Source organism: Streptomyces fuscichromogenes (assembly GCF_014645815.1).
Classification (GTDB): Bacteria; Actinomycetota; Actinomycetes; order Streptomycetales; family Streptomycetaceae; genus Streptomyces; species Streptomyces fuscichromogenes.
Genome location: NZ_BMML01000017.1, coordinates 167,989 through 223,570 on the forward strand (window position 1 = coordinate 167,989; position 55,582 = coordinate 223,570).

General features: G+C 70.1%; 49 protein-coding genes, 1 pseudogene and 1 riboswitch (1 of these 51 cut by a window edge). Of the genes and pseudogenes, 31 read left to right on the forward strand and 19 right to left on the reverse strand.

Annotation, left to right across the window (positions count from 1 at the left end):
- Positions 1-630, forward strand: partial view of a cyclic dehypoxanthinyl futalosine synthase gene (gene mqnC, locus IEZ11_RS32255; RefSeq protein WP_189266476.1) — the 3' portion only. It extends 570 nt beyond the left edge of the window; 630 of the gene's 1,200 nt are visible here — the last part of the coding sequence; its start codon lies off the left edge, out of view; the stop codon is at positions 628-630.
- A 7-nt stretch (positions 631-637) separates the two neighbouring features.
- Positions 638-1,090 carry an imidazolonepropionase-like domain-containing protein gene (locus tag IEZ11_RS32260; RefSeq protein ID WP_189266477.1) on the forward strand — a complete coding sequence of 151 codons (453 nt, stop codon included), beginning with the start codon at positions 638-640 and terminating at the stop codon, positions 1,088-1,090.
- A gap of 83 nt (positions 1,091-1,173) precedes the next feature.
- Here the strand turns inward: IEZ11_RS32260 and IEZ11_RS32265 are convergent, their stop codons facing one another.
- Positions 1,174-2,232: a chitinase gene (locus IEZ11_RS32265; RefSeq protein ID WP_189266478.1), complete on the reverse strand. Its 1,059-nt coding sequence runs from the start codon at positions 2,230-2,232 to the stop codon at positions 1,174-1,176.
- 305 nt (positions 2,233-2,537) lie between these two features.
- On the opposite strand from IEZ11_RS32265, the gene IEZ11_RS32270 reads away from it, so the two are divergent.
- Genes IEZ11_RS32270 through IEZ11_RS32285 form a run of 4 tightly spaced genes read left to right on the forward strand, consistent with a single transcriptional unit; the run spans position 2,538 to position 7,537 of the window.
- Positions 2,538-2,915 (forward strand): hypothetical protein, encoded by a 378-nt coding sequence (locus tag IEZ11_RS32270; RefSeq protein ID WP_189266479.1) that lies wholly within the window; start codon positions 2,538-2,540, stop codon positions 2,913-2,915.
- Positions 2,916-2,937: 22 nt separating this feature from the next.
- A complete protein-coding gene (locus IEZ11_RS32275) occupies positions 2,938-5,415 on the forward strand; it encodes a bifunctional polysaccharide deacetylase/glycosyltransferase family 2 protein (RefSeq protein ID WP_189266480.1) in 2,478 nt (825 codons plus the stop codon).
- Positions 5,415-6,818, forward strand: coding sequence for an acyltransferase family protein (locus IEZ11_RS32280; protein ID WP_189266481.1), 1,404 nt, complete (start codon positions 5,415-5,417; stop codon positions 6,816-6,818). Before IEZ11_RS32275 ends, IEZ11_RS32280 begins: the two co-directional genes overlap by 1 nt.
- Before the next feature lie 23 nt (positions 6,819-6,841).
- The gene (locus tag IEZ11_RS32285) at positions 6,842-7,537 is read left to right on the forward strand and encodes a demethylmenaquinone methyltransferase (protein ID WP_189266482.1); all 696 of its coding nucleotides are present in this window, start codon (positions 6,842-6,844) and stop codon (positions 7,535-7,537) included.
- A gap of 51 nt (positions 7,538-7,588) precedes the next feature.
- Here the strand turns inward: IEZ11_RS32285 and IEZ11_RS32290 are convergent, their stop codons facing one another.
- Positions 7,589-7,897, reverse strand: coding sequence for a PASTA domain-containing protein (locus IEZ11_RS32290; RefSeq protein WP_189266483.1), 309 nt, complete (start codon positions 7,895-7,897; stop codon positions 7,589-7,591).
- Between the two features lie 110 nt (positions 7,898-8,007).
- Positions 8,008-8,544 (reverse strand): GNAT family N-acetyltransferase, encoded by a 537-nt coding sequence (locus IEZ11_RS32295; protein ID WP_189266484.1) that lies wholly within the window; start codon positions 8,542-8,544, stop codon positions 8,008-8,010.
- Between the two features lie 48 nt (positions 8,545-8,592).
- Here IEZ11_RS32295 and IEZ11_RS32300 point away from each other — a divergent pair, with 48 nt between their 5' ends.
- On the forward strand, positions 8,593-9,927 hold the full coding sequence (locus tag IEZ11_RS32300; protein WP_189266485.1) for a geranylgeranyl reductase family protein: 1,335 nt from the start codon (positions 8,593-8,595) through the stop codon (positions 9,925-9,927).
- Positions 9,928-9,936: 9 nt separating this feature from the next.
- On the opposite strand, the gene def is transcribed toward IEZ11_RS32300, so the two are convergent.
- Together def and IEZ11_RS32310 are read right to left on the reverse strand one after the other, a co-directional pair.
- On the reverse strand, positions 9,937-10,563 hold the full coding sequence (gene def, locus IEZ11_RS32305) for a peptide deformylase (RefSeq protein ID WP_189266486.1): 627 nt from the start codon (positions 10,561-10,563) through the stop codon (positions 9,937-9,939).
- A 364-nt stretch (positions 10,564-10,927) separates the two neighbouring features.
- Entirely contained in the window at positions 10,928-11,734 is an 807-nt protein-coding gene (locus tag IEZ11_RS32310) for a C40 family peptidase (protein WP_189266487.1), read from the reverse strand.
- A 745-nt stretch (positions 11,735-12,479) separates the two neighbouring features.
- Here IEZ11_RS32310 and IEZ11_RS32315 point away from each other — a divergent pair.
- The 14 genes from IEZ11_RS32315 to nuoN are packed head-to-tail and all read left to right on the forward strand — an operon-like array spanning position 12,480 to position 28,307.
- Positions 12,480-12,839, forward strand: coding sequence for an NADH-quinone oxidoreductase subunit A (locus IEZ11_RS32315; RefSeq protein ID WP_007383963.1), 360 nt, complete (start codon positions 12,480-12,482; stop codon positions 12,837-12,839).
- A gap of 13 nt (positions 12,840-12,852) precedes the next feature.
- Positions 12,853-13,407 (forward strand): NuoB/complex I 20 kDa subunit family protein, encoded by a 555-nt coding sequence (locus tag IEZ11_RS32320; RefSeq protein WP_053654534.1) that lies wholly within the window; start codon positions 12,853-12,855, stop codon positions 13,405-13,407.
- Positions 13,404-14,147 (forward strand): NADH-quinone oxidoreductase subunit C, encoded by a 744-nt coding sequence (locus tag IEZ11_RS32325; RefSeq protein ID WP_189266488.1) that lies wholly within the window; start codon positions 13,404-13,406, stop codon positions 14,145-14,147. The genes IEZ11_RS32320 and IEZ11_RS32325 overlap by 4 nt, the downstream gene beginning before the upstream one ends.
- The gene (locus IEZ11_RS32330; protein WP_189266489.1) at positions 14,144-15,466 is read left to right on the forward strand and encodes an NADH-quinone oxidoreductase subunit D; all 1,323 of its coding nucleotides are present in this window, start codon (positions 14,144-14,146) and stop codon (positions 15,464-15,466) included. Before IEZ11_RS32325 ends, IEZ11_RS32330 begins: the two co-directional genes overlap by 4 nt.
- Positions 15,463-16,233: an NADH-quinone oxidoreductase subunit NuoE gene (gene nuoE / locus IEZ11_RS32335; protein WP_189266490.1), complete on the forward strand. Its 771-nt coding sequence runs from the start codon at positions 15,463-15,465 to the stop codon at positions 16,231-16,233. The genes IEZ11_RS32330 and nuoE overlap by 4 nt, the downstream gene beginning before the upstream one ends.
- Positions 16,233-17,579 (forward strand): NADH-quinone oxidoreductase subunit NuoF, encoded by a 1,347-nt coding sequence (gene nuoF, locus IEZ11_RS32340; protein ID WP_373295003.1) that lies wholly within the window; start codon positions 16,233-16,235, stop codon positions 17,577-17,579. Before nuoE ends, nuoF begins: the two co-directional genes overlap by 1 nt.
- Entirely contained in the window at positions 17,576-20,077 is a 2,502-nt protein-coding gene (locus IEZ11_RS32345; protein WP_189266492.1) for an NADH-quinone oxidoreductase subunit G, read from the forward strand. Before nuoF ends, IEZ11_RS32345 begins: the two co-directional genes overlap by 4 nt.
- Positions 20,074-21,438 (forward strand): NADH-quinone oxidoreductase subunit NuoH, encoded by a 1,365-nt coding sequence (gene nuoH, locus IEZ11_RS32350; RefSeq protein ID WP_189266493.1) that lies wholly within the window; start codon positions 20,074-20,076, stop codon positions 21,436-21,438. Before IEZ11_RS32345 ends, nuoH begins: the two co-directional genes overlap by 4 nt.
- Positions 21,431-22,039: an NADH-quinone oxidoreductase subunit NuoI gene (nuoI, locus tag IEZ11_RS32355; protein WP_189266494.1), complete on the forward strand. Its 609-nt coding sequence runs from the start codon at positions 21,431-21,433 to the stop codon at positions 22,037-22,039. Before nuoH ends, nuoI begins: the two co-directional genes overlap by 8 nt.
- A complete protein-coding gene (locus tag IEZ11_RS32360) occupies positions 22,036-22,878 on the forward strand; it encodes an NADH-quinone oxidoreductase subunit J (RefSeq protein ID WP_189266495.1) in 843 nt (280 codons plus the stop codon). The genes nuoI and IEZ11_RS32360 overlap by 4 nt, the downstream gene beginning before the upstream one ends.
- Positions 22,875-23,174 carry an NADH-quinone oxidoreductase subunit NuoK gene (gene nuoK / locus IEZ11_RS32365; RefSeq protein ID WP_046726439.1) on the forward strand — a complete coding sequence of 100 codons (300 nt, stop codon included), beginning with the start codon at positions 22,875-22,877 and terminating at the stop codon, positions 23,172-23,174. Before IEZ11_RS32360 ends, nuoK begins: the two co-directional genes overlap by 4 nt.
- Positions 23,175-23,188: 14 nt before the next feature.
- On the forward strand, positions 23,189-25,084 hold the full coding sequence (nuoL, locus tag IEZ11_RS32370) for an NADH-quinone oxidoreductase subunit L (protein WP_189266496.1): 1,896 nt from the start codon (positions 23,189-23,191) through the stop codon (positions 25,082-25,084).
- Between the two features lie 5 nt (positions 25,085-25,089).
- Positions 25,090-26,661, forward strand: a complete 1,572-nt coding sequence (locus IEZ11_RS32375; protein WP_189266497.1) for an NADH-quinone oxidoreductase subunit M — start codon at positions 25,090-25,092, stop codon at positions 26,659-26,661.
- The gene (gene nuoN, locus IEZ11_RS32380) at positions 26,658-28,307 is read left to right on the forward strand and encodes an NADH-quinone oxidoreductase subunit NuoN (RefSeq protein ID WP_189266498.1); all 1,650 of its coding nucleotides are present in this window, start codon (positions 26,658-26,660) and stop codon (positions 28,305-28,307) included. Before IEZ11_RS32375 ends, nuoN begins: the two co-directional genes overlap by 4 nt.
- A gap of 168 nt (positions 28,308-28,475) precedes the next feature.
- Here nuoN and IEZ11_RS32385 read toward each other — a convergent pair whose 3' ends face one another.
- Complete coding sequence (locus IEZ11_RS32385; protein WP_189266499.1) at positions 28,476-29,000, reverse strand: hypothetical protein; 525 nt, start codon at positions 28,998-29,000, stop codon at positions 28,476-28,478.
- A gap of 305 nt (positions 29,001-29,305) precedes the next feature.
- Here IEZ11_RS32385 and recQ point away from each other — a divergent pair, with 305 nt between their 5' ends.
- On the forward strand, positions 29,306-31,324 hold the full coding sequence (recQ, locus tag IEZ11_RS32390; RefSeq protein ID WP_229713490.1) for a DNA helicase RecQ: 2,019 nt from the start codon (positions 29,306-29,308) through the stop codon (positions 31,322-31,324).
- 27 nt (positions 31,325-31,351) lie between these two features.
- Here recQ and IEZ11_RS32395 read toward each other — a convergent pair whose 3' ends face one another.
- The 8 genes from IEZ11_RS32395 to fahA all read right to left on the reverse strand — a co-directional run bounded on the left by IEZ11_RS32395 (position 31,352) and on the right by fahA (position 40,842).
- Positions 31,352-34,123, reverse strand: coding sequence for a fumarate reductase/succinate dehydrogenase flavoprotein subunit (locus tag IEZ11_RS32395; RefSeq protein WP_189266500.1), 2,772 nt, complete (start codon positions 34,121-34,123; stop codon positions 31,352-31,354).
- A gap of 11 nt (positions 34,124-34,134) precedes the next feature.
- On the reverse strand, positions 34,135-34,905 hold the full coding sequence (locus IEZ11_RS32400) for an ABC transporter ATP-binding protein (RefSeq protein ID WP_189266501.1): 771 nt from the start codon (positions 34,903-34,905) through the stop codon (positions 34,135-34,137).
- Entirely contained in the window at positions 34,889-35,806 is a 918-nt protein-coding gene (locus tag IEZ11_RS32405; RefSeq protein ID WP_229713491.1) for an ABC transporter permease, read from the reverse strand. Before IEZ11_RS32405 ends, IEZ11_RS32400 begins: the two co-directional genes overlap by 17 nt.
- Entirely contained in the window at positions 35,803-37,149 is a 1,347-nt protein-coding gene (locus IEZ11_RS32410; protein ID WP_189266502.1) for an ABC transporter substrate-binding protein, read from the reverse strand. The genes IEZ11_RS32405 and IEZ11_RS32410 overlap by 4 nt, the downstream gene beginning before the upstream one ends.
- A gap of 16 nt (positions 37,150-37,165) precedes the next feature.
- Positions 37,166-37,393, reverse strand: a complete 228-nt coding sequence (locus IEZ11_RS32415; RefSeq protein WP_010986276.1) for a 4Fe-4S dicluster domain-containing protein — start codon at positions 37,391-37,393, stop codon at positions 37,166-37,168.
- A 34-nt stretch (positions 37,394-37,427) separates the two neighbouring features.
- On the reverse strand, positions 37,428-38,219 hold the full coding sequence (locus tag IEZ11_RS32420) for a GntR family transcriptional regulator (RefSeq protein WP_189266503.1): 792 nt from the start codon (positions 38,217-38,219) through the stop codon (positions 37,428-37,430).
- A 187-nt stretch (positions 38,220-38,406) separates the two neighbouring features.
- Complete coding sequence (locus IEZ11_RS32425; protein ID WP_189266504.1) at positions 38,407-39,345, reverse strand: M56 family metallopeptidase; 939 nt, start codon at positions 39,343-39,345, stop codon at positions 38,407-38,409.
- Positions 39,346-39,630: 285 nt separating this feature from the next.
- Positions 39,631-40,842 (reverse strand): fumarylacetoacetase, encoded by a 1,212-nt coding sequence (gene fahA, locus IEZ11_RS32430; RefSeq protein WP_189266505.1) that lies wholly within the window; start codon positions 40,840-40,842, stop codon positions 39,631-39,633.
- Positions 40,843-41,119: 277 nt separating this feature from the next.
- Between fahA and IEZ11_RS32435 the strand changes: the two genes are divergently transcribed.
- From IEZ11_RS32435 to IEZ11_RS32445, 3 genes and pseudogenes are all read left to right on the forward strand, one after another.
- On the forward strand, positions 41,120-42,364 hold the full coding sequence (locus tag IEZ11_RS32435; RefSeq protein WP_189266532.1) for a carboxylate--amine ligase: 1,245 nt from the start codon (positions 41,120-41,122) through the stop codon (positions 42,362-42,364).
- Between the two features lie 37 nt (positions 42,365-42,401).
- Positions 42,402-42,604 (forward strand): annotated as a pseudogene (locus IEZ11_RS32440) (NAD(P)/FAD-dependent oxidoreductase); the annotation flags it as partial.
- A gap of 208 nt (positions 42,605-42,812) precedes the next feature.
- A complete protein-coding gene (locus tag IEZ11_RS32445) occupies positions 42,813-43,619 on the forward strand; it encodes an HAD family hydrolase (protein WP_189266506.1) in 807 nt (268 codons plus the stop codon).
- A 33-nt stretch (positions 43,620-43,652) separates the two neighbouring features.
- Here IEZ11_RS32445 and IEZ11_RS32450 read toward each other — a convergent pair whose 3' ends face one another.
- A complete protein-coding gene (locus tag IEZ11_RS32450; protein WP_189266507.1) occupies positions 43,653-44,153 on the reverse strand; it encodes a transglycosylase SLT domain-containing protein in 501 nt (166 codons plus the stop codon).
- A 5-nt stretch (positions 44,154-44,158) separates the two neighbouring features.
- Positions 44,159-44,355: riboswitch (cyclic di-AMP (ydaO/yuaA leader) on the reverse strand.
- Between the two features lie 983 nt (positions 44,356-45,338).
- On the opposite strand from IEZ11_RS32450, the gene IEZ11_RS32455 reads away from it, so the two are divergent.
- From IEZ11_RS32455 to IEZ11_RS32475, 5 genes are all read left to right on the forward strand, one after another.
- Positions 45,339-46,349 carry a polyprenyl synthetase family protein gene (locus IEZ11_RS32455; protein WP_189266508.1) on the forward strand — a complete coding sequence of 337 codons (1,011 nt, stop codon included), beginning with the start codon at positions 45,339-45,341 and terminating at the stop codon, positions 46,347-46,349.
- A 449-nt stretch (positions 46,350-46,798) separates the two neighbouring features.
- Complete coding sequence (locus IEZ11_RS32460; RefSeq protein WP_189266509.1) at positions 46,799-48,088, forward strand: LolA family protein; 1,290 nt, start codon at positions 46,799-46,801, stop codon at positions 48,086-48,088.
- Between the two features lie 68 nt (positions 48,089-48,156).
- Positions 48,157-49,233 (forward strand): ABC transporter ATP-binding protein, encoded by a 1,077-nt coding sequence (locus tag IEZ11_RS32465; protein ID WP_189266510.1) that lies wholly within the window; start codon positions 48,157-48,159, stop codon positions 49,231-49,233.
- Positions 49,220-50,110 carry an ABC transporter permease gene (locus IEZ11_RS32470; protein WP_189266511.1) on the forward strand — a complete coding sequence of 297 codons (891 nt, stop codon included), beginning with the start codon at positions 49,220-49,222 and terminating at the stop codon, positions 50,108-50,110. Before IEZ11_RS32465 ends, IEZ11_RS32470 begins: the two co-directional genes overlap by 14 nt.
- A gap of 163 nt (positions 50,111-50,273) precedes the next feature.
- Complete coding sequence (locus IEZ11_RS32475; protein ID WP_189266512.1) at positions 50,274-51,473, forward strand: tetratricopeptide repeat protein; 1,200 nt, start codon at positions 50,274-50,276, stop codon at positions 51,471-51,473.
- Positions 51,474-51,485: 12 nt separating this feature from the next.
- On the opposite strand, the gene IEZ11_RS32480 is transcribed toward IEZ11_RS32475, so the two are convergent.
- The 3 genes from IEZ11_RS32480 to IEZ11_RS32490 all read right to left on the reverse strand — a co-directional run bounded on the left by IEZ11_RS32480 (position 51,486) and on the right by IEZ11_RS32490 (position 54,008).
- Positions 51,486-51,950 carry a VOC family protein gene (locus IEZ11_RS32480; protein WP_189266513.1) on the reverse strand — a complete coding sequence of 155 codons (465 nt, stop codon included), beginning with the start codon at positions 51,948-51,950 and terminating at the stop codon, positions 51,486-51,488.
- Positions 51,951-51,981: 31 nt separating this feature from the next.
- The gene (rarD, locus tag IEZ11_RS32485; RefSeq protein ID WP_189266514.1) at positions 51,982-52,947 is read right to left on the reverse strand and encodes an EamA family transporter RarD; all 966 of its coding nucleotides are present in this window, start codon (positions 52,945-52,947) and stop codon (positions 51,982-51,984) included.
- 209 nt (positions 52,948-53,156) lie between these two features.
- Positions 53,157-54,008, reverse strand: a complete 852-nt coding sequence (locus tag IEZ11_RS32490) for an SDR family oxidoreductase (protein WP_189266515.1) — start codon at positions 54,006-54,008, stop codon at positions 53,157-53,159.
- Positions 54,009-54,199: 191 nt separating this feature from the next.
- On the opposite strand from IEZ11_RS32490, the gene IEZ11_RS32495 reads away from it, so the two are divergent.
- Positions 54,200-54,538 carry a winged helix-turn-helix transcriptional regulator gene (locus IEZ11_RS32495; RefSeq protein ID WP_189266533.1) on the forward strand — a complete coding sequence of 113 codons (339 nt, stop codon included), beginning with the start codon at positions 54,200-54,202 and terminating at the stop codon, positions 54,536-54,538.
- 162 nt (positions 54,539-54,700) lie between these two features.
- Here IEZ11_RS32495 and IEZ11_RS32500 read toward each other — a convergent pair.
- Positions 54,701-55,582, reverse strand: an 882-nt coding sequence (locus IEZ11_RS32500) for a 2-oxoacid:ferredoxin oxidoreductase subunit beta (RefSeq protein WP_189266516.1), incomplete at its 5' end; no start/stop codon positions are given.

The window sequence follows — 55,582 nt, forward strand, 5'->3', positions numbered from 1 at the left end:
AAGGCCATCGCGCCCCTCAAGGAGAGCGGCGAGCGCTGGCTGGAGATCATGGAGACCGCGCACAAGCTGGGCGTGGAGTCCACGTCCACGATGCTCATGGGCACCGGCGAGACCAACGCCGAGCGCATCGAGCACCTGCGCATGATCCGGGACGTCCAGGACCGTACGGGCGGCTTCCGCGCCTTCATCCCGTACACCTACCAGCCCGAGAACAACCACCTGAAGGGCCGTACCCAGGCCACGCTCTTCGAGTACCTGCGGATGATCGCCATCGCCCGCCTCTTCATGGACAACGTCGCCCACATCCAGGGCTCCTGGCTGACCACGGGCAAGGAGGTCGGCCAGCTCTCGCTGCACTACGGCGCGGACGACCTCGGCTCGATCATGCTGGAGGAGAACGTCGTCTCGTCGGCCGGCGCCAGGCACCGCTCCAACCGGCTGGAGATCATCGACCTGATCCGCAAGGCGGGCCGCGTCCCGGCGCAGCGCGCCACGACGTACGAGCACCTCGTCGTGCACGACGACCCGGCGAACGACCCGGTCGACGAGCGGGTGATGTCCCACATCTCCTCGACGGCGATCGAGGGCGGGACCGCCCACCCCGAGCTGAAGCTGCTCAGCGCCAACTGAGCCACGGGTGGAGACGATTCACACGGCGGACCGGGTCTTCGTCACCTGGGACGCCGAACCGGTCGAGAACGGCGCGGTGGCCGTCGTACAGGACCGGGTCGCGGCCGTGGGAGCGTACGAGGAGCTGCGCGAGCGCTTCCCGCGGGCGCGGGTCCGCACCTGGCCGGGTGGCGCCCTGGGCCCCGCCCGTGTCCACGAGGGCCCGCTGCCGGACGCGCCGAGCCCTCGGGAGCGGGTGCACGCGGTGCTGAAGCTGGGAGCGGCCGTGGTCATGGAGCGGTACGCCGACACGCCCGAACTGAGAGCGGCGGCGGACCGCAACGGCGTGGCGGTCGTTCCGGGCAAGCCCTCGAAGCCGGCGGTAGTGGAGTCCGCCTGGGCCGACCTGGCGGTGTTCGACGAGGCAGGGGAGTGCGTCGCCACGGTGTGCGCGGGCCGCCTGGTTCACCGGCGTAAGTAGTGAGCGCCCCTTCAGGGGCGCGAGGAACCGCGCGACCGGTCCCCACCGGTCCCCACCGGTCCCCACCGGCCGTCAGACGACGCTCAACCGGCGAACGCCTCCCCGAACGCTCCCGAACTCTGGCTCACCCCACTGCAGTTCGTGGCCGCGTCGTCATCCCCGGAACTTCCACTCTCGCACTGCACATCCCGGAACGTCGACCACATCGACACCCACGCGATCCCCTTCTCCTCCGCGAACGCCCGTACGTCCTTCGCGTCGGACAGCGAGAACGTCTCCCCGTCGACGTCGTTCACGCCGATCATCGAGGTCAGTGCCATCCCGCCCCACGCCCCCGCGTCGGACAGCCCGAACACCTTCTTCAGCTGGGTGTGCGTGGCCTTCGCCGAGGTGACCGCGTAGTCGCCCATGTCCCCGTCGTAGGACTCGCCGTAGTTCATGGTCATGATGTCGACCGTCGAGACCTGCACGTCGTACTTGTTCGCGGACTCCAGCAGCGCGAGGCTGTCGGAGTCGAGCCCCGAGGGCATCACGGGCAGCGTGAAGGAGACCTCCAGGTCCGGCCGTTCCTTCTGGAGCAGCGCGATCGCCTCCGACCGCAGGGCGACCGAGTCGGAGTCGGTCAGCGTGTCGCCCTCGATGTCGAAGTCGGCCTGCGCGGAGCCCGCGGCGTCCAGCGCGGCGCCGTACGCGGCGGCGAGCTTCGCCGCACTGGAGCACGTCGTCGCCAGCTCCTTCCCGGAGGCTCCGCCGAAGGACACCCGGACCGTCGCACCGTCCTCCTTCAGCTTGGAGATCCGCGACTTCACGGTCGAACTGCCGATCGCCTCCGTCCCGTTCCACGCCGGCGTGCAGCTGCTGCCACTGGCGATCACGAAGGCCAGGTTGTACGTCGACGGCGATCCGGCGTCGTCCGTGTCGGCGGCCTCCGTCGCGCTCACGTAGGGGGCGTAGGAGGTACTGGACGCGTCCGTGGCGTCCGAGCCGTCGGTCCCGTCGGTCCCGTCGGACTCGCTCGCCGACGCCTTCTTGGACGGTGCGGGCGCCGCGTCCGACGTGCCGTCGGAGCCCGTGGAGCACCCCGCGACTGCCATGGCAAACAGGCAGGTAAGCCCAGCAGCCGGCCTGAGGAAACTCCGCATTAAGATGCACCCGCTCTCGTGATTTGTGTCTCAGGCTCGAAACAAAGCCTGATTCCAAAGGAAAACGTCTCACACGTTCATTGTGTTCAACGGTTCGGTCAATACATAGAAACCTCATGGAACGAAGGGTGTGAAGCGCGCGAAAGGTGCGGCGCAAATAGGGTGTTGAGGTGGTTTACCCTCCCTGGCGGCTACCGCAGCTGTTCACAGAATCTCTCAGCGAAAAGACAGGTTAAGGGGTTTCTCATGGGCACTTCACAAGAACTGCGAAGACGATCACATAAAGACTCCCTAATATCCGTGGAATGCAATCCGAGCCTGCCATCGAAAGCCGCGCCGCCGGGCGCGGTAGCCGCCGCAAACAGGGCAACGGGTCTGCCGAGGGGCCCGTTTTCGTCGACTCCTCCGGACGCCGGTCCAAGGTGCTGCGGCGCATCGGCCTCCTCCTCGGCGTCGTCTGCCTCGCCTACACGGGAGTGCTCGGCGCCGCCTTCATGGGCTGGGGAACCTCGCTCACCCCGGACTCGCTGATCCCCGACTTCGCACGCGCCGGCAACGCCCCCGGCGGCGTGCGCCCGCAGGGCGGCATCGGCAGCCAGGTCGGCGTGCCCAGCGACCGCCCGTCGTCGCTGCCCTCGACCGCCGCCACCCCGTCCGCCTCCGCATCCGCCGCCGCCGACTGACCGGAAACGCAGGCCTCTCCCCATGACTACTCCGACGTCCTCACGCGGCCGCAGGCGCGCTCCCACCCGCATCGAGCGGGCGGCGGGCAGGGCCGCGGCGCTGCAGAAACCACGTGTCATCCTCGCCCTGCTGCTTCTGCTGGCGCTGACCTGCGTGATGCTGCTCGACGGCTATCTGCGCGCAGAGGTCGGCGGCGACCAGCGGGTCCGCACCGGCGCCAGCTCCAGCAAGGTGCCGGACAAGGTCCTCGACGGCGGCCCGATCCTGACCTTCCGGGGCGGCCGGGCGTCCACCGTCTCGGTCCCCTCCAAGACCATCGCCCTCACCTTCGACGACGGCCCGAACCCGACCTACACCCCGCAGGTCCTGAAGATCCTCGAGCAGTACGACGTGCCCGCCACGTTCTTCCTGGTCGGCTCGATGGTGTCGCGCTATCCGAGCATCGTGAAGACGATGGTCCAGCAGGGCAACGAGGTCGGCATCCACACGTTCACGCACGTGGACCTGTCGTACCAGAGCGACGCCCGGGTCAACCGCGAGATGCAGCAGACCCAGCTGGCGCTGGCGGGCGCGGCCGGCATCACCACGACCCTCTTCCGCGCGCCGTACTCCTCCGAGACCGACGCCATCGACAACTACAGCTGGCCGGTCTACAAGAAGCTCGGCGACGAGGGCTACACCAGCGTCTTCGTCGACACCGACAGCGACGACTGGAAGAAGCCGGGCGTCTCGAAGATCGTCAAGTGGGCCACCCCGAGCGGCACCAAGGGCGCCGCCGTCCTCTTCCACGACGCGGGCGGCGAGCGGTCGCAGACGATCAAGGCGCTGCCGCAGTACATCAAGAAGATGAAGGCGAAGGGCTACACCTTCACCACCGTCAGCGGCGTCATCGAGAAGCGGAACACCGCCACCCGACAGGCCGCCGCCGCGAGCACCACCTCGAACGGCCAGACCGGTAACAGCACCGGTACCAGCACCGGTACCAGCACTGGCACCGGCACGGGCACCGGCACCGGGCTCACTGAAGCCGGCGTGACCGGCACGGGGACCGGCACCGGCGGCACGGGCACCAACTCCGAGCCCGGCGGCACCGCCCCGAACGGCACCGTCCCCAACGGCGAAGGCGGCACCGCCGCCGGCGGCGGTACCGGCACCCGCACCCGCACCCGCACCACCGTCGTCTCCCGCCTCCAGGCCGCGCACCGCACGGCCACCGGTATGACCCTCTACGAGGGCAAGGCGCTCATCGTGGCGGTCGCGATAGCCGAGTGGGCCCTCCCGCTCCTCTCCGGCCTGCTGTTCGTCGTCGGCGTCGCGGTGATGGGCCGCTTCGGGATGATGCTGCTCATCGCCCGCCGCCACTACAGACAGCGCAACAAACGCCGCTTCAGCTGGGGGCCGACGGTCACCCGGCCGGTGAGCGTGATCGTCCCGGCGTACAACGAGAAGGAGTGCATCGCCAACACCCTGGAGTCGCTGGCGCGGAGCACCCACCCGATCGAGGTCATCGTCGTCGACGACGGCTCCACCGACGGCACCTCGGAGATCGCCCGCGCCGCCGCCGACAAGCTCGGCATGCCCAACGTCCGGGTCATCCGCCAGGAGAACGCGGGCAAGCCGGCCGCCCTCAACAACGGCGTGCGCAACGCCAGTTACGACATCGTGGTGATGATGGACGGTGACACGGTCTTCGAACCGGAGACGGTACGGCACCTCGTGCAGCCGTTCGCCGACCCCGGGGTCGGCGCGGTCGCCGGCAACGCCAAGGTCGGCAACCGCAACACGGTCATCGGTGCCTGGCAGCACATCGAGTACGTGATGGGCTTCAACCTGGACCGGCGCATGTACGACCTGCTGCGCTGCATGCCGACGATCCCCGGCGCGATCGGCGCCTTCCGCCGCGAGGCGGTCCTGGAGGTCGGCGGCATGAGCGAGGACACCCTCGCCGAGGACACCGACATCACCATCGCCATGCACCGGGCGGGCTGGCGGGTCGTCTACCAGGAGCACGCCAAGGCCTGGACGGAGGCGCCTGGTTCGCTGAAGCAGCTGTGGTCCCAGCGCTACCGCTGGTCCTACGGCACCATGCAGGCCCTGTGGAAGCACCGCAAGTCCCTGACGGACAAGGGCCCTTCGGGTCGCTTCGGCCGCGTCGGCATGCCGCTGGTGGTCCTCTTCCAGATCGTCACCCCGGTCTTCGCGCCCCTGATCGACGTCTTCACGGTCTACTCGATGATCTTCGTGGACTTCGAGGCGGCCCTGCTGGCCTGGCTCGCCGTCCTCGGCATCCAACTGACGTGCGCCGCCTACGCGTTCCGCCTGGACAAGGAGAAGTACCGCTACCTCGCGATGATGCCGCTGCAACAACTGGCCTACCGGCAGATGATGTACCTCGTCCTCATCCACTCCTGCATCACCGCCCTCACCGGCGGCCGCCTGCGCTGGCAGAAACTCAAGCGCACGGGCGAGGTCGGCACCCCGGCGGGGGTGAGCGGCTGATGAGCTGGGACCAGCAGAACCCGTACCAGCAGAACCCCTACCAGCAGGACTACAACGGCTACGACCACGGCCCCTACGCCGGCCAGCAGCAGTACGCCCAGCAGCCGTACCCGCAACAGCAGCAGTACACCGACTACGCCTACCCCCCGGCGCCGGACCAGACGGCTCCGATGCCGGTGGTGGAACCGGAACCGGCACCGCCACCGGCACCGGCGCTGGAACCGGCGCCGCAACCGGAGCCGCGACCGGCACCCGGCCCGACCGCTGTGGGCAGCCGTTCCGCGGGGCGGAACGGGCGGGCACAGCCCACGGCTCCGGGCACCGAAACAACGAACGCCCAGGAGTCCGACCCCGACCCGCAGCCCAGGAAACCCGCACGTGACCGTTACTTCGACACCCTTCGTGCGGTCGCCCTCATAAGGGTCGTCACCTACCACACCTTCGGCTGGGCCTGGTGCGGCATGGTGTTCCCCTCCATGGGCATCATGTTCGGCCTCGCCGGCACCCTCATGGCGAAGTCGCTGGAGCGTCCGGCGTTCAAGGTGGTCAAGAGCCGCCTGCGCCGTCTCCTGCCGCCCTTCTGGTTCTGGGGCTTCTTCGTCGTCCTGGCGATGCTGATCCACGACTGGATGCCCGGCTGGGAGATCGTCTACTGGATTGTGCCGCTCGGCGACCCGCCCGGCAACAGCTGGGGCATCCAGGCCTGGGAGATCCTCTGGTACCTGCGCACCTACCTCTGGTTCGTGCTCCTCTCCCCGGTCCTGCTGTGGATCTTCCGCAAGGCCCCGGTCCCGGTGCTCCTCCTCTCCCTCGTCCCGATCCTGGTCCTGAACTTCGTCTGGTCGGGCCCGGACAACCGCTTCGGCAGCGCCCTGTGGGACCTGTCGACGTACCTCTTCTGCTGGATCCTCGGCTTCGCGCACCGCGACGGCGTGCTCCAGCGGATGAAGCCGGCCCTGGTGGCCGTCGGCTCGCTCGCCGCGATCGGCTATGGCGGCTGGTACGCCTTCTCGCACCAGGCCGACTTCGGCACCTACGACCTGGACGAGAACCCCCTGGCACAGGCCTTCTGGTCGGCCGGCTTCGTGATGCTGCTGATGTGGGCGAAGGCCTACTTCAAGATCGACTTCGCCTGGCTGGCCCGGTACAAGAAGCTCGACCGGACGGTCACGATCTTCAACGCCCGCGCGGTGACGATCTACCTCTGGCACGAGATCGCCCTGGTCCTCGCGGTCCCGCTGATCGACCAGATGTGGAACGTGCCCGCGTTCGAGAAGTGGCTCCCCCTGGAGAGCCAGTGGTTCATGTTCGGCGTCGGCTGGATCCTGATCGCGGTGTTCATCGTGCTGTGCGGCTGGGTGGAGGACGTGGCCGCGAAGAAGAAGCCCAAGCTTCTCCCCTGAGGGCGTGCTGCAAGAATGGCGAGGTGACCCGCGCCTCCCTGAACAAGCAGCCGCACGAAGTCGCCTCGATGTTCGACGACGTGGCGGAACGGTACGACCTGACCAACGACGTGCTGTCGCTGGGCCAGGACCGGCAGTGGCGGAAGGAGGTCGCCAGGGCGGTCGACGCGCGCCCCGCCCAGAAGATCCTGGACCTGGCGGCCGGCACGGGCACCTCCTCCCAGCCGTTCGTCCGGGCCGGCGCCTACGTCGTGCCCTGCGACTTCTCCCTGGGCATGCTCCAGGTCGGCAAGCGGCGCAACGCCTGGATGCCCTTCACCGCGGGGGACGCCACCCGGCTGCCGTTCGGGGACGACACCTTCGACGCCGTGACGATCTCCTTCGGGCTGCGCAACGTCCAGGACACCGACGCGGCCCTGCGCGAGATGTACCGGGTGACGCGGCCCGGCGGCCGGGTCGTGATCTGCGAGTTCTCGCACCCGACCTGGGCGCCCTTCAGGACCGTCTACACCGAGTACCTGATGCGCGCGCTGCCGCCGGTGGCCCGCGCGGTCTCCTCCAATCCGGACGCCTACGTCTACCTCGCCGAGTCCATCCGCGCCTGGCCCGACCAGCCCGCCCTGGCCGGACGGCTGCGCGAGGCGGGCTGGTCGAAGGTGGCCTGGCGCAACCTCACCGGCGGGATCGTCGCCCTGCACCGGGGCTTCAAGGAGGCCTGAGTCCGGTCCCGGTCCCGGTCCTGGTCCCGGTCCCGCTCCTGGTCCCGGGACTCACAGGCTGCTCACCTCGAAGGCGTCCCCGGGCCGGTCCAGCTCCCGTTGCAGACCACCCTTCGGCGGCCGTGGCACACGGGGCTCGCGCACGCCTCCGCCGCCCTCGCCGTCACCGAAGTCGAACCACACGTACACCATCGAGTCCCGCGGCACCTCGGCACCGGGCTGCGGGAACTGGCGCACGACGTAGTCGACCACCGTGAGATGGAACTCCGGCCGGTCCGGCGCGTTGAGGAACAGGCCCCGCGCCCGGGCGGTCTCGCGCGCGTCCACGGCCATCAGTCCGACCAGCCGTGGTACGCGCACTTCGGGTGTTTTGGGTGTTATGTGCACAGATGTCACCCCCAGCGGTACTGGAAGGGTAACCCCCGGCACATGGCAGTCGGAAGCACCAAGTGTCTTTCTGTAACAGATCGTTACTCTCTGTAGCTGCCTGTGCCGTCGCGCCGCAGGTCGAGCCGGAAGCAGAGCGCCTCCTCGGGGAGCCGCGGATGCGGGAACGTCTCCGCCAGTTCCATCCCGAGCCGTTGGGTGACCGCGACGGACCGCTCGTTCCCCGGCCGCACCATCGCCAGCACCTCCGGCACGCCCGCCGTCCGCAGCCGCCCCAGCGTCATGCGCGCCGCCGCGGTCGCGTACCCCTTGCCCCAGTGGGCCCGCCCCAGCCGCCAGCCGATCTCGATCTCTCCCGTGGGCCCCCACTCCTGCGGCCACGGCTGGGCGCCGGTGAAGCCGATGACCTGCCCGGCCTCGTCGATCATCGTCCACAGGCAGAAACCGAGCTCCGCGTCATGCCGGCGCTGGCGGGCGGTGAGCTCCTCGTAGACGGACAACTCCGCGGACCTGCCGCCGTGGAACTCCATGACCTCCGGGTCGTCGAAGACCCGGTGCCAGGCGAAGGCGTCCTCATGCGTGGGTACACGCAGCCGTACCGCGGGGAGAACTCGGTTCACAGGGGCAGCCCTTCAGCAGGGTGATCAGTACTGCTGAATAGACTGCCCATGTCCAGTGCCCGTCGGCACGCAGATTTCGAGCCTTGGGGAGACCCTGCCGTGACCGAGCCCCTCTCCGAAAACACCGCCGATGTCATCGTCGTCGGCGCGGGGCCAGCCGGCTCCACGACGGCCTACCACCTCGCCAGGTCCGGCCTCGACGTCCTCCTGCTGGAGAAGACCGAGTTCCCGCGCGAGAAGGTGTGCGGCGACGGACTCACCCCGCGCGCGGTGAAGCAGCTGGTCGCCATGGGCATCGACATCTCCGAGGAGGCCGGCTGGCTGCGCAACAAGGGCCTGCGCATCATCGGCGGCGGCAGCCGCCTCCAGCTCGACTGGCCGGATCTCGCCTCCTTCCCCGACTACGGCCTGGTCCGCAAACGGGACGATTTCGACGAACAGCTCGCCCGTCAGGCCCAGAAGGCGGGCGCCCGCCTCTTCGAGCGCTGCAACGTCGGCGCCCCGATCGTCGACGAGCGCACCGGCCGGATCACCGGTGTGCACGCCAGGCTCGGCGAGGAGAAGCGCGAAGTCACCTTCCACGCCCCGCTGGTCGTGGCGGCCGACGGCAACTCCACCCGGCTCTCCCTCGCGATGGGCCTGCACCGCCGCGAGGACCGCCCGATGGGCGTGGCCGTCCGGACCTACTTCACCTCCCCCCGTCACGAGGACGACTATCTGGAGTCCTGGCTGGAACTCTGGGACCGCCGCGGCCCCCAGGACCGCCTGCTGCCCGGCTACGGCTGGATCTTCGGCATGGGCGACGGCACCTCCAACGTCGGTCTGGGCGTCCTGAACACCTCCGACTCCTTCAAGGAACTGGACTGGCGCGAGGTCCTCAAGGCCTGGTGCGCCTCCATGCCCGAGGACTGGGGCTACACCCCCGAGAACATGACCGGCCCGATCCGCGGCGCGGCCCTGCCCATGGCCTTCAACCGCCAGCCCCACTACACGCGCGGCCTGCTCCTCGTCGGCGACGCCGGCGGCCTGGTGAACCCCTTCAACGGCGAGGGCATCGCCTACGCCATGGAGTCCGGCCAGATCGCCGCCGACGTCATCGTCCAGGCCCATGCGCGGGCCACGCCCAGCGGGCGCGAACTCGCCCTCCAGCGCTACCCGCGCGTCCTCAAGGACACCTACGGCGGCTACTACACGCTGGGCCGCGCCTTCGTGAAGCTCATCGGCAACCCGAAGGTCATGCAGATCGCGGCCCAGCGCGGCCTGACCCACCCGCTGCTGATGAAGTTCACCCTGAAGCTCCTCGCGAACCTCACCGACCCGACCGGCGGCGACGCGATGGACCGCATCATCAACGGCCTGAGCAAGGTGGCCCCGAAGGCGTGACCGCCCGCGCTACGAGGTGAGCGCCTCGATCTTGGCGGCCCGGCGGGCGTAGACGTCCTCCCGCCGGTCCGCCACCTGCCGCAGCGCCTCCTTCCGCTCCCGCTTGGAGAGCCGGTCCAGATACACGCGTCCGTTCACATGGTCGGTCTCGTGCGCCAGGCAGCGGGCGAAATACCCTGTTCCCTGAATGGTGAGCGGATTGCCGTCCTTGTCCTGTCCGTGCACGACCGCCAGGTCCGGCCGGGGCACGTCCATCACGGCGCCCGGCACCGACAGGCACCCCTCGCCCTCGTCGAGCAGTCGGCGGTCGGACGGTTCCTGGGCCGCCAGTACGGGGTTGACGATGTGTCCGACATGTCGGACACCGTCGTCGTCGGGGCAGTCGTACACGAACAGTCGCAGGTCGATCCCGACCTGGTTGGCGGCGAGGCCGGCTCCGTCGGCGACGTACATGGTGAGGAACATGTCGTCGATCAGCGCGGCGAGGTCGGGGCCGAACTCGGTGACGTCCCGGCACGGCTTGTGCAGGACGTCCTCACCGGTCTCGGTGATCCGGCGCACCGAACCGCGCCCGGCCTCGGGGGCGTGCCGGGGGTAGTGGTCCATGGGGCTTCCCTGGACGAAGACGCGTGGCATCGCGGTGTCTCCTTCTCGGATCTCGGGCCGCCGCTCCGTGCGAGCGGCCTGCGTCGAGCATCCCAGGAGTCGCCGGATCACGGGCGGGCCTGTGGAAAACCCTCGGGAGGACCCACGGCCTGTGGACAACCGGGGGAAGGGTTGCCGGGGGAAGGGCGGCCGGGAGAAGGACGGCCGGGGGAAGGGCGGCCGGGAGAAGGGTGGCCGAGGGTAGGACGGCCGGGAGAAGGGTGGCCGAGGGTAGGACGGCCGGTGCGGGGGTGGTCCGTGCCGGGGAGGGTACGCCGGAAGGGCCGCTGCCCCCGAGCGGCTGCGGCCCTACCGTGCTTGTGCGATGCCTGAGTTGTCCTTGTTGCCCGGGTTGTCAGAGCACTCGCACCGCGCCGGTCGGCGGGTCGTACGACAGCGGGTGCTCACCGACACCGCTGGAGGGGTTCTGCGCGCCGACGAACATGCCGTCGCCGACGTACACCGCCACGTGGTAGGCACTGCCGGCGCTGCCCCAGTAGAGGATGTCGCCGGGCTGGAGGTTGCTCAGCGAGACCTGGGTGCCCTGCGTCGACTGGTCCTGGGAGACGCGCGGCAGGCTGACGCCGACGGACTTGAAGGCGGCCTGGACGAAACCCGAGCAGTCCCACGAGTGCGGGCCCGTGCCGCCGGAGACGTATGCGTCACCGATATGCGCCTTCACGAAGGCGACCACGGCGGCGGCCGAACCGGTCGCCGTGGACGTGCTCGTGGAGCTGCTGGAGCTCGTGGTGGCGCTGAGGGTGGTCCGCTCGGCGCTGCGCGAGGTGGCGCGCTCTGCGGCGGCCTTACGAGCCTCCTCGGCCTTCTTCTTCTTGGCCTCTGCCTTCTGCTTCGCGTCGGCGAGGTCCGCCTTGGCCTGCTTCGCGGCATTTGCCGCAGCCGCATCGCGCTCGGCCTGGAGGGTGTAGTTCGCCGCGGCCTGCTGCGTGGCGTCGGCGGACTGAGCCACCTGGGTGGCCAGATCGGCCGTCAGGGTGGGCAGTTCGAGCGTCTGCGTCACGGGTTCGGCGGCACTCGCCGAGGCCGCGCCCGCCGCTGCCATGCCGAGGACGCCACTGGCAACTCCGGCGCGCACGGCGATGTTTGTCGTCGCGCTGCGGCGGGGCTTCCGGTGGCTGCGTATGTGAGCGGTGTGGGACATGGGAACAACTGGTACCAGGGGCTCCTTCATATCTTCAAGAAACGTGTCCTGCGCCACAGTTGCTCAATCGAGACGGCGAATCCTTCGCACGTCTTTCTTTATTGACGCCGTAACGGACATTGCGGACGCTCGCGATCAAGCCCGTGATCACGCCCTTTCGCTGTTACGTCCGGATTGCCCGCGACGTACCACCGGTTCGGATGGTTGGCCAAGCCCGGTTCTCAGACGCCTCTCATCAATGTGGCGGAGGTCACGGAACGGTTACCGGGAGGGGTGCGTCTCGCGCGCCGGGGTTCGTGAACGCGTGCACGCGTCCACATCGCGACCCGCAGGTCCCCCCGATGTGTGAATGCGGCGCACTATCAAGGCGCCCCGTCCATCGCGAATTTGCATGCAGGGGAACCCTCTTGATATAGAGACGCCCGCCCGAAACCCCCTCCTGTCTGCGGTAACGGTCGAAAATGTCACTTCTGGTGATCAGCTGAACGCTTCGCGTGCGAAGATCACCACTCATCCGACTTCATGATCGATCGTCAGGTGGTGGAGATCACAAAGCTTGTGTAATACCCCGTGTCGCAGATCACAGAGCGGCGGGCATAAGATGCGAGGCAGTTGGGCTTGTGACCTGCTTCACATGTTCGCGATCTTCGCCCGGGACGCGCGGGGTTCGCGGGACGGATGAGGCAGGTGGGGAGCCCGATCCGAACCGCCACCAGTCAGTGCCGACTGAGAGGAGCGAGGAGCGGTGAACGCCTATGCGCCCATCCTCGTACTGGGAGCCCTCGGGGCAGGCTTTGCGATCTTCTCCGTGGTCATGGCCACGCTGATCGGTCCGAAGCGGTACAACCGCGCCAAGCTCGAAGCCTACGAGTGCGGTATCGAGCCGACCCCCACGCCGGCCGGCGGCGGGCGTTTCCCGATCAAGTACTACCTGACGGCGATGCTCTTCATCGTCTTCGACATCGAGATCGTCTTCCTCTACCCCTGGGCCGTCACCTTCGACGCCCTGGGTGTTTTCGGGCTCGTGGAGATGCTGCTCTTCGTGCTCACCGTCTTCGTCGCCTACGCGTACGTCTGGCGGCGCGGCGGCCTGGAATGGGACTGAGGGGCCTTTAGACATGGGACTCGAAGAAAAGCTGCCGAGCGGATTCCTGCTGACCACCGTCGAGCAGGCCGCGGGCTGGGTGCGCAAGGCGTCCGTCTTCCCCGCCACCTTCGGCCTCGCGTGCTGTGCCATCGAGATGATGACCACCGGCGCCGGCCGCTACGACCTGGCCCGATTCGGCATGGAGGTCTTCCGCGGCTCGCCCCGCCAGGCCGACCTCATGATCGTCGCCGGCCGGGTCAGCCAGAAGATGGCGCCGGTGCTCAGGCAGGTCTACGACCAGATGCCCAACCCCAAGTGGGTGATCTCCATGGGCGTCTGTGCGTCCTCGGGCGGCATGTTCAACAACTACGCGATCGTCCAGGGCGTCGACCACATCGTGCCCGTCGACATCTACCTGCCCGGCTGCCCGCCGCGCCCCGAGATGCTGATGGACGCGATCCTCAAGCTCCACCAGAAGATCCAGACCTCCAAGCTCGGCGTCAACGCGAAGGAAGCGGCCCGGGAGGCGGAGGAGGCGGCGCTCAAGGCCCTGCCCACGATCGAGATGAAGGGGCTGCTGCGGTGAGCGACGCGAACGGCCACAACGGGGTCAACCCCGAGAAGGACCTGGCCACCGACAACCTCCCGGGCCAGCGCGGCCAGGGTGGTGAGGAGATCCGCGTCCAGCGCGGCATGTTCGGCGCGAACAACGGCGGCGACACCTCTGGCTACGGCGGCCTGGTCCGCTCGGTGCGCCTCCCGGGACCCGCCGCCCGCCCCTACGGCGGCTGGTTCGACGAGGTCGCCGACGAGTTGGAGGGCGCCCTGGAGGAGCAGGGACTCCTCCCGGACAACGCCATCGAGAAGACGGTCGTCGACCGCGGCGAGCTCACCTTCCACATCGAACGCGAGCACCTGCCACGCGTCGCCCGCACCCTGCGCGACGACCCGGCCCTGCGCTTCGAACTGTGCACCGGCGTCAGCGGCGTCCACTACCTGCACGACAAGGGCCGCGAACTGCACGCCGTCTACCACCTGCGCTCGATCACCCACAACCGGCTGATCCGCCTGGAGGTCAGCGCCCCGGACGCCGACCCGCACATCCCGTCCCTGGTCCCGGTCTATCCGACCAACGACTGGCACGAGCGCGAGACCTACGACTTCTTCGGGATCGTCTTCGACGGTCACCCGGCCCTGACGCGGATCATGATGCCGGACGACTGGCAGGGCCATCCGCAGCGCAAGGACTACCCCCTCGGCGGCATCGCCGTCGAGTACAAGGGCGCCCAGATCCCGGCTCCGGACCAGCGGAGGTCGTACTCATGAGCACGCAGCACGCAACTCCGCGGGAGACCACCGAGGGCACCGTCTACACGGTCACCGGCGGCGACTGGGACGAGATCGTCCAGTCCGCGGCCCGCGCCGACGACGAGCGCATCGTCGTCAACATGGGTCCCCAGCATCCGTCCACCCATGGAGTGCTCCGCCTCATCCTGGAGATCGACGGCGAGACGGTCACCGAGGCCCGCTGCGGCATCGGCTATCTCCACACCGGCATCGAGAAGAACCTCGAGTTCCGCACGTGGACGCAGGGCACCACGTTCGTGACCCGCATGGACTACCTGACGTCCTTCTTCAACGAGACCGCCTACTGCCTCGCCGTCGAGAAACTCCTCGGCATCGAGGACCAGATCAGCGAACGCGCCAAGATCGTCCGGGTGCTCCTGATGGAGCTGAACCGGCTCTCCTCCCACCTGGTGTGCATCGCCACCGGCGGCATGGAACTCGGCGCCACCACGATCATGATCTACGGCTTCCGTGATCGTGAAATGATTCTCGATCTCTACGAACTGATCACCGGCCTGCGGATGAACCACGCGTACATCCGCCCTGGCGGCCTCGCCCAGGACCTGCCGCCCGGCGCGGTCGACCAGATCCGCGAGTTCGTGAAGAAGATGCGCAAGAACCTCCCGGAGTACGACAAGCTCGCCACCGGGAACCCCATCTTCAAGGCCCGCATGCAGGACATCGGCTACCTCGACCTGGCCGGCTGCATGGCCCTCGGCGCCACCGGCCCGATCCTGCGCTCCGCCGGCCTCCCGCACGACCTCCGCAAGGCCCAGCCGTACTGCGGCTACGAGACGTACGACTTCGAGATCCCGACCGCCGACACCTGCGACGCCTACGGCCGCTTCCTGGTCCGCCTGGAGGAGATGCGCCAGTCGCTCGGGATCGTCGAGCAGTGCCTGGACCGGCTGCAGCCCGGACCGGTCATGGTCGCCGACAAGAAGATCGCCTGGCCCGCCCAGCTCGCCCTCGGGCCGGACGGACTCGGCAACTCCCTCGACCACATCAAGAAGATCATGGGCACCTCCATGGAGGCCCTGATCCACCACTTCAAGCTGGTCACCGAGGGCTTCCGGGTCCCGCCAGGACAGGCCTACGCGGCCGTCGAGTCACCCAAGGGCGAACTCGGCGTGCACGCCGTGTCCGACGGCGGCACCCGCCCCTACCGGGTCCACTTCCGCGACCCGTCCTTCACCAACCTGCAAGCCATGGCGGCGATGTGCGAGGGCGGCCAGGTCGCCGACGTCATCGTCGCCGTCGCGTCCATCGACCCCGTGATGGGAGGCGTCGACCGGTGACCACCTCTTCCTCGGAGCGCGGTATCAGCCTGGGCATGCCCGAGCTGCCCGCGCCCGCGTACCCGGACGACGTCCGGGCCCGCCTGGAGTCGGACGCGCGCGAGATCATCGCCCGCTACCCCGACTCCCGGTCCGCCCTGCTGCCCCTGCTGCACCTCGTACAGGCGGAGGAGGGCCATGTCACGCGCACCGGGATGCAGTTCTGCGCGGACGTCCTGGAGCTGACCACCGCCGAGGTCACCGCCGTCGCCACCTTCTACACCATGTACCGGCGCCGGCCCTCCGGCGACTACCAGGTCGGCGTCTGCACCAACACGCTGTGCGCGGTGATGGGCGGCGACGCGATCTTCGAGACCCTCCAGGAGCACCTCGGCGTCGGCAACGGCGAGACCACCGGCGACGGCAAGGTCACCCTGGAGCACATCGAGTGCAACGCGGCCTGCGACTTCGCGCCCGTCGTGATGGTCAACTGGGAGTTCTTCGACAACCAGACCCCGGCCAGCGCCAAACGCCTGGTCGACGACCTGCGCGCCGGCCGGGACGTCGAGCCCACCCGCGGGGCCCGCATGTGCACCTTCAAGGACACCGCGCGCATCCTCGCCGGCTTCCCCGACGAGCGGCCCGGGGCCGTCGAGGAGAGCGGCAGCGCGGGACCCGCCTCGCTGGTCGGCCTCCGCCTGGCCAGGGGCGAGACCGCGCCCCCGCGCGTGGTCCATCCGCGCGCCCAGGAATCCCAGGAAGCGCCGTCCGCAGAGGAGGGGGAGTGATGACGGTGGCACCCGACCTGAAGGACACCAGCCCCGAGAAGCTGCTCGCACCCGTGCTGTCGGCCTTCTGGGACGAGGACCGGTCCTGGACGCTGGACGTCTACCGGAGGCACGACGGCTACGAGGGGCTCCGCAAGGCGCTCGCCATGTCGCCGGACGACCTGATCGCCTACGTCAAGGAATCCGGACTGCGCGGCCGTGGCGGCGCGGGCTTCCCCACCGGGATGAAGTGGCAGTTCATTCCGCAGGGAGACGGCAAACCGCACTATCTAGTTGTCAACGCCGACGAATCGGAGCCCGGGACCTGCAAGGACATCCCGCTCCTCTTCGCCAACCCGCACAGCCTCATCGAGGGCATCGTGATCGCGTGCTACGCCATCCGGTCGTCGCATGCCTTCATCTATCTGCGTGGTGAGGTCGTACCCGTCCTGCGGCGGTTGCACGAGGCCGTGCGCGAGGCCCACGCGGCCGGCTACCTCGGCGAGAACATCCTGGGCAGCGGACTCGATCTCCAGCTCACCGTGCACGCCGGCGCCGGCGCGTACATCTGCGGTGAGGAGACCGCACTGCTCGACTCGCTCGAAGGCCGCCGCGGCCAACCGCGGCTGCGTCCTCCCTTCCCGGCCGTCGAAGGGCTCTATGCCTGCCCGACTGTTGTGAACAACGTCGAGTCCATCGCCTCGGTTCCCGCCATCCTCCACAAGGGCAAGGAATGGTTCAGGTCGATGGGGAGCGAGAAGTCACCCGGCTTCACGCTCTACTCCCTCAGCGGCCATGTCGCGAGCCCCGGCCAGTACGAGGCACCGCTCGGCATCACCCTGCGCCAGCTCCTCGACATGAGCGGCGGGATGCGTCCCGGCCACCGGCTGAAGTTCTGGACCCCGGGCGGCTCCTCGACACCCATGTTCACCGACGAGCACCTCGACGTCCCCCTCGACTACGAAGGAGTGGGCGCCGCGGGTTCCATGCTCGGCACCAAGGCACTCCAGTGCTTCGACGAGACCACCTGCGTCGTCCGCGCCGTGACCCGCTGGACCGAGTTCTACGCCCACGAGTCCTGCGGCAAGTGCACCCCCTGCCGCGAAGGCACCTACTGGCTGGTGCAACTGCTGCGCGACATCGAGGCCGGCAAGGGCGTGATGTCCGACCTCGACAAGCTCAACGACATCGCCGACAACATCAACGGCAAGTCCTTCTGCGCCCTCGGCGACGGCGCGGCGTCCCCGATCTTCTCCTCGCTCAAGTACTTCCGCGAGGAGTACGAACAGCACATCACGGGCCGGGGCTGCCCCTTCGACCCGGCCAAGTCGACGGCCTGGGCGGACCGCCCGGAGGTGAACGCATGACCGTGACCACGAGTTCCCCCTCCTCGGGGGGAACGGCGGCGGTCCCGCCGCAGGACCTCGTCACGCTGACGATCGACGGCGTCGAGATCAGCGTGCCCAAGGGCACCCTGGTCATCCGCGCCGCCGAACAGCTCGGCATCGAGATCCCGCGCTTCTGCGACCACCCCCTGCTGGACCCGGCCGGCGCCTGCCGCCAGTGCATCGTGGAGGTCGAGGGCCAGCGCAAGCCCATGGCCTCGTGCACGATCACCTGTACGGACGGGATGGTGGTGAAGACTCACCTCACCTCACCCGTGGCCGAGAAGGCCCAGCACGGGGTGATGGAGCTGCTGCTCATCAACCACCCGCTGGACTGTCCGGTCTGCGACAAGGGCGGCGAGTGCCCGCTGCAGAACCAGGCGATGTCGCACGGCAACGCCGAGTCCCGCTTCGAGGGCCGCAAGCGCACCTACGCCAAGCCCGTCCCGATCTCCACCCAGGTGCTCCTGGACCGCGAGCGGTGCGTGCTGTGCGCCCGCTGCACCCGGTTCTCCAACCAGGTCGCCGGCGACCCGATGATCGAGCTCCTGGAACGCGGCGCGCTCCAGCAGGTCGGCACCGGCGAGGGCGACCCGTTCGAGTCGTACTTCTCCGGGAACACCATCCAGATCTGCCCGGTGGGCGCGCTGACCTCGGCGGCGTATCGCTTCCGCTCCCGGCCCTTCGACCTGATCTCCTCGCCGTCCGTGTGCGAGCACTGCTCCGGCGGCTGCGCCACCCGTACCGACCACCGGCGCGGCAAGGTCATGCGGCGGCTCGCCGCCGACGACCCCGAGGTCAACGAGGAGTGGATCTGCGACAAGGGACGCTTCGCGTTCCGGTACACCCAGCAGAAGGACCGCCTGGAGACCCCGCTGGTCCGCAACGCCCAGGGCGTGCTCGAACCCGCCTCCTGGCCGGAGGCCCTCGAAGCGGCCGCGCAGGGCCTGGCCGCCGCCCGCTCCCGGGCCGGCGTCCTCACCGGCGGCCGGCTCACCGTCGAGGACGCCTACGCGTACAGCAAGTTCGCGCGCGTGGCCCTCGACACCAACGACATCGACTTCCGCGCGCGCGTGCACAGCGGCGAGGAGGCCGACTTCCTCGCCTCCCGGGTCGCCGGGCGCGGCCGTGACCTCGACGGGACGGGCGTCACCTACACCTCCCTGGAGAAGGCCCCCGCCGTCCTGCTCGTCGGGTTCGAGTCGGAGGAGGAGGCGCCCGGCGTGTTCCTGCGGCTGCGCAAGGCCTGGCGCAAGCGGAAGCAGCAGGTGTTCTCCCTCGCCACGTACCCCACACGCGGGCTGGAGAAGGCCGGCGGCACACTGCTGCCGGCCGCGCCCGGCACCGAGACCGAGTGGCTGGACGCCCTCGCGAGCGGCGTCGGCCTGGAGGAGCCCGGCAGCCGGGCCGCCGAGGCGCTGCGCGCCGACGGCGCGGTGATCGTCGTCGGCGAGCGGCTGGCGTCGGTCGCCGGCGGACTCACCGCCGCCGTACGGGCCGCCACCGCCACCGGCGCCCACCTGGTGTGGATCCCGCGCCGGGCCGGTGAGCGCGGCGCGATCGAGGCCGGCGCACTGCCGTCGCTGCTGCCGGGCGGCCGCCCGGCCACCGATCCACGCGCGCGTGAGGAGGTCGCCGCCGTCTGGGGCGTCTCCCAGCTCCCGCTCCGCTACGGCCGCGACACCGGCCAGATCGTCGAGGCCGCCGCCCGCGGTGAACTCTCCGCCCTGCTCGTCGCCGGCGTCGAGGTCGCCGACCTGCCCGACCCGGCACGCGCGCGTGCGGCACTCGAAGCCGTCGGCTTCCTGGTCTCCCTGGAGCTGCGGCCCAGCGAGGTCACCGAGCACGCCGACGTCGTCCTGCCGGTCGCCGCGGTCGCCGAGAAACCCGGCACCTTCCTCAACTGGGAAGGCAGGGCACGCCTCTTCGAGGCCGCCCTCAAGCCCGAGCAGATGACCCGGCGGCTCCCGCCGACCGACGCGCGCGTGCTGCAGATGCTCGCCGACGCCATGGACGTCCACCTCGGCCTGCCCGACCTGCGCACCGCGCGCGCGGAGCTGGACCGGCTCGGAGCCTGGGACGGAGCCAAGGCCTCCGACCCGTCGGAGACGTCCGTGTCGCTGCCCAGGCCCGCGGCCGGGGAGGCCGTGCTCGCCGGGCACCGGCTCCTCCTCGACCAGGGCGTCCTCCAGGACGGCGACGAGGCACTGGCCGGCACCCGGCACGCCGCCCACGCGCGCGTGTCCGCGGCGACCGCCGCCGAGGCGGGCGTCGGGAACGGCGGCCTCATCGCCGTCACCGGAAGCTCCGGCACCGTCGAACTCCCGCTCCGGATCACCGAGATGCCTGACCGCGTGGTCTGGCTCCCGCTGAACTCGGTCGGCGGCGGCGTCGCCTCCGACACCGGATCACTGCCCGGTTCCCTCGTCCGCATCGGCCCGGCGGCCGGTGCCGAGGCCCCCAAGGAGGTGGAGGCATGAGCCCGTACTTCGCCGCTGAAGACCTCTCCATGTTCGGCCGCGACCCGTGGTGGCTGGTCGTCGTCAAGGCGGTCTTCTGCTTCGCCTTCCTGATGGTGACCGTGCTGATCTCCATCGTCATGGAGCGCAAGGTCGTCGCCTGGATGCAGCTGCGCGTCGGCCCCAACCGGCACGGCCCCTGGGGCATGCTCCAGTCGCTCGCCGACGGCATCAAACTGATGCTCAAGGAAGACGTCGTCGTCAAACGCGCCGACAAGGCCGTCTACATCCTCGCGCCCATCGTCGCGGCGATCCCGGCGTTCATGGCCATCGCGGTCATCCCGTTCGGCCCGGCCGACAACGAGATCTCCATCTTCGGCCACCGCACCACGATGCAGCTCACCGACCTGCCGATCGCGATGCTCTACATCCTCGCGGTCGCCTCCGTCGGCATCTACGGCATCGTCCTCGCCGGCTGGAGCTCCGGCTCCACCTACCCGCTCCTCGGCGGCCTGCGCTCCTGCGCCCAGATGATCTCCTACGAGATCGCCATGGGTGCCGCGTTCGCCTCCGTGTTCCTGTACTCCGGCTCGATGTCGACGTCCACGATCGTCGACCAGCAGCAGGGCCGCTGGTACATCCTGCTGCTGCCGGTCTCGTTCGTCCTCTACGTCGTCACCATGATCGGCGAGACCAACCGCGCCCCCTTCGACATGCCCGAGTCCGAGGGCGACCTGGTCGGCGGCTTCAACACCGAGTACTCGTCGATCAAGTTCGCGATGTTCATGCTCGCCGAGTACGTCAACATGGTGACGGTCTCGGCCGTGTCGACCACCCTGTTCCTCGGCGGCTGGCGGGCCCCCTGGCCGATCAGCGGCGTCTGGGCGGGCGCCAACCACGGCTGGTGGCCGATGCTCTGGTTCGTCGCCAAGGTCGTGCTGCTGCTGTTCGGCTTCGTCTGGGTGCGCGGCACGCTCCCGCGCGTGCGTTACGACCAGCTGATGAAGCTCGGCTGGAAGGTCCTCATCCCGGTCTCCGTCGTCTGGCTGATGCTCGTCGCGACCGTCCGGACCCTGCGCAACCAGAACTACGACTTCGCCGACATCGCCCTCTACGTCGGCGGCGGAGTCCTCGCCCTGCTGCTCCTGTCCTTCGTCGTCGACATCTTCCGCGACAAGGGCGGGGAGGCCGCGCAGCCCGCGGCCGAACCGGCCGCGTTCGACCCGATGGCGGGCGGCTTCCCCGTACCACCGCTGCCCGGACAGGAACTGCCGCCGGTGCCCCGGCGCAGCCCCCGCCGGGAGCGGGAGCTGATTGTCAGTGGCGGGACGGACACTGTCAGTGACGGATCTTCGGATGGAAAGGAGGCGTCGGATGGCTGAGGAGCCCAAGGAGACCAAGCCCGGTTTCCAGAACCCCGTGGCCGGCTTCGGCGTGACCTTCAAGGCCATGTTCAAGAAGCGGCTGACCGAGCAGTACCCGGAGCAGAAGAAGACCACGGCTCCGCGGTTCCACGGACGGCACCAGCTCAACCGCCATCCGGACGGCCTGGAGAAGTGCGTCGGCTGCGAGCTGTGCGCCTGGGCCTGCCCCGCCGACGCCATCTACGTGGAGGGCGCCGACAATACCGACGAGGAGCGCTACTCGCCGGGCGAGCGCTACGGCCGCGTCTACCAGATCAACTACGCCCGCTGCATCCTGTGCGGGCTGTGTATCGAGGCGTGCCCCACGCGCGCGCTGACGATGACCAACGAGTTCGAACTGGCCGACAGCAGCCGCGCCAACCTCATCTACACCAAGGAGCAGCTGCTCGCCGGCCTTGAGGAGGGCATGGTCGACTCCCCGCACTCGATCTTCCCGGGGACCGACGAGCAGGACTACTACCGGGGCCTGGTCACCGAGGCCGCGCCCGGGACCGTCCGCCAGGTGGCCGTCTCCAAGGGCGAGAAGCCCGAGGACCAGGACCAGGGGGTGGACGCATGAGCCCGCAGCTCGCCGCCTACACCACCTCCACCGGCGAGGCCTTCCAGTTCTGGGTCCTCGGCACCGTCGCGGTGATCGGCGCCCTGTCCACCGTCTTCATGAAGAAGGCCGTGCACAGTGCGCTGTCGCTCGCCGGAACCATGATCGTCCTGGCGGTGTTCTACCTCGCCAACGGCGCCTACTTCCTCGGGATCGTGCAGATCGTCGTCTACACCGGCGCGATCATGATGCTGTTCCTCTTCGTGGTGATGCTGGTGGGCGTGACCGCCGCCGACTCCCTGAAGGAGACCATCAAGGGCCAGCGCTGGCTGGCCCTTCTCTGCGGGGTCGGCTTCGGCGTCCTGCTCCTCGCGGGCATCGCCAACGCCTCCCTGAAGGACTTCGCCGGCACCGGCCAGGCCAACGCCAACGGCAACGTGCAGGGCCTCGCGGCCCTCATCTTCACCAAGTACGTCTTCGCCTTCGAAATCACCGGCGCCCTGCTGATCACGGCCGCCATCGGCGCGATGGTGCTCACCCACCGGGAGCGCACCGAGCGCCCCAGGACCCAGCGCGAGCTGTCCGAGCAGCGCGTCCGCGACGGCAAGCACCTGCCACCGCTGCCCGCCCCCGGTGTCTACGCCCGGCACAACGCCGTGGACATCGCCGGCCTGCTCCCCGACGGCACCCCGTCCGAGCTCACGGTCAGCAAGACGCTCCGCGACCGCGGTCAGATGCGTGACGTGTCCGCGGAGGCGCTGGGTGACCTGCGGGCCCTGGAGCAGCGCTCGGAAGAACGGCTGGAGCGCACCCCGGTCGAGCCCGCGCACTTCAAGCGCAGCGAGGAGGCGTCGAAGTGAACCCCGTCTACTACCTCTACCTCGCCGCCCTGTTGTTCACGATCGGCGCCACCGGTGTGCTGATCAGACGGAACGCGATCGTCGTCTTCATGTGCATCGAGCTGATGCTGAACGCCTGCAACCTCGCGTTCGTCGTCTTCTCCCGGATGCACGGCAATCTCGACGGCCAGATCATCGCCTTCTTCACGATGGTCGTCGCCGCCGCGGAGGTCGTGGTCGGGCTCGCGATCATCGTGTCGCTGTTCCGTACCCGCCACTCGGCCTCGGTCGACGACGCCAGCCTGATGAAGCTGTAAGGGGTCGCTGAATCGTGGAGAACCTCATTGCGCTGCTGATCGCGGCGCCCCTGCTCGGAGCGGCCGTCCTGCTGGTCGGCGGCCGCCGCCTGGACGCGGTCGGACAGTGGATCGGCACGCTCCTGTCGACGACGTCCTTCGTGTTCGGCGTGATCCTCTTCGTTGACCTGCTCGGCAGGAACACCGACGACCGCACCCTGATCCAGCACCTGTACACCTGGGTCCCGGTGGCCGGCTTCCAGGCGGACGTCACCTTCCGCCTGGACCAGCTGTCGATGACGTTCGTCCTGCTGATCACCGGCGTCGGCTCGCTCATCCACCTGTACTCGGTCGGGTACATGGAGCACGACGAGCGCCGCCGCCGCTTCTTCGGCTACCTCAACCTGTTCCTCGCGGCGATGCTGCTGCTCGTCCTCGCCGACAACTACCTGCTGCTGTACGTCGGCTGGGAGGGCGTCGGCCTCGCCTCGTACCTGCTGATCGGCTTCTGGCAGCACAAGCCCAGCGCGGCGACGGCGGCCAAGAAGGCCTTCCTGGTCAACCGGGTCGGCGACATGGGCCTGTCCATCGCGATCATGTTGATGTTCACGACGTTCGGCACGTTCGCCTTCGGCCCGGTGCTCAGCCACGCCACCGACGCCTCCGAGGGCAGGCTGACCGCGATCGGCCTGATGCTGCTGCTCGCCGCCTGCGGCAAGTCCGCCCAGGTGCCGCTGCAGTCCTGGCTCGGGGACGCCATGGAAGGCCCCACCCCGGTCTCCGCCCTGATCCACGCGGCGACCATGGTGACCGCGGGCGTCTACCTCATCGTCCGCTCGGGAGCGATCTTCAACGCGGCCCCGGACGCCCAGCTCGTCGTCACCGTCGTCGGCGCCGTCACCCTCCTCTTCGGTGCGATCGTCGGTTGCGCGAAGGACGACATCAAGAAGGCCCTCGCCGGCTCGACCATGTCCCAGATCGGCTACATGGTGCTCGCCGCCGGCCTCGGCCCGATCGGCTACGTCTTCGCGATCATGCACCTGGTGACGCACGGCTTCTTCAAGGCCGGTCTCTTCCTCGGCGCCGGCTCCGTCATGCACGGCATGAACGACGAGGTCGACATGCGCAGGTACGGCGGCCTCCGTAAGTACATGCCGGTCACCTTCATCACCTTCGGCCTCGGCTACCTCGCCATCATCGGCTTCCCGGGCCTGTCCGGCTTCTTCTCCAAGGACAAGATCATCGAGGCGGCGTTCGCCAAGGGCGGCACCGAGGGCTGGATCCTCGGCACCTGCGCGCTGGTCGGCGCGGCCATCACCGCGTTCTACATGACGCGCGTGATGCTGATGACGTTCTTCGGCGAGAAGCGCTGGCAGCCCGACGAGCACGGCCATGAGCCGCACCCGCACGAGTCCCCGAAGGTCATGACCATCCCGATGATCGTCCTGGCGGTCGGCTCGGTCTTCGCCGGCGGCTTCTTCAGCATCGGCGACCGCTTCCTGCACTGGCTGGAGCCGATCACCGGCCACAGCGAGGGCGACTCCCCGATCAGCGCGGGCGTCGTCACCGGCGCCACCATGGTCTGCCTGATCATCGGCGTCGGCATCGCCTACCTCCAGTACGGCCGCCGTCCCGTCCCCGCCGTCGCCCCGCGCGGTTCGCTGCTCACCCGCGCGGCCCGCCGCGACCTCCTCCAGGACGACTTCAACCACGTCGTCCTGGTCCGCGGCGGCGAACACCTCACCCGCTCCCTCGTATATGTCGACCACACCCTGGTCGACGGCGTCGTCAACGGCACGGCGGCGGGCTTCGGCGGACTCTCCGGACGGCTGCGCAAGCTCCAGAACGGCTACGCGCGCTCGTACGCGGTCTCGATGTTCGGCGGCGCTGCCCTCCTGGTCGCCGCGACCCTGCTGATGAGGGCGGTCTGATACCGATGTCCTTTCCTCTGCTGACAGCGACGGCGGTCCTCCCGGCCGTCGGCGCGGTCGCCACGGCCGCCGTACCGGCCGCCCGGCGCACCGCCGCGAAATGGCTCGCGCTGCTGGTCTCGCTCGCCACGCTCGTTCTGGCGATCGTCGTCATGGTCCGCTTCGACCCCGGCGGCGCCCGCTACCAGCTCACCGAGTCCCACGCCTGGATCGCGGACTTCGGGGTCCGGTACGAACTGGGCGTCGACGGCATCGCGGTCGTCCTGATCGCGCTGACCGCCCTGCTGATGCCGTTCATCATCCTGGCCGGCTGGAACGACGCCGACCCGCTGGAGACCGGCAGCAAGCGGTGGCGGCCCACCCAGGGCTTCTTCGCCCTGATCCTGGCCGTCGAGGCGATGGTGGTCATCTCCTTCGAGGCCACCGACGTCTTCCTGTTCTACATCTTCTTCGAAGCCATGCTCATCCCGATGTACTTCCTCATCGGCGGCTTCGGGGACCGCGCCCACGCCCAGGGCGAGGAGGCCGCGTCGACCCAGCGGTCGTACGCCGCAGTGAAGTTCCTCCTCTACAACCTGGTCGGCGGCCTGATCATGCTGGCCGCGGTGATCGGCCTCTACACGGTCGCCGGGAACTTCTCCCTCGCCGAGATCGCGCAGGCCCGCGCCAACGGCACGCTGCACATGGCGACCAGCACCGAACGCTGGCTGTTCCTCGGCTTCTTCTTCGCCTTCGCGGTGAAGGCGCCGCTGTGGCCGCTGCACACCTGGCTGCCCAACGCCATGCAGGAGTCCACCGCCCCCGTCGCCGTCCTCATCACCGCGGTCGTCGACAAGGTGGGCACGTTCGCGATGCTCCGCTTCTGCCTCCAGCTCTTCCCGGAGGCGTCGAAGTGGGCGACGCCCACCATCCTCGTCCTCGCCCTGATCAGCATCATCTACGGCGCCCTGCTCGCCGTCGGGCAGCGCGACATCAAGCGGCTGGTCGCCTACGCGTCCATCTCGCACTTCGGGTTCATCATCCTGGGCATCTTCGCGATGACCAGCCAGGGCCAGTCCGGCGCCACCCTCTACATGGTCAACCACGGCATCTCGACGGCCGCGCTGATGCTGGTCGCCGGCTTCCTGATCTCCCGGCGCGGCTCCCGGCTCATCGCCGACTACGGCGGTGTGCAGAAGGTCGCCCCGGTCCTCGCCGGCACCTTCCTGATCGGCGGCCTCGCCACCCTGTCCCTGCCCGGTCTCGCGCCCTTCGTGAGCGAGTTCCTGGTCCTGGTCGGCACGTTCACGCGCTACCCGGCGATCGGGATCATCGCCACCTTCGGCATCGTCCTCGCCGCGCTCTACACCCTCGTCCTCTACCAGCGGACGATGACGGGCCCGGTGAAACCGGCGGTCTCCGCGATGCCCGACCTGAAGGCGCGCGAACTCCTCGTGGTCACCCCGCTGATCGTCCTGCTGATCTTCCTGGGCGTCTATCCGAAGCCCCTCACGGACATCGTCAACCCGGCGGTCAAGCAGACCATGTCGGACGTGCACAAGACCGACCCGAAGCCCGCAGTGGAGGCGGCCAAGTGAGCACAGCAGCCGTCCACAGCCTGTGGACAACCGCAGCCGAGCCGATCTCGAAGATCCCGACACCGAAGATCGAATACGGGCAGCTGTCGCCCACCCTGATCGTCGTCGGCGCGGCGATCGTCGGGGTGCTGGTCGAGGCGTTCGTCCCGCGCAAGTCCCGCTACTACGCCCAGGTGTTCGTCTCCGCCGTGGCCCTGTGCGCCGCCTTCGCGGCGGTCGTCGCCCTGGCCGCCGACGGATACGGCACCACCAAGGCACACATCGCCGCCATGGGCGCCATCGCCGTCGACGGACCGTCCCTGTTCCTCCAGGGAACGATCCTGCTGGCCGGCCTCGTCGGCCTGTTCACCTTCGCCGAACGCCGCCTCGACCCCGAGGCCCACGGCAACCGCGTCGACTCCTTCGCCGCCCAGGCCGCCTCCGTGCCCGGCAGCGACAGCGAGCAGGCCGCGGTGAAGGCCGGCTTCACCACCACCGAGGTCTTCCCGCTCCTGCTCTTCGCCATCGCCGGCATGCTGGTGTTCCCCTCGGCCAACGACCTGCTGACGCTTTTCGTGGCCCTGGAGGTCTTCTCCCTCCCGCTCTACCTGCTGTGCGCCCTGGCCCGCCGCAAGCGCCTCATGTCACAGGAAGCCGCCGTCAAGTACTTCCTGCTCGGCGCCTTCGCCTCCGCCTTCACCCTGTTCGGCATCGCCCTGCTCTACGGCTACGCCGGCTCGGTGTCGTACGCCACCATCGCCCAGGTCGTCGACGGCTCCGTCACCAGCGTCGACCCGGCCCTCGCCAACACCATGGGCAACGACGCGCTGCTCCTGATCGGCGCCGCGATGGTCGTCATGGGTCTGCTCTTCAAGGTCGGCGCCGTCCCCTTCCACATGTGGACACCCGACGTCTACCAGGGCGCGCCCACCCCGGTGACCGGCTTCATGGCGGCCGCCACCAAGGTCGCCGCCTTCGGAGCGCTGCTGCGGCTGCTGTACGTGGTGCTGCCCGGCATGCGCTGGGACTGGCGGCCGGTCATGTGGGGCGTCGCGATCATCACCATGCTGGGCGGCGCGATCGTCGCGATCACCCAGACCGACATCAAACGGCTCCTCGCGTACTCGTCGATCGCCCACGCCGGATTCATCCTCGCCGGTGTCATCGCGACGTCGAAGGACGGCGTGTCGTCGGTCCTCTTCTACCTGGCCGCGTACTCCTTCGTGACCATCGGGGCGTTCGCCGTGGTCACCCTGGTGCGCGACGCGGGCGGCGAGGCGACCCACCTGTCCAAGTGGGCCGGGCTCGGCCGCCGCTCACCACTCGTGGCGGCCGTCTTCGCCGTGTTCCTGCTGGCCTTCGCGGGCATCCCGCTGACCTCGGGCTTCGCCGGGAAGTTCGCCGTGTTCAAGGCGGCCGCCGAGGGCGGAGCGGTCCCGCTGGTCGTGATCGGTGTGATCTCGTCCGCGATCGCCGCGTTCTTCTACATCCGCGTGATCGTGCTGATGTTCTTCAGCGAGCCGAAGCCCGAGGGGCCGACGGTCGCCGTGCCGTCACCGTTCACCATGGCGGCGATCGGCGTCGGCGTCGCGGTCACCCTGGTGCTCGGCGTCGCCCCGCAGTACTTCCTGAACCTGGCGAGCCAGGCGGGCGTGTTCGTGCGCTGACCCGTGGTCCCGTACGGCCAAGGACCCCGGTTCCTCGCAAAGGAGCCGGGGTCCTCTCGCGCGTGCGTGACCCGGAAGCACGGTCCGGGACCATGGGCCGCGACCATGGGCCGGGACTGCGGGCCGCGACCACGGTCCGGAACCACGGGCCGCGACCATGGGCCGGGACTACGGGCACGTCACCGTCGGGTTCCACGGTGCGAACAGACCGCTCGGACTGTCCTTCCAGATCCAGGCACGCAGCGTGTACACGGCCCCCGTGACACCGGGAACCGTCGTCGGCCCCTGGAACCGCTGCCCGAACAACGTCGGCGCGGTGCCGTCACCACCCGCCGGCACGATCCACTCCACCGCGACCAGGGCCCGGCCGCCGCCGGCGTCGGTCTCGTAGAGCAGACCCGCGGGCTCGGCCGGGTCAAGACTGCCGAGACCGGCGGCCTTGACGTAGTGGTACCCCGCGCCTCCCTTGCCGCCCAAGGCGTCCTCGTCGCAGGTGTCGGTCCGGGCGTACCCGTCCGTGACCGCGAACGGCTCGTACTGGTAGTCCGCCGTCGCCGTGTACGTCTGGGTCAGATCCGTCCACACGAACGGGTCGGGATCGAGGACCGGAGTCGCGTCGGCGGGAACCGCGGCCAGGGCGAACGGCACGGCCAGCGCCAGAGCGGCGCCGGCAGTGCGGGACCTGAGAGACATCGTGATGCTCCTCGGGGCGGAAGAGGCACGCGAGCGCGGCGCCTCCGTACAACGCGGGTCTCCCCGGTCCCGCCCGTGCAGCATGGCCCGCGCCGCTTCCGGGCCGCCACGCGGGGACCGCCAAAGGGCTGAGGGCCGGCCGAGGACACCGCCGGACGGGCGAACCCCGCACCGGCACCCCTTCCGGACGGGGCAGCCTGTGGATAACTCCGGCGCTGTCGGTCCGGACCCCTATCGTGGTGGCAGTGGTCGACGGACGACGTACGGGGGGCACGACGATGGGCGGGACAGGCGGAACCGACGAGATGCCAGGGACGACCGAGACGCCGGAGGCGCCGCAGGCGCACGGACCGGCGGACAGCGAGGCACTGGCCACGCTGCACCGGGTCTTCGGGTACGACGCCTTCCGAGGCGAGCAGAAGGCGATCATCGAACATGTGGTGGCGGGCGGCGACGCCGTCGTCCTCATGCCGACCGGCGGCGGAAAATCGCTGTGCTACCAGATCCCCGCCCTGGTCAGACCGGGTACGGGCGTAGTGGTCTCACCGCTGATCGCCCTCATGCAGGACCAGGTGGACGCCCTGCGCGCCCTCGGCGTCAACGCCGGGTTCATCAACTCCACCCAGGACTTCGACGAGCGGCGCGTCGTCGAAGCCCAGTTCCTCGCGGGCGAACTCGACCTGCTCTACCTCGCCCCCGAGCGGCTCCGTCTGGACTCCACCCTCGACCTGCTCGCCCGCGGCAAGATCGCCGTCTTCGCCATCGACGAGGCGCACTGCGTCTCCCAGTGGGGCCACGACTTCCGGCCCGACTACCTCGCCCTCTCCCTGCTCGGCGAGCGCTGGCCCGACGTCCCGCGCATCGCGCTCACGGCCACCGCCACCCACGCCACCCACCAGGAGATCACCGAGCGGCTGCACATGCCGACCGCCCGGCACTTCGTGGCCAGCTTCGACCGGCCCAACATCCAGTACCGGATCGTCCCCAAGGCCGACCCCAAGAAGCAGCTCCTCACCTTCCTCCGCCAGGAACACGAGGGCGACGCGGGCATCGTCTACTGCCTCTCCCGTAAATCCGTCGAATCCACGGCCGAATTCCTGACCCGCAACGGCATCGACGCCGTCCCCTACCACGCAGGCCTCGACGCCCGCACCCGCGCCGCCCACCAGTCCCGCTTCCTGCGCGAGGACGGCCTGGTCGTCGTCGCCACCATCGCCTTCGGCATGGGCATCGACAAACCCGACGTCCGCTTCGTCGCCCACCTCGACCTGCCCAAATCCGTCGAGGGCTACTACCAGGAGACCGGCCGCGCCGGCCGCGACCGCCAGCCCTCCACCGCCTGGATGGCCTACGGCCTCAACGACGTCATACAGCAGCGCAAGCTCATCCAGTCCGGCGAGGGGGACGAGGCCTTCCGCCGCCGTGCCCAGGCCCACCTGGACTCCATGCTCGCCCTGTGCGAGACCGCCCAGTGCCGCCGCGGCCAGCTCCTCAACTACTTCGGCCAGGACCCCGACCCGGCGGGCTGCAACAACTGCGACACCTGCCTCACCCCGCCCGAGACCTGGGACGGCACCGTCGCCGCCCAGAAGGTCCTCTCCACCGTGGTCCGGCTCCAGCGCGAACGCGGGCAGAAATTCGGCGCCGTCCAGATCGTCGACATCCTGCTCGGCAAGCGCACCGCCAAGGTCATCCAGTTCGACCACGACCAGCTGTCCGTCTTCGGTATCGGCAACGACCTCGACGAAGGCGAGTGGCGGGGCGTCGTGCGGCAGCTGCTCGCCCAGGGGCTGCTCGCGGTCGAGGGCGAGTACGGCACCCTCGTGCTCACCGAGGCCAGCGGGACCGTGCTGCGGCGCGAGCGGGACGTCCCGCTGCGCAAGGAGCCGAAGAAGCCGGCGGTCTCACGGACGTCCGGGAGCTCCGGGTCCTCCTCCGGCAAGGGCAAGGCGAAGGCCGCCGTCGCCGAGCTGCCCGAGGAACTGCTGCCCGCCTTCGAGGCCCTGCGCGCCTGGCGCGCCGAGCAGGCCCGGGAACAGGGCGTACCCGCCTACGTGATCTTCCACGACGCCACCCTGCGGGAGATCGTCAGCCGGTGGCCCGAGTCCGTCGCCGAACTCGCCACCATCGGCGGGGTCGGCGAGAAGAAGCTCATGACGTACGGAGAGGGCGTACTCGGGGCGCTGGCCGCCCTGAAGGCACCGGCCGCCCCGGCTCCGACTGCGCGGGCTGCGACCGTTCCGGCTCTGGCGGCGCCGGACAGCGGGTACGAGGACCACTGGCCCGAGATGGACGCGGAGCCGGAACCGGAGGACTGGATCTAGGGCTCGCGGAGGCGGCGGGGGAGCCGCTCACAGCCCCCTCGCCGCATACGCCCTGACGTCGGCGTCCGGGTCGGCCGTCGCCGTGGCCAGAGCCGCGCGGGCCTCCTCGGCACCGGCGTGCCGGATCAGGGCGAGCACGGCAGCCTTACGGACATCGGCGTTGCGGTCGGCGAGGGACTCGGCGAGGGCCGGCACCGCCACCGCGGCACCGGCGGCAGCCAGCGCCCTGGCGGCACCGACCCGCACCTGCCAGGCCGTGTCGGTCAGCGCGGCCACCGCGGCCTCGGCCAGGGGCGGCGGGCAGCCGACGCCCGCGAGGGCTTCGTAGGCCGCCCCGCGGACCAGCACATCGGCGTCGCCGACGAGCACGGTCAGCGCCTCCACAACGCCGTCCTCCTCGGCGGCGGCGCCGGCGGCTCCCACCGTGCCCAGCGCCCTCGCCACCGTGACCCGCACCTCACGGGACGGGTCGCCGACGGCACCCGCCAGGGCGTCGGCGGCGTCCACCGAGACCAGTGCCCGCACCGCCTCGATCCGTACCGCCGGATCCGAGTCGGCCAGACAACCGGCGAACAGAGCGGCGTCGCCCAGGCGCAGCGCCCGCAGGACGTCGAGCGCGGCCGCCCGAACCAGTGCGTCGGTCACACCGAGCACGTCGACGAGGGCACGGCCCAGCGCCGGATCCGACGGAAGCGTCTCGACCAGCTCACGCAGCGAGGCCGCGGCGACCGAACGGACCCCGGCATCGGGATCCGCCAGCGCACCGGCCAGCGCCGGCCCGGCCCCCGCCGGAGCCGTCTCCGTGAGCACCGACACGGCCGTCCGGCGCACCGAGGCATCGGCGTCGGTCAAGTAGGGCTCAAGGGCGACGAGTTCGGGCTCCTCCTCGGCGAGGGCGAGGAGCCCCAGCAGTCGGGGCGAGGCCGGCTCGGCCCGGTCGGGCTCCACCGGCCGTACGGCACCGGCCGCCACCGGCTCCGCGGCCACCGGCGGGACGTCCCGGGCGCCCGCCGTGGCCACGTCCAGCGGACGCACCTCGCCGATGTGCCGGGACGGACCGCCGACCGGGGCGAACTCCTCGACCGGCACCAGATACGGAGTCACGGGACGAGCCGTGAACTCCATAGCACCAGAGGGGGACTTGTGGAGATCGAGATGATGAAACCAGGAAGCGTCGTCACGCTCGGGGTGATCGAGCCGGTCGTGGTAGAGACCCCAGCGGGACTCGGTACGGGCCAGGGAGGCACGCGCGGCCATCTCCGCACAGTCCCGGATGAAACCCACCTCGGCACAGCGCATCAGTTCGTGCGGGGTACGGGCACCCATGGCGGCGATGTCGTCCCGCATCCGCTCGAAGGACTCCAGGGCGAGCGAGAGCCGGGCCCCGGACTTCGGCGGAGCCACGTAGTCGTTGACGAAGCGACGGAGCTTGTACTCGACCTGGGGCTGCGGCGGGCCGTCCGGATTGTGCAGCGGGCGGTACACCAACTCGTGCGCCTCACGCACCTGGTCGGCCGGCAACTCCCCCTCGTACGCCGCGTACTGGGCGGCGTCCGCACCCGCCAGGTCACCGAAGACGAACGCGCCGATCATGTAGTTGTGCGGGACACAGGCCAGGTCACCCGCGGCGTACAGGCGGGGGACGGTCGTCCGGGCATGGTCGTCGACCCGGACCCCGGAAGCGGAGTGCCCGCCGCACAGGCCGATCTCGGAGATGTGCATCTCGACGTCATGGGTCCGGTAGTCATGCCCACGCCCGGAATGGAACGTGCCGCGGGTGGGCCGCTCGGTGGAGTGCAGGATGGACTCCAGAGCGGAGACCGACTCCTCGGGAAGGTGGCTCAGCTTCAGGTAGACCGGACCGCGGTCCGAGGCCACCTCGGCGGCGAACTCCGCCATCATCTGCCCCGACCAGTAGTCCGAGTCGACGAACCGCTCACCGTGCCGGTTGACCTGGTACCCCCCGAACGGGTTGGCGACGTACGCGCAGGCAGGCCCGTTGTAGTCCTTGATCAGGGGATTGATCTGGAAGCACTCGATCCCGGTCAGCTCCGCGCCCGCGTGGTAGGCCATGGCGTAACCGTCACCGGCATTGGTCGGATTCTCGTACGTCCCGTACAGGTACCCGGAAGCCGGCAGCCCCAGCCGCCCGGCCGCACCGGTCGCCAGAATCACCGCACCCGCGCGGACGACGACAAAGGCCCCCGTACGCGTGTTGAACCCCGCCGCGCCCACCGCGCGCCCGGCCGCCGTCAGCACCCGCACCGGCATCACCCGGTTCTCGATCCGGATCCGCTCCCGCATCTCACGACGCCGCAACTGCCGGTACAGGACCTTCTTGACATCCTTGCCTTCCGGCATCGGCAGTACGTACGAACCGGAGCGATGCACCTGGCGGACCGCGTACGCGCCATGCTCGTCCTTCTCGAACTTGACCCCGTACGACTCCAGGCGCTGGACCATGGCGAAACCACGCGTCGCCGTCTGCCGGACCGTGGACTGGTCGACGATCCCGTCGTTGGCACGGGTGATCTCCGCGACGTAGTCGTCGGGCTCGGCCCGGCCCGGGACGACGGCGTTGTTGACACCGTCCATGCCCATGGCGAGCGCGCCGGAGTGACGGACGTGGGCCTTCTCCAGGAGCAGCACGTTCGCACCGCGCTCGGCGGCGGTCAGGGCGGCCATGGTGCCGGCGGTGCCACCGCCGACGACGAGGACGTCACAGGTCAGTTCCTCGGCGTCGGCGACGTCGGGAATCTCCAGGGGAGCGGGCGAGGGGGCGTTCGCGGGGGTGGTCACCGGGATGCCTTTCAGATGCCGGGCGAGGAGAGGACAGCGCGGCGCAGGGCCGCACGAGCCGGGTCGTCGAGGGCGCCGCGTTCACGCGGACGCGGAACGTCCCGCACGGACGCCACCCGGCCGGCGGCGAGCAGGGCGACCCGGTCGCCGAGGAAGAGCGCCTCGTCCACGTCATGGGTGACGAAGACGACGGTGGCACCCGTACCGCGCAACACCTCCACCAACAGGTCCTGCATGCCGGAACGGGTCTGGGTGTCCAGCGCCCCGAACGGCTCGTCCATCAGCACGACCCGAGGCGAACCCGCCAACGCCCGGGCCAACTGCGCCCGCTGGCTCTGCCCGCCGGACACCCGGTGCGGCAACTGCCCGGCCTGCGCGGCCAGCCCGACCCGGCCCAGCCAGGACTCCGCCTGCGCGCGACGCCCGGAACGGGCGACCCCCCTGATGGCGAGGGGCAGTTCGACATTGCCGCGCAGCGTCCGCCAGGGCAGCAGCGCGTCCTCCTGGAAGACCAGCGCCCGGTCCGCCGACGGCCCGGTCACCACCGTGCCGTCCTGGGACACCGTCCCGGCGAGCGGGGACAGCAGCCCCGCGAGCGTCCGTAGCAACGTCGACTTGCCACACCCCGACGGCCCGACCACGGTGAGGATCTCCCCTGCCCGGACGTCCAGCGCCACATCGTGCAGCACCGGGGCGCCCGGACGGCCGAGCACGGCCGCATCGAGCGTGAGCCGGGCCCCGCGTGCGCCCTCCGGTGCGGCGACCTCAGACGAAGTACTCATCGCGCGCCTCCTGACCGGTGTCGCCGCGGTCCTGCTGCTGGGCATCGGGCTGCTGCTGGGACTCGCCGTCGCCCCGTACTGCGACCGGAGCGCCGTCGGTGACGGTGTGCACCTCGGGACGGGGCCGGCCGCCGGGGACGTACGAGGTACGGGGCAGCCAGCGGGTCAGCCAACGGCCGAGCAACTCCACGGCCGTGGAAGTGATCCAGCCGAGCACACCGATCGTCACCATCCCGACGAACACCCCGGGGTAGTTGACGATCGTGTAGTCCTGCCAGGTGCGGTAGCCGACGCCGTACTGACCGGAGATCATCTCGGCGGAGATCACACAGATCCACGACACACCGATGCCGACCGACAGCCCGCCGAAGATGCCCGGCAGCGCACCCGGCAGCACGACCGAACCGAGGATCCGCCACCTGCCGCCGCCCATCGTGCGCACCGCCTCCTCCCACACCGGAGTGAGCGCGCGCACCGCGTGCCGGGTGGAGACCATCACCGGGAAGAAGGCGGCGGTGCAGGTGATGAAGACGATGCCCTGCTCGTCGGAGGGGAACAGCAGGATCGCGACGGGTACGAGAGCGATCGCAGGGATCGGTCGGAGCACCTCCAGGACGGGGCCGAGCAGATCCTCGGCGAGACGCGAGCGGGCGACGAGCACCCCCGTCGCCACACCCAGCACGGCCGCCAGCGCGAAACCGGTCAGGATGCGGCTGAGACTGTCGGTGAGATCCGTCCAGTAGTCGTCACCGGAGACCCGGTCGGCGAAGGCGCGGGCGATGTCGGCGACCGTCGGGAACTGCGAGAACCGTAGCCAGAGATCGACCTTCAGGCTGGTCAGCAACTGCCACAGCCCCAGGGCGGCGGCCAGCGACGCCACCCGCAGGACGTACCGGCTCACGACGCCCGCCGCAGCGCGTCGGCATAACTGACGACCTGCGCGCCGCCGTGCGCGTCGACGTACGCCTGCGCGGTCGCCCGTGTCACGAACGGCAGCAGCTGCCCACCGTCGGCCACCCACACCGCCTTGTCGGCGAACCAGAGGGTGCGGGTGGTGGCGTCGGGGACGTAAGCGGCGCGGATGTCGCCGTCGTGCCGGGCCATGTAGGCCAGCAGCTCCTTGGGGGAGCCGAAGCTCGTCGTTTTCCCGCCGCCCTTCGGCCACACCTCGCTCGCCGACGCCGGCGGTGCGGCATCGAGCCGCTTGGCGTAGTCGGCGGTGCCCAGAGCCGTCCTCACGTACCGGTCGTCGACGAACGAGTCCACGTCGACGTCACCGGTCAGCTTGGCGGCCTTGAGCACCGAGACGTCCTGCTTCAGCGCGGAGACCAGCGCGGGCTTGACGGCCGGATCGAAGGTGGCGATGCCATGGGCGCCGTTGTAGAGGTAGACGACCTCCGCCGGCAGACCGGTGGCCTCGGCGACCTTCTCGGCGGCGGTCACGGGACGGGCGTTGAGGTAGTCGGTGGCCTCCGCCTGGGCCTTGAGGAAGGCTTCGAGGACGGCGGGTCGCTGCTTGGCGAAGGCCTCGCGGGCTACGACGCCGTGGAACGTGGGAAGGTTCAGCTGCGCGCCGTCGTAGAGCGCCTTCGCCTTGCCCTGGTAGGCGAGCAGGCCCGGCCAGGCCACGAACTGCGACAGCGCGTCCACGCTGCCCGCAGACAGGGCCGAAGCCCCCATGGCGGGCTGCTGGTTGAGTTTGGAGATGCCCTTGTCCGGGTCGATTCCGGCGCGCTGCAAGGCACGGACAAGGGTGCCGTCGGCGGCGGACCCGATGCTCGTCGAGACCTTCTTGCCCTTGAGGTCCGCCAACGACGTCAGCTTGGAGTCGGCTGCGGTGACCACGGTGTTGAGGCCGCCACGGAGGTTGTAGCCGGTGACGGAGACCAGGCGGGTCGGCTGGCCGAGCTGTTTGCCGCGGGCCGCGTTGAGCAGCAGGGGGAAGTCGCCCATCGAACCGATGTCGATCTTCCCGGCGGTCATGTCGGCGGTGATCGGGGCGCCCGTGGCGTAGTCCTGCCAGTCGACCTTGTAGGTGTGGCCGTCATGGAGGGCGTCGAGCTGCTGCTCGAAGTAGCCGAGGGAGCGCAACAGGGTGCCCGCCGTGACGGTGTTGATGGTCTTGGACTGGTAGCCGACGGTGATGGTGACCGTGTTGTCGTCGCCTGCCCGGGCGCTGCCGCCACATGCGGAGAGCGGCAGCAGGAGAACGGCTGCGGACGCGGCGATCGCTTTTCGCTTCATGGGAGTTCTGGGCCTCTCACCGGAGCAGATAGGGCATGTTGACCGTGACGGCTCCGGTGGGACAGCGGGCCGCGCACGGGCCGCAGTACCAGCACTCGTCGACGTGCATGTAGGCCTTGCCGTTGCTCTCGTCGATGGCGAGGGAGTCCAGCGGGCACATGTCCACGCAGAGGGTGCAGCCGTCGATGCACTTCGACTCGTCGATGGTCACGGGCACGTCGGCCCGCTGGGGCGCCAGAGGCATGGCTGTCTCCAGGAAACGGGTCAGGCTGGGGTGGTCAGAGGGTGCGGTGAAGGAGGCCGCTCATGGTGATGCGGTCGCCGCGGAACCGGATGAACTCCAGGTCGACGGGCCGGCCGTCGGCGAGGTGGGTGAGCCGTTCCAGCATCAGGACGGCCGCTCCGCGCGGGGCCTGGAGCACGGCGGCGGAGTGGGCGTCCGCGTTCACCGCCTCCAGGGTGATCTCGGCGTGGCCCAGAGGCTGTCCGGTGATCGACTCCAGGAGCCTGAAGACGTCGTTGTTCTCCAGGTCGGCGCCGAGGAGGGCGGTGCCGATGTCGAGAGGGATGTAGGTGAGGTCGAGGGAGAGGGGAAGGCCGTTCAGACGGCGCAGACGTTCGATGTAGAGGACGTCGGCGCCGGGCGGGACGCTGAGGCGTTCGGCGACCGGGGTGGGCGCCGGGGCGGGTCCCATGGTGCGGACCTCGTTGGTGACCTGGCCGTGTTCGCGAAGGGTTTCCGCGAGGCCCATCAGACGGTCCAGCCCGTGCGGGTACTTGCGGGCGACGACCACGGTGCCCACGCCGGGCAACCGGTCCACCAGCCCTTCCGCCCGCAGCAGGTCCAGGGCCTGACGGACGGTGTTACGAGTGGCGCGGTAGTCGTCGGCGAGCGTGGATTCGTGCGGGAGCGCGCCGTCCGGGAAGGCGCCGGTGAGGATCTGGTGGCGCAGGAGGTCGGCGAGCTGCCGGGCCTGGTCCGCCCGCAGCCGGCGACGCGTCCGGTGGGCGGCGACCGTGGTCGCGGCGCCCTGACCGGAGTGCTCTCGGATGCGGTCGGCGGGTGGCATGGCTGGAACCATACCCATGCGGTAGGGAAGTGGGTGTTGCGGAAATGTTGCGCCACTTCAGGCCCCGTCCGGTACGCCGCTGAGCTGGGTTTATGCGGCGACGCGAGGAAGATGTGCCACCAGGGCGGCGAGCTGTGCGGAGATGTCGGCGCACGCCCGGACGTCCCCCCGATCCGGCCGGAACGTCCTAGCCGAGCGCGGTCAGTCCCGGTGCGAACGTGATCAGGATCGGCAGCAGGGGGACCAGGGCTGCCACCGTCGTCGTGAGGGCCCGCTGGTGGCGCAGCAGCCGTGGTGGTGGTTCCAGCAGGCGGTCGACCCGTTCGCCCAGCAGCCGGCGGCTCGACGCGCAGGACAGGACCCCGCGGTGCTGGTTCAGTTCGATCAGGGCCAGGGCGGTGGTGAGGTGGCCGCAACGGCGGGACGCCGTGTCGTCCGCGGCGAGTTCGACGAGCCGGTGGGTCTGGTCGCAGAAGTGCGAGAAGAGCGGCACGCGCGGGAAGCCCGTGGCCAGCGCGCTGGACAGGTGGAGCAGCCAGTCGTGGTGGGCGCGGGCATGGCCCTGCTCATGGGTGAGTACGGCGTCGAGCTGGTGGTCGGTGAGGCGGTGCAGCGCCCCCGTCGTCACGACCAGCTGGGGTGGATGGCCCGGCATCCACCAGGCGTCCGGGTACTCGTCCTCAAGTACCAGCATCGGTCCGCGTGCCGCGGGCAGTCCCGCCGGCAGTTCGGGTGCCCGCTCGCGCAGGTGTGCGCGGGTCCGGTCGCGGCGCCGCCGGGCCTCGACGAGTTCGCGGGCGAGCATCGCCGTCGTCCACGCTGCCCCGCATGCCAGCAGCATCGTCAGGGCGACCGCCCACACGGGCGCGACCGAGAGGTCGTACGCGGCGGTGACCGCCGGTGGCGCCGGTGCGAACACCCGGTCGCGCACGGTGTGGAAGACGGCCGCCGCGCCCAGGATCAGCGCGGTCAGGCAGCACATCAGCACGGTGGCGACCAGACACTGCCACACCCACAGCGCGACCACCGGTTCCCGCTCCGGCCACAGGGACCGCACCAGGGCGCGTGGCGCGGGTACGGCGGCCGTCAGGGCGACGGCGGTCAGCAGGAGCAGGCAGACGGTCATGCCAGGGCTCCGTTTCCTGATCGGAGATGGGCGCGGGTGGCGGGTGGTGCGGGGTGATACGCCGTCGCGTCGCATGACATGGCGCGTGCGCCGGCGCGTCACGATGTGCGCGCGCCGACGCCTCGCATGCTGCGCGTGCGGGCGCATCGCATGGTGCGTGTTCCGTCAGTATGACGGTCCCTGGTGCCCCGAGTCAGGTGTCGACGGCGATCCGGACGCCCCGCTTCATGGCTCGGCGAGCCGTGGTTCGACCCTGCTCCCGCACCGCCTGCCGCGCCGCCTTCCTCACCCCGCCGTGATGCGTCCCCTGACCTCCCCGAGCCCCACCCGGGTGCCGCCCGGTCCCGGGGCCCACCCCGTCAGCGTCACCACGTCGCCGTCCTCCAGGTACGTCCGCTTCCCGTCCGGGAGTTCGAGCGGATCGCGGCCGTTCCATGTCAGTTCCAGCAGCGAGCCGCGTTCCCCGGGCTCCGCGCCGCTCACAGTGCCGGAGCCGTAGAGGTCGCCGGTGCGCAAGGAAGCGCCGTTGACCGTCAGGTGGGCGAGTTGCTGGGCGGCGGTCCAGTACATGGTGGAGAACGGTGGCTCGGACACCGTGTGCCCGTTGATCGCGATCGAGATCCGCAGGTCGTAACCGGCGGGTTCCTCCGTGGCGTCGTCGAGGTACGGCAGCAGCGGGTGCGTCCGGCTCGGCGGGGCGACCCGTGCCTCCTCCAGCGCGTCCAGCGGGGTGATCCACGCCGAGACCGAGGTGGCGAACGACTTGCCGAGGAACGGGCCGAGCGGGACGTACTCCCAGGCCTGGATGTCCCGTGCCGACCAGTCGTTCAACAGGCACAGGCCGAACACGTGCTCCCTGAAGTCGCCCAGCGCCACCGGTCTGCCCTGCTGCGACGGTGTGCCGACGACGAAGCCGACCTCGGCCTCGATGTCCAGCCGCAGCGACGGGCCGAACTCCGGCGCCGGGTCCGACGGCGCCTTCCGCTGCCCCGAGGGTCGTACGACCTCCGTCCCGGACACCACGACCGTGCCCGCGCGGCCGTGGTAACCGATCGGCAGATGCTTCCAGTTGGGCGTCAGCGGTTCGGCGGCGTCGGGGCGGAAGATGCGGCCGGCGTTCCGGGCGTGGTTCTCGGAGGCGTAGAAGTCGACGTAGTCGGCGACCTCGAAGGGGAGGTGCAGGGTCACCTCGGGCAGCGGGTGCAGGAGCGGGGCGAGTGTCTCGCGGTGGGCGGGCACGGTCACCCAGGCGGTCAGGGCGCGCCGTACGTCCGACCAGGCGGTGCGGCCCGCGGCCAGCAGCGGGTTGAGCGTCGGGCGGGCGAGCAGGGAGGCGTACGGGGAGCCGAGTGCGAGGGCCGCGGCTCCGGCGTCGAGGACGTGGTCGCCGAGGCGGACGCCGACCCTCCGTTCCGTGCTCCCCGAGGTCGAGAACACGCCATACGGAAGGTTGTGCGGGCCGAAGGGGTCACCCTCGGGGACCTCGAAAGGGGGCAAGGGGGGCATGGGGTGACTGCCTCGCTCTCATCCGTGCCGCGCGGGGGACGGCCATGTGGCGACGTCACTATGGCGTTGCGCGGCGTTCCATGTGGTCGCGCCACACGTTACGGGTGAGTTGGCTGTCGTGGCAGTGTCTAAAGAGTTCGCAATGTCCCAATAGCCCTTGTCGGAGCGGGCAATTCCGGCTTAGCGTCCTTTGGGGGACACGGACGGGGTGGATCCGGTCCGTAGAGGGGGACACGTGGGGGGACCCGTGGCCAGGAATGCCGTCAGCGTGCCGTTCGAGGCGGACCGCGACGTGCCGGGCCTGATCGTCAAGTTCGGCGACTATCCGCTGCACCACGGCGGGGTCGGCGCGATTCGCAGTCTGGGCCGCGTGGGCGTTCCCATGTACGCGATCACGGAGGACGCTTATACACCGGCGGCCTCCTCCCGTTATCTCAGACGGGCGTTCGTGTGGCCGACGACGGGAGCCGAGGAACCGGACCGTCTCGTCGAGGGACTGCTGCGCATCGGCCGCCGCATCGGCCGTCCGGCCGTGCTGATCCCCACGGACGAGGAGGCGGCCGTCCTGATCGCGGAACACCAGGACGCGCTCGGCGACCGCTTCCTCTTCCCGCGTGTGGAACCCGAACTGCCCCGTCGGCTGGCGAGCAAGCAGGGCCTGCACGAACTGTGCGTGGAACACGGCATCCCTAGCCCGGCGGCCGCCTTCCCCGACTCGTACGACGAGCTCGTCGACTTCGCGGAGAAGGCCCGCTTCCCGATCGTTGCCAAGAACCGTGAGGCGTTCGTCCGGCGCAAGCAGCCCGCGGTCAACGGAACGACGCGGATCGCCACCCGGGAGGGGCTGCTCACCCTCGCCCGCGACTGGGGCGCCCATCCAGGTGTCATCCTCCAGGAGTACCTCCCGCGGGAGGAGGCCGAGGACTGGATCGTGCACGCCTACTTCGACGCCGACTCCACTCCGCGCGCCCTGTTCACCGGCGTCAAGGTCCGCTCCTGGCCGCCGCACGCGGGCATGACCGCGAACGCCTACGTCGTCGACAACCCGGAACTCGCCGACCTCGCCGCGCGTTTCATCAAACAGATCGGCTTCACCGGCATCATCGATCTCGACCTGCGCTTCGACCGCCGCGACGGACAGTACAAGCTGCTCGACTTCAACCCGCGCATGGGCGCCCAGTTCCGGCTCTTCGAGAGCGAGTCGGGGGTGGACGTCGTACGCGCCATGCACCTGGACCTGACCGGGCGCCGCGTTCCGGAGGGGGAACAGCGCGCCGGCCACCGGTACGTCGTGGAGAACATCGACCTGCCCGCCCTCCTCGCCTACCGCCGCAGCGGCTATACGACGCCGCACGCACCGAAGCGGCCGAGCGGGACCGAGCTGGCCTGGCTGGCGGGTGACGACCCGATGCCGTTCGTCACGATGCTCGCCCGCTTCGTGCGTCCGGGCGCGAAGCACCTCTACCAGCTGTGGCGCACCAACCGCCGCGGCTCAGGCACCGCCACGAAGTAGGCGCCACGGCCCTGGGGGGGGAGGGGGGAGGGACTTCGTGATCGAACCGGTAGCAGTCATCGGCGCCGGGCCCTTCGGCCTGTCCACCGCCGCCCATCTGCGGGCGCGCGGTGTCCCTGCCCAGATCTTCGGCGACCCCATGGTCGGCTGGCGCGACCACATGCCGGCCGGGATGATCCTGAAGTCCACCCCGGCCGCCTCCGACCTGGACTGCCACAGCGCGGGCACACCCTCGCCGACTAATGCGACACGGCCGGGATCCGCCGACTGGTCGTCGAACCGGATTCCGAGCCGCCGGACCTCCCCTGCCTGCAGCACACCGCGGACCGGGCCCACCGAAAACGTAACGCCCGCCACTGACAACGGCCCCATCAAGGAGGCGGCGGGCGCCACTTGAGGCCGGAACGCACTGTGAGTCCCAGGGGCGTCCGGTCCGTATTCTCTGATCATGGTCGCTCCCTCCCCGTACTCACTGATCGCCACCGACCTGGACGGCACGCTGCTGCGCGGCGACGACACCCTCTCGGAACGGTCGATCGCCGCGCTCGCGCGGGCCGGCCGGGCCGGTGCCAGGCACCTCGTGGTGACCGGCCGTCCCGCGCCGAGAGTGCGCCCGCTCCTCGACGACCTCGGCTGCACGGGACTCGCGGTCTGCGGCCAGGGCGCACAGGTGTACGACGCCGGTGCGGACCGGCTGCTGTGGTCGGTCACCCTGGACCGGGAACTGGCGGAGACCGCGCTCGGCAAGATCGAGGCCGAGGTCGGCCAGGTGTACGCGGCGGTCGACCAGGACGGCGTGGACGGGCTCACGCTCATTGAGCCGGGCTATCTGATGCCCCACCCCACACTGCCCGCGCTGCGCGTCGCCCGCCGTGACGACCTGTGGTGCGCGCCCATCAGCAAGGTGCTGCTGCGCCACCACACCCTGTCCGACGACGAACTGGCGGCGATCGCCCGCTCGGTGGTCGGGTCACTGGCGACGGTCACCATGTCGGGGCCGGGGACCGTCGAACTCCAGCCCTGCGGGGTGACCAAGGCGACCGGGCTCGCCCTCGCCGCCGGCCATCTCGGGCTGAGCTCCGCACAGGCCATCGCCTTCGGTGACATGCCCAACGACATCCCGATGTTCCAGTGGGCGGCCCACGGGGTGGCGATGGCCAACGCCCACCCCGAACTCAAGGCGCTGGCCGACGAGATCACCACGTCGAACGAGGACGACGGCATCGCCGTCGTCCTCGAAAGACTCTTCGACTGACGCCGTGCGTCGGCCGGGGTCGGCCGGCGTCGGTCAGTACGCGCCGTGCACGTTGTCCATCGAGCCGTACCGCGCGGCGGCGTAGTTGCAGGCGGCCGTGATGTTCGCGACCGGGTCGTAGATGTCGAACGACGTGCCGGCCACGTGGTAGGCGTTGAACGTCGGGTCGATCACCTGGAGCAGGCCCTTGGACGGGATGCCCTTGGCCGCGTTGGAGTCCCAGAGGTTGATGGCCCGCGGGTTGCCGGAGGACTCCCGGATGATGTTGCGGTAGATGCCGTTGTAGGAGCCCGGGATCTTCTTCTCGGCCATGATCGCGAGCGACTCGCGGATCCAGCCGTCGAGGTTGTTCGGGTACCCGGCCAGGGTCGTCGAGGCGGTCGAGGTGGCGGATCCGGCGGCGGGGGTGGCGGCGGACGCGGCGGTTGCCCCGATGAGAGGCAGGGCGAGGACGGCGGCGCCGGTGCCGGCGGCGACGAGCGTGCGGATGATGCGGTTGCGGCGCGGAGTGCGGTGCTGGGCGGCAGCAAGCATGGCGTTGTTCCTCTCCGTCGCCTGCGAGGTGAGCTGTCGGGTTCGGGCCCGGGGAGTGCCCGGCCGCACCGCCCGAAGACGATGCGACTTCACCCCTAGCCGTTCCGGAACGACGTCTGTCCGCTGACGTCGGTCGCCCGGTCCGGCGACTTACCTGGGTTCCCCGCTCCTGCCGTGCGAATGAACTCGTTGATGGGTTACGACGGGCGGCGGCAGGATTCGGCGTCCACCCGGCGAGCGGGAACGTATGCGAGAGCACATGTCCGGAACAAGTACCCGATGCACACAACACACCGATTGACCTTGGTCTGAGGCGTATGGGGTACTTGATCCTTTGCGCCTGCCAACCCTCAACTGGCCCGCAGGGAAAGGGAAGGGAGGCCTCTCCGTGACTTCGCGCCATTCGGGCCCGCGTGACCTACTTCACGAATCCGCAATATCCCGCAAATCGGACATGATGGGCGCGCGGAATCTCCCTTTTCCTGATTCGGCGGAATAACTCCGCGTCCTCGTTTTGCTGGGATTGTCCCCGCCTGCGTGTGATGAAGTGCGGGCTAATGCGTATGATTTGGATGTTGAGTCCGAATTATCACATTATGCGAAATCGGGGGTGGTGTGGGGCGGCGTAGTGACGCGAAGGCGTGCCGGTGGCGGTCCCGTTCGCTCGATCGGGTGCCTCGCCGGTGTGTCCGCCGTCAACTTCGAAATCGCCGGGTACGCGCGCGTGCCACCGGCCGGACCCGGCCGGGAAGTTGGACCGCCGGGTGTGCACGTGAAACGCGTCACGCCGAGGAAGGGGCACGGGGTTCGCCGAGAAGGCGGCACCTCTGTCGCGGGGCGCTGCGGAGTGCGGGGGCGTCTGCGTGCTTCGGTGGGCGTGCTTCGGTGGGCGGCGAGGGGGTACGCCCGGCCAGGTGACGCCGACCGGAGGGGCGGGGTCCTGGTGCGGGACACGACCAACGCCCCGGTTCGGGACAACGGTCCGCACTTCCTGTTAAGTCAGTGGATGTCAGGTCGTATCGGCTGATCAAAAACATAACGGTCGTGATCCGATAGCGCCCGGGGTGTAACCGTGGGCGCTATCGGTGATCGAAACCTGACCGGATACGCTGACTTGAGTGAGGGCAGCGACCTATCGACAAACCGCGTAATCGCCAGTAGACACCAGCAGACAGGAGACCCCTCGTGACCGTCGTCGGGCCGTTCGGGCTGAGCGTGCGGGACCAGGCTCTGGAAGCCGATGTCCAGGCCGGAATGACGGCTGTCGAGGAAGGCTTGCTAGAAGCCACCAAGAGCGAGGTCCCGTTCATCACGGAGGCCGCGCAGCACCTCGTGCGGGCCGGAGGCAAGCGGTTCCGCCCGCTGCTGGTGATGCTCGCCGCGCAGTTCGGCGACCCGTACGCGCCCGGTGTCGTGCCGTCGGCCGTCGTCGTCGAACTCACCCATCTGGCCACGCTGTACCACGACGACGTCATGGACGAGGCCGCCGTGCGACGCGGCGTCGACAGCGCCAACACCCGCTGGGGCAATTCGCTCGCCGTCCTCACCGGCGACTTCCTCTTCGCCCGCGCCTCCCAGATCCTCGCCGACCTCGGCCCCGAGGCGGTCCGGGTCCAGGCCCTCGCGTTCGAACGGCTGGTGACCGGCCAGATCCTGGAGACGGCGGGCCCGTCGGACGGCCGTGACCCGGTCGAGCACTACCTCGACGTGCTCAGCGGAAAGACCGGCTCGCTGGTCGCCGTCTCCTGCCGCTTCGGCGCGATGCTGTCCGGCGCCGACGAGACGGTCGTCGACGTCCTCACCCAGTACGGCGAGCGGCTCGGTGTCGCCTTCCAGCTCGCCGACGACGTCCTGGACATCGCCTCCGACTCCCACGAGTCAGGGAAGACCCCGGGGACCGACCTCCGCGAGGGCGTGCCCACGCTTCCGGTGCTGCGACTGCGGGAGATCGCCGCCCGGTCGGGGCTTGCCGAGGACATCGCCCTGTGCGAGCTGCTGGACTCCGACCTCACGGACGACGCGCGGCACGCGGAGGCCCTGACGGCGCTGCGGGCGCATCCGGCGCTGGAGCTGGCCCGCCGGGACGCGGTCCGGTACGCGGAGGAGGCACGCGCCGCGCTGGCTCCGCTGCCTGAGTGCGACCCGAAGGCCGCGCTGGTGGAGCTGTGCGACGCGGTGGTGCACCGGGCCGGATAGTCCCCGGTAGTCCCCGGTAGTCCCCGGCGGGCCCTTGTCGCATGACCCAGGTCGCAATGCCGGACCGAGTCCGACCAGGGGCGCGTCCCGTCGGCGGCCCTGTCCGTCCGCCACTCCTTCGTCGCCCCGGCGGCTCCTGCACCCCGGGTGCCGTCGCAGGCGTCCCCTGCCGGGCGGACCCCGTGCTCGTGCGGCGCTGGGCGGACACGGCGCGTGACAGGAGGCGCTTTCGCCGCGCGACCCCTACGGGTCGGTGAGGGCGCCTCCACCCTTGTGTCATACCGCAGGTGTACGCGGAGTTGGCTCCGTGGGCTGACGCCTGCCCGCCTCCGATTTGGTGAGATGGAAACCACGGAAATCACCACCGCTCACCGATTCGGGTGAGAATGGCGGCTCAGGGTGGGACACCTGCGAGGACGGCCGCCGCCGACGACGGAGGTAAGGCACACATGGCACCGTACGAATCCGACGACAGCACGGAGGCCGCGCAGGCAGGCGAAGAGCTGCGCGACGATTTGCGCGCCGAGCGGCGGCGCAAGGCCGCGCGGTACGTCGTCCCGGTCGCGGTGGTGGGCGTGGCCGCGGCCACGATCGGCCTGGTCCCGGCACTCGCCGACTCCGGTGACCCCGACCTGCCCAAGATCACCGCGCAGCAGCTCATCGACAAGATCGCAAAGTCGGACGTGCAGCAGCTGTCCGGCACCGTGAAGATCAGCACCGACCTCGGCCTGCCCGACCTCGGCGGTCTGGAGAGCAGCCTGCTGTCCGGTGCGACGCAGGGCCGCGGCGACGGCTCGTCCGCCGACCCGGCCGGCAAGCTCACCGAGCTGGCCTCCGGCACACACACCCTGCGGGTGGCCGTCGACGGCCCCGAGAAGCAGAAGGTGTCGGTGCTGGAGAGCGGCGCCGAGTACAGCCTCATACACAACGGCACCGACGTGTGGGGCTATGACAGCAAGTCCGACGAGGTCTACCACTCCACCGTCGCCGACTCCGGCAAGGCCGAGCAGCGCGAAACCCCGGCCACACCCAAGGACTTCGCCGACGAGGTCCTCAAGTCGGTCGACGACACCACGTCGGTGACGGTCGACGGCACCGCCCAGGTGGCCGGCCGGGACGCCTACCGGCTCGTCATCAAGCCCAAGCAGTCCGGTACGACGGTCGGCGCGATCAGCATCGCGGTGGACGCCAAGACCGGTACGCCGCTGAAGTTCACGCTCACCCCGTCGAGCGGCGGCGCGGCCGTGATCGACGCCGGCTACACCCAGGTCAGCTTCGCGAAGCCGACCGCCTCCACCTTCGACTTCACCCCGCCCAAGGGCGCCAAGGTCACCGAGGGCGACAAGGCCGACAAGGCCGATAAGGCCGATAAGGCCGATAAGACCGGCAAGAACGACAAGGTCGGCAGGGCGGACCGGGGCGGCAAGGCCTCCGGGGCACCCGGCCACGGCTCCGCCAAGGACCTCGACAAGTCCGGCTTCACCGTCCTCGGCAAGGGCTGGAACTCCATAGCCGTCCTCGACACCGGCAGCAAGGGCGGACTGCCCACCGGCTCGGCCTCCGGCGGCGGCGTCCTGAGCGGCTTCCTCGGCTCGCTCGGCGACTCCGTCTCCGGCAAGTTCGGCAAGGGCACCGTCTTCTCCACCCGGCTGATCAACGCCCTGATGACGGACGACGGCAAGGTGTACGTCGGCGCCGTGGACAAGGCGGCGCTGGTGAAGGCGGCGAACGCGGGCTAGTCCGGGCCGGCCCGGAGTCGCGCGGGTGCGGTGAGCAGCCTCTGCCGCACGAGGAATCGAGGGAGCCGATGGACCGACCGTCCGCCACGGAGCGAGAACCGGGTGACCCCGGTGACCCTGGTGACCCCGGGGACTCGACGGGACGTGGTGACCCGCCGGGGCCCGCTGCCCCGGGTTCACCTGGGGACCCGGCGAGCGGCGACGCGCCGGTGGGAGCGAGTGTCATCGACACCCGCGGCCTCACCAAGCGCTACCGCGGCGGACAGCTCGCCGTGGACGGTCTCGACCTGACCGTCCCCGCGGGCAGCGTCTTCGGCTTCCTCGGTCCGAACGGCTCCGGCAAGACCACCACCATCCGCATGCTGATGGGCCTGATCCAGCCCACCTCGGGCACCGCCCGCGTGCTCGGCCACCCGATGCCGCGCGCCTCGCGTGCCGTACTGCCCCACGTCGGTGCCCTCATCGAGGGCCCGGCGCTGTACGGCTTCCTCTCCGGCCGCGACAACCTGCTGCGGTACGACGCCGCCGACCCGGTCGCCGACCCCCGCACCCGGCGCGCACGCGTCGAGGCCGCGCTGGAGAGGGTGGGCCTCGCGGCCGCCGCGGCGAAGAAGGCGAAGGCCTACTCCCTCGGTATGAAGCAGCGCCTGGGCCTTGCCGCCGCGCTGCTCCAGCCCCGCGAGCTGCTGGTCCTGGACGAGCCGACCAACGGCCTCGACCCGCAGGGCATGCGGGAGATCCGTACCCTGGTGCGGGAACTGGCCGGGGACGGCACGACCGTGTTCCTCTCCTCCCACCTCCTCGACGAGATCGAGCAGGTCTGCACCCACGCGGCCGTGATGACCCAGGGCCGGCTGATCGCCCAGGGTGCGGTGGCCGACCTGGCGGCCGGGGCCCGCGGCCGGCTCGTGGTGACCACCCCGGACCCGGGGGAGGCGGCGCGGGTGCTCAAGGAACAGGGCGTCGCGGACGTCGTCGCCGCCGAGGACCGGGTGACCGGCGAGCCGCCCGAGCGCGACCTCGCCGAGGTGAACGCGGCGCTCGTCACGGCCGGCGTCCGGGTCCGCGGCTTCGTCGTGGAACGGGCCTCGCTGGAGGACGCGTTCGTGGCACTGACCGGGGAGGGCTTCGATGTCGCAGGCTGACCTGGCCGTCGTCGACACGGCGGCCGTACGGCGGCCGAGCCCGCTGTGGACCTTCGGCCTGCTGCGCAGCGAGCTCGTCACCACGTTCCGGCGCTGGCGCACCCTCGCCCTGCTGGGCGTGCTGGCGGCGGTGCCGATCCTCGTCGGGATCTCCGTCAGGATCGAGACCCGGGGCGGCGGACAGACCGGCCGCGGCGGCGGGGAGGGCCCGGCGTTCATCGCCCAGGTCACCAACAACGGACTGTTCCTGGTGTTCACGGCACTGGCCGCGACCCTCCCGTTCTTCCTGCCGATGGCCGTCGGGGTGGTCGCCGGGGACGCGGTCGCGGGCGAGGCCGACGCGGGGACCCTGCGCTATCTGCTGGTCGCCCCGGCGGGCCGTACCCGTCTGCTGCTCGCCAAGTACACGACCACGATGGCCTTCTGCCTGGTCGCGACCCTGGTGGTGGCCGCCTCCGCGCTCGCCGTCGGCGCGCTTCTCTTCCCGCTCGGCGACCTGACGACGATCTCCGGCACCCGGATATCCTTCGCCGACGGTCTCGGCCGCGCCCTGCTGATCGCCCTGGTGGTGGCCGTGTCCCTGGCCGGTGTCGCCGCCCTCGGTCTGTTCGTGTCGACCCTGACCAGCAGCGGTATCGCGGCGATGGCGACCACCGTGGGCCTGCTCATCACCGTCCAGATCCTCGACCAGATCCCTCAGCTGCATGCGCTCCAGCCGTATTTCTTCTCCCACTACTGGCTGTCCTTCGCCGACCTGGTGCGCGACCCCGTCTACTGGGACGACCTGGTCAAGAACCTGGAGCTGCAGGCCCTGTACACGGCGGTGTTCGGATCGGCGGCCTGGGCGCGGTTCACGACGAGGGACATCACCGCCTAGCCGGAGCCTGCTTCCCGGTGCTTCCCCGTGCTTCCCGGTACTTCCTGGTGCGAGGCTGTGACGTCGCGGTGACGTGGGAGCCGTGCCGAGCGGCGAGACTGGATCGTACGCACGAGTACGACCGGAGTACGACCGGATGGTGACGCCGGGGGAATGAGGGCCGATGTCCCGACTCAGCCGCGAGGAGAAGCGGGAAGTGCAGCAGGAGGGGCTCCTGGCACCGGTCGATGTCCGGGTGGCGGGCGCGACCGCGTCCGTGGACGGCGTACCGCTGTTCCCGGGCCCCGGTGAGGAACCCCAGCAGGCGGTCCTCAACCACCTCCAGCACCTCGCCCGCGGCGCCGGCCGCCCGGTCCTCGCCACCATCCACGACACCCGCATTGGCTACGTCGTCCCCCTCCAGGTGAACCTGGACGGCTCCAGCAGCTTCACCGGCGACCCGGTACGGCTGGCGGCCCCGCCCGTCGAGCCGAGGGAACAGCCCGCCCCGCCGACTCCGCCCGCCCCGCCCGTCCGGTCGGCATCGCCCGTACTGCCCGCCCCGCCGCTGCCCCCCGCCCCGGGCACCGTCCAGCCGCCCACCGGTGCCTTCGGCCCGCCGCCGGTGATGACCACCCCGGCACCACCTGAGACGGCCCTGGCTCAGGTTCCGGCTCGGGCTCCGGCGCCCACTCGGATCCCGGCTCCGGGGCCCGCCAAGGTCCCGGCTCCGGCACCGGCTGAGCCCCCGGCTCCCGTGACCGCCCGGGTCCCCGTTGCCGTACTCGCCCTCGTCCCCGAAGAGACGTCGGCCGACCGGGATCCCGACCCCCGGTCCACCCCCACTCCCGCCCGCGGTTTCGACGCGGTCGCCGAGGAGGTGCTCGGGGACGAGCCCGTGGCCTTGACGGCCGAAGGGGCCGCGCTGCTGACAGAGCCGGTGGCACGGATCAACGAGGCCGTCCGGACGGGCCGTATCGAAGCGGCGGCCGAGCTCGCGGAACGCACCGTCGCAGAGGCCGCCGCGGTCCTCGGCGACGGCCACACCGAGGTGCTGCACCTGGGCGAGCTGACCGCGTACATCTCCTACCTGGCGGGCGACCCGGAGCGGGCCTTCCACCTCTCCCTCGACCTGGCCCGGCAGCGCCGGCACGCGCGGGACGGCGAGGCGGCGTACGGGAACGTACGGAGCGCGGCGACCGCCTGGCGGGCGGTGCGCGACCCCGAGCACGGGCTGCGCCTCGGCCGCGAACTGATCGACCTGTGGACGCAGCTCACCGCCGAGGACGGCCCGGCAGGGGACGACATCGAGGAACTGGAGTCGGCCCACGCCCGGATGGACCGTCTCACGGAACGCGCCCGCCGAGCCGCACAGAACGCCTGAACGGCGTCGCCGTCACTGCACGCAGAACTCGTTGCCCTCCGGGTCGGCCAGCACGGTCCACGCCCCGGAGGGCTCGGAGACGTGCCGCACCACCGTCGCGCCCAGCGCTTCGAGGCGGGCCACCTCGTCCGCCCGCTTCCCCTCCCCGGCGTGCAGGTCGATGTGGAGCCGGTTCTTGCCGGACTTCGCCTCCGGCACCCGCTGGAACAGCAGCCGCCGCCCCAGCCCCGTCCCGCGCTCCTCGTCGTACGGGTCGTCCGGGTGCCGCACGGCGATCAGGTCACGGAAGGCGGCTCGCCCGTGGTACTCCAGGGCTGCCGCGCCGGGCAGCGCGCCCAGCTCCAGGAGCCGTTCGACGAGCGCGCTGTTGTCCTCGGCCACGTAGTGCAGCGCGGCGGCCCAGAAGTCGGCCTGGGCGTGCGGGTCCCGGGCGTCGACGACGAGCTTCCAGTGCAGGGGTGCGGGCGTCTGCGTCATGCCGCCCACTTATAGCCGACGGCTCTGACGGTCACACCTGGCTTGCGGGAGTCTCCGCGACCGGGGCCGCCGACCGTGGTAGAGAGACCGCCGCGAGCACCCGCGCGGACCGCCGGGCGGTGCGCAGCGCGTCCCAGGTGAGCAGGGCGAGGGCGAGCCAGACCAGGGCGAAGCCGGCCCAGCGTTCGGCGGGCATGGCCTCGTGGAAGTAGAGGATGCCGAGCAGGAACTGGAAGACCGGAGCCAGGTACTGCAGCAGGCCCAGCGTGGAGAGCGGGACGCGGATCGCGGCGGCGCCGAAGCAGACCAGAGGAACGGCGGTGACGATGCCGGTGGAGGCCAGCAGGGCCGCGTGCCCGGCGCCGTGGCCGGCGAAACTGGACTCGCCGTGGCCGGACAGCCAGAGCAGGTAGCCGAGCGCGGGCAGGAACTGGATCGCCGTCTCCGCCGCGAGTGACTCGATACCGCCGAGGTTGACCTTCTTCTTGACGAGTCCGTACGTGGCGAAGGAGAACGCGAGGACGAGGGAGATCCACGGCGGCTGCCCGTAGCCGATGGCCAGCACGACGACGGCGGCGAAACCGACGCCCACCGCCGCCCACTGCACGGGCCGCAGCCGTTCCTTCAGCAGCAGCACGCCCATGGCGATGGTGACGAGCGGGTTGATGAAGTAGCCGAGGGAAGCCTCGACCACGCGGCCGGCGTTCACGGCCCAGATGTAGACGCCCCAGTTGACGGTGATCACGGCGGCGGCGACCGCCACGAGGGCCAGTCGGCGCGGCTGCCGCAGCAGCTCACCTGCCCAGGCCCAGCGCCGTACGAAGACGAGTGCGGCGGCGACGAAGACCAGGGACCACACCATGCGGTGGGCCAGGATCTCCATCGACCCGGCGGGCTTCAGCAGCGGCCAGAACAGGGGGACCAGCCCCCACATCCCGTAGGCCGCGAAGCCGTTCACCAGTCCTGTCCGTCGCTCACCCTTCGATATGTCGGCCACCGGCCCTCCTCACACCCAGTTTCTTCAGCACACCGGGATGAAGGTAGCGCCGAGCGCCCCGGTCTGTCATGGCCGTATCGGCATACGGTCATGACAGACCGGGGTCGCCGCCATCCGGGGGGCTCGCGGGGCCTGCCGGCGCTTGCGGGGCTTGCTGGGCCTGCGGGGCCTGCCCGGGGTTACCTGGGCTGACCTGCGATTACCTGGGCTTACTTGAGCGCGGCGGTGATCGCCTCCGCGATCGGGGAGGTCGGGCGGCCGGTCAGGCGGGAGAGGTCGCCGGAGTCGACGACCAGCTCGCCCTTGGCGATCGACGCGTCGACGTCGACCAGGATCGCGGCGAACATCTCCGGGACGCCGGCGCCGGTGAGGATGCCCTGGAGCACCTCGCCGGGCACGGAGTTGTAGGCGATCTCCTTGCCGGTCTGCAGCGACAGTTCCGCCGCGTACTCGGCGAAGCCCCAGGCGACGTCGCCGCCGAGCTCGTAGGTCTGGTTCTCGTGGCCCTCGCCGGTCAGTACGGCGACCGCGGCGGCCGCGTAGTCGGCACGGGAGGCCGAGGAGACCCGGCCCTCGCCGGCGGCCGTGACGACGGCGTTGTGCTCCAGGGTCGGGGCGAGGTTCTCGGTGTAGTTCTCGTGGTACCAGCCGTTGCGCAGCAGGGTGTACGGCAGGCCGGAGGCGAGCAGTACCTCCTCGGTGGCGCGGTGGTCGTCCACCAGCGAGGCGTGCAGGCTGCCCGGGGCGCTGGTGTACGCCAGCAGGGCCACGCCGGCCGCCTTGGCGGCGTCGATGACGATCTTGTGCTGGGCGGGGCGGCCCTTGTCGAACTCGTTGCCGGAGATCAGCAGCACCTTGTCGCCGGCGGCGAAGAGACCGTCGAAGGTCTCGGGGGAGTTGTAGTCCGCGACAGCGATCTTCACGCCCGCGGCGGCGAAGTCGGCGGCCTTGGTCTCGTCGCGCACGACGGCGGTGATCTGCTCGGCCGGGACCTTCTCCAGCAGCTGCGTCACGACGTGACGGCCGAGGTGTCCGGTGGCTCCGGTGACAACGATGCTCATGGTGTGCGATCTCCTTGTGGGGTTCCGATGTCACTAACCCTAGGAGGTGCGCTAACTGAAAGAAAGTACCCACTTTGAAGTAAGGTACTTGCATGTCAGTAAGTACCCATGAGGTCGAGGGGCGCCCCGGCGCGGGTGCCGGGACTGCCGGCACGCGCGAGAAGTGGGACAAGTACGTCGTCGGTGAGGCGATGTGCCCGTACCGCCTGGTCCTGGAGCACGTCACCAGCCGCTGGGGCGTACTGGTCCTGATCCAGCTGCTCGACCGCCCCTACCGGTTCAGCGAACTGCGCCGCGCGATCGGCCGCGTCAGCGAGAAGATGCTCACCCAGACCCTCCAGACCCTGGAACGCGACGGTCTTGTCCACCGTGACGCCAAGCCGGTCATCCCGCCGCGCGTCGACTACTCCCTCACCGACCTCGGCCGTGAGGCGGCCCGTCAGGTACGGGACCTGGCGCTGTGGACCGAACGGCGGATGGCGGACGTGGAACGCGCCAGAGAGGCCTACGACGAGGCGAAGCGCGTCTGAGGCGAGACGTGAGGGCCGCGCTCTGAGACGTGAGGGCCGCGCTCTGAGGCGTGGGGGCCGCACCTGAGACGTGGCGGGTGTGCCCTGAGGCGCGGGGGTGCGCCCGGAACGCGAAGCGGGGCCCGGACGTGGTCTCCGGGCCCCGCCGCGTCGTTGCCGAGGTCAGCCGACGACGGTCCAGGTGTCCCCGCCGGCCAGCAGCGCCGCGAGATCGCCCTCGCCGTGCTGTTCCACCGCGGTGTCCAGCTGTTCGGACATCTGTACGTCGTAGACGGGTCGTTCCACCGAGCGGAAGACGCCGACGGGCGTGTGGCGCAGGGTGTCGGGGTCCGCCAGCCGGGACAGCGCGAACGCCGTGGTGGGGGAAGGGGAGTGGGCGTCATGGACGAGGATCTCGGACTCGTTGTCCGAGGTCACGTCGACCACCGACAGGTCGCCGGTGAGCCGGTCGCGTACGACACCGCGGGCGAGGTCGGCGCCGAAGCGGATGGGCTGTCCGTGTTCCAGGCGGATCACCGCCTCCTCCGCGGTCTGTTTGTCCTTGAGGGTGTCGAAGGCGCCGTCGTTGAAGATGTTGCAGTTCTGGTAGATCTCGACCAGCGCGGTGCCCGGGTGCGCGGCAGCCTGCCGCAGGACGTCGGTGAGGTGCCTGCGGTCGGAGTCGATGGTGCGGGCGACGAAGGACGCCTCCGCGCCCAGGGCGAGACTGACGGGGTTGAACGGGGCGTCCAGCGACCCCATCGGCGTCGACTTGGTGACCTTCCCGACCTCGGACGTCGGCGAGTACTGGCCCTTGGTCAGGCCGTAGATCCGGTTGTTGAACAGCAGGATCTTCAGGTTGACGTTGCGGCGCAGCGCGTGGATCAGGTGGTTGCCGCCGATCGACAGCGCGTCGCCGTCACCGGTGACCACCCACACGGACAGGTCGCGGCGGGAGGCGGCCAGGCCGGTGGCGATGGCGGGGGCACGGCCGTGGATGGAGTGCATGCCGTAGGTGTTCATGTAGTACGGGAAGCGGGAGGAACAGCCGATCCCGGAGACGAA

What these genes read in the sequence shown, in the direction of transcription:
- IEZ11_RS32265 (WP_189266478.1), bottom strand. Translation starts at nt 2,232, where the DNA reads ATGCGGAGTTTCCTCAGGCCGGCTGCTGGGCTTACCTGCCTGTTTGCC.
- IEZ11_RS32270 (WP_189266479.1), top strand. Translation starts at nt 2,538, where the DNA reads ATGCAATCCGAGCCTGCCATCGAAAGCCGCGCCGCCGGGCGCGGTAGC.
- IEZ11_RS32275 (WP_189266480.1), top strand. Translation starts at nt 2,938, where the DNA reads ATGACTACTCCGACGTCCTCACGCGGCCGCAGGCGCGCTCCCACCCGC.
- IEZ11_RS32280 (WP_189266481.1), top strand. Translation starts at nt 5,415, where the DNA reads ATGAGCTGGGACCAGCAGAACCCGTACCAGCAGAACCCCTACCAGCAG.
- IEZ11_RS32300 (WP_189266485.1), top strand. Translation starts at nt 8,593, where the DNA reads ATGTCCAGTGCCCGTCGGCACGCAGATTTCGAGCCTTGGGGAGACCCT.
- def (WP_189266486.1), bottom strand. Translation starts at nt 10,563, where the DNA reads ATGCCACGCGTCTTCGTCCAGGGAAGCCCCATGGACCACTACCCCCGG.
- IEZ11_RS32310 (WP_189266487.1), bottom strand. Translation starts at nt 11,734, where the DNA reads ATGTCCCACACCGCTCACATACGCAGCCACCGGAAGCCCCGCCGCAGC.
- IEZ11_RS32320 (WP_053654534.1), top strand. Translation starts at nt 12,853, where the DNA reads ATGGGACTCGAAGAAAAGCTGCCGAGCGGATTCCTGCTGACCACCGTC.
- IEZ11_RS32330 (WP_189266489.1), top strand. Translation starts at nt 14,144, where the DNA reads ATGAGCACGCAGCACGCAACTCCGCGGGAGACCACCGAGGGCACCGTC.
- nuoF (WP_373295003.1), top strand. Translation starts at nt 16,233, where the DNA reads ATGACGGTGGCACCCGACCTGAAGGACACCAGCCCCGAGAAGCTGCTC.
- IEZ11_RS32345 (WP_189266492.1), top strand. Translation starts at nt 17,576, where the DNA reads ATGACCGTGACCACGAGTTCCCCCTCCTCGGGGGGAACGGCGGCGGTC.
- nuoH (WP_189266493.1), top strand. Translation starts at nt 20,074, where the DNA reads ATGAGCCCGTACTTCGCCGCTGAAGACCTCTCCATGTTCGGCCGCGAC.
- nuoI (WP_189266494.1), top strand. Translation starts at nt 21,431, where the DNA reads ATGGCTGAGGAGCCCAAGGAGACCAAGCCCGGTTTCCAGAACCCCGTG.
- IEZ11_RS32360 (WP_189266495.1), top strand. Translation starts at nt 22,036, where the DNA reads ATGAGCCCGCAGCTCGCCGCCTACACCACCTCCACCGGCGAGGCCTTC.
- IEZ11_RS32375 (WP_189266497.1), top strand. Translation starts at nt 25,090, where the DNA reads ATGTCCTTTCCTCTGCTGACAGCGACGGCGGTCCTCCCGGCCGTCGGC.
- IEZ11_RS32385 (WP_189266499.1), bottom strand. Translation starts at nt 29,000, where the DNA reads ATGTCTCTCAGGTCCCGCACTGCCGGCGCCGCTCTGGCGCTGGCCGTG.
- recQ (WP_229713490.1), top strand. Translation starts at nt 29,306, where the DNA reads ATGCCAGGGACGACCGAGACGCCGGAGGCGCCGCAGGCGCACGGACCG.
- IEZ11_RS32400 (WP_189266501.1), bottom strand. Translation starts at nt 34,905, where the DNA reads ATGAGTACTTCGTCTGAGGTCGCCGCACCGGAGGGCGCACGCGGGGCC.
- IEZ11_RS32410 (WP_189266502.1), bottom strand. Translation starts at nt 37,149, where the DNA reads ATGAAGCGAAAAGCGATCGCCGCGTCCGCAGCCGTTCTCCTGCTGCCG.
- IEZ11_RS32415 (WP_010986276.1), bottom strand. Translation starts at nt 37,393, where the DNA reads ATGCCTCTGGCGCCCCAGCGGGCCGACGTGCCCGTGACCATCGACGAG.
- IEZ11_RS32420 (WP_189266503.1), bottom strand. Translation starts at nt 38,219, where the DNA reads ATGCCACCCGCCGACCGCATCCGAGAGCACTCCGGTCAGGGCGCCGCG.
- IEZ11_RS32425 (WP_189266504.1), bottom strand. Translation starts at nt 39,345, where the DNA reads ATGACCGTCTGCCTGCTCCTGCTGACCGCCGTCGCCCTGACGGCCGCC.
- IEZ11_RS32445 (WP_189266506.1), top strand. Translation starts at nt 42,813, where the DNA reads ATGGTCGCTCCCTCCCCGTACTCACTGATCGCCACCGACCTGGACGGC.
- IEZ11_RS32450 (WP_189266507.1), bottom strand. Translation starts at nt 44,153, where the DNA reads ATGCTTGCTGCCGCCCAGCACCGCACTCCGCGCCGCAACCGCATCATC.
- IEZ11_RS32460 (WP_189266509.1), top strand. Translation starts at nt 46,799, where the DNA reads ATGGCACCGTACGAATCCGACGACAGCACGGAGGCCGCGCAGGCAGGC.
- IEZ11_RS32465 (WP_189266510.1), top strand. Translation starts at nt 48,157, where the DNA reads ATGGACCGACCGTCCGCCACGGAGCGAGAACCGGGTGACCCCGGTGAC.
- IEZ11_RS32470 (WP_189266511.1), top strand. Translation starts at nt 49,220, where the DNA reads ATGTCGCAGGCTGACCTGGCCGTCGTCGACACGGCGGCCGTACGGCGG.
- IEZ11_RS32475 (WP_189266512.1), top strand. Translation starts at nt 50,274, where the DNA reads ATGTCCCGACTCAGCCGCGAGGAGAAGCGGGAAGTGCAGCAGGAGGGG.
- IEZ11_RS32480 (WP_189266513.1), bottom strand. Translation starts at nt 51,950, where the DNA reads ATGACGCAGACGCCCGCACCCCTGCACTGGAAGCTCGTCGTCGACGCC.
- IEZ11_RS32490 (WP_189266515.1), bottom strand. Translation starts at nt 54,008, where the DNA reads ATGAGCATCGTTGTCACCGGAGCCACCGGACACCTCGGCCGTCACGTC.
- IEZ11_RS32495 (WP_189266533.1), top strand. Translation starts at nt 54,200, where the DNA reads ATGTGCCCGTACCGCCTGGTCCTGGAGCACGTCACCAGCCGCTGGGGC.